Consider the following 57,671-nt stretch of genomic DNA (forward strand, 5'->3'; position numbering starts at 1 on the left):
TCTCGGCGCAACGCCGCTGCAGAACTGGCAAGGGCTGCTCTTCGAGGCCGAAGGCCGCAACGTCGCGGCCGATCTCGCCAAACTCGGCACGGCGCGTCACTTCGATTTCTCGGGCTTCATGTTCGATCACGTCGAAGTCCACGAGTGCAACTACAACTGGAAGACCTTCATCGAGGTCTATCTGGAGGACTACCACGTCGCGCCTTTCCATCCCGGCCTCGGCAGTTTCGTGTCGTGCGACAACCTTGAATGGGAATTCGGCGACTGGTACAGCGTGCAGACGGTCGGCGTCCACAAGAATCTGGAAAAGCCCGGCAGCCCCACGTACCGCAAGTGGCACGATCAGGTCCTGCGCTTTCGCAACGGCGCGCCGCCGGAGTTCGGCGCCATCTGGATGGTGTATTACCCCGGTCTCATGATCGAGTGGTATCCGCACGTGCTCGTCGTGTCGTGGCTCATTCCGCGCGGCACGCAGAAGACGACAAACATCGTCGAGTTCTATTACCCCGAGGAGATCGCGCTGTTCGAGCGCGAGTTCATCGAGGCCGAACGCGCCGCGTACATGGAAACCGCCCGCGAGGACGACGAAATCGCCGAGCGCATGGACGCGGGCCGTCGCGCGCTCATGTCGCGCGGCGAGAATCAGGTCGGGCCCTATCAAAGTCCGATGGAATCCGGCATGCAGCACTTCCACGAGTTTTTGCGGCATCAGCTCGGCAGCATTTGAGCGCGGCGGCATGATTACAAGAGACGGGCTTTCGGGCCCGTTTTCTTGTTTACACTAGGCGTTCATCCACTTCGAAGTCCGTGTCGAAGACCATCAGGAGCCGCCATGCCGCACACTCACTACACCACGCTCATTTCCGCGGCCAATCTCGCCGAACGGCTCGCCGACGCGCCCGGCAGCGTGCTCGTCTTCGACTGCCGGTTCGATCTGGCCGCCCCGGAAGCGGGCGAGACCGCCTACGCCGCTGGCCACATTCCCGGCGCGCATTACCTGCATCTGGACCGCGACCTCTCCGGCGCGAAAACCGGCACGAACGGCCGGCATCCGCTGCCGGAGCGGGCGGCGCTCGTCGCCCGGCTCGCGAGTTTCGGCTTGAACGAAGGTCAGCAGGTTGTCGCCTACGACGCGCAAGGCGGCATGTACGCCGCGCGTCTCTGGTGGCTTCTGCGCTGGCTCGGGCATGATTCCGTCGCCTTGCTCGACGGCGGCCTGCAGGCGTGGGAGACCGCAGGCAAGCCACTCGACACCGCCGTGCCGCCGACGACGCAGGGCACCTTCAAGGCCGGCCAGCCGCTGCAAGTCACCGTCGATGCACGGGCGATCGAGCGCAGCATCGGCACGCGCGATCATCTGCTGATCGATGCGCGCGCCGCCGACCGCTATCGCGGCGAGAACGAAACGATCGATCCGGTCGGCGGCCATATTCCCGGCGCGCTCAATCACTTCTTCAAGAACAATCTGACGCAGGAAGGCCGCTTCAAAACCGCGCACGAACTGCGCGAAGCGTTCGGCTCGCTGATCGGCGAGACGCCGACGGATCGCGTCGTGCTGCAATGCGGATCGGGCGTGACGGCGTGCCATAACGCGCTCGCGATGGAAATCGCCGGGCTGCACGGCGCGGCGCTGTACCCCGGCTCATGGAGCGAATGGAGCGCCGATCCTGGCCGCCCCGTCGCCACCGGCGCGAACCCCTGATCCGTCTTACTTGACGCCGCGCTCGCGGAACCACGCGAGCGCGCGCTTCCAGCCGTCTTCGGCGTCGGCCTTGCGGTAGCTCGGACGATAATCCGCGAAGAACGCGTGCGGCGCGTCGTCGTAGACGACGAACTGCGAGCCGCGCGCGCTCGGCGGCCCGTTCGCGATGGCCTGTTTCATCTGCTCGATGGTGTCCTGCGGGATGCTCGGATCCTGCCGCCCATACAAGCCGAGCACGGGCACTTTCAGTTCGGCGGCATTGTCGATGGGATTGCTCGGCGAATTCGCCGTCTTGTTGCCGGCGAGCCGCCCGTACCACGCAACCGCCGCCTTCACGCGCGGATTGTGCTCCGCGTACAGCCACGTGATGCGCCCGCCCCAGCAGAACCCGGTGATACCGAGCCGCTTCAGGTCGCCGCCGTGCTCGCCCGCCCACTTCACGGTCTCGTCGATATCGGAAAGCACCTGCGAATCCGGCACTTTCGAGACGAGCTGATCGTTGAGTTGCTGGATCGACGGATACACCGACGCATCGCCTTGCCGCGTGTAAAGGTCCGGCGCGATGGCCAGATAGCCGAGCTTGGCGAAGCGGCGGCAGACATCGGCGATATGTTCGTGCACGCCGAAAATCTCGTGAATCACGATGATGACCGGCAGATGCGTCTTGCCCAACGGCTGCGCGCGATACGCGGGAATCAGCGTGCCGTCCGCGCCGCGAACGCCTATCGCGCCGGCTTCCAGGCCGTCGGCATCGGTATGAATGGTCTGCGCGGAGACGGGCAGCACGGCCGCCGCGAAGCCGGTGCCGAAAGCGGCCTTGATGAACGTGCGTCGGTCGAACGGAACGTGCGGAATGAGGCTGTCGACTTCGGGAGTCAGCATTGGAAGCTCCTGCGGCATGCGCCGCCAACGCGCCGCGATGCGGGCGCTCGCGTCGTCGAGCCACAGCCGCACCGATGGCACTGAACCGGAAACCGCGCTGGCGTCTCCGAAGGAAACAGCGCGGCGCTACACGACTGGTTTCGGGCGGCAAGCCGCATCGCCCGCAGCGCCCGACATGGCGCGCCGCTCATTCTAAACAGCTTTGTCGCGAAGGCGTGCGCGTCAGTGCAGCTTCACGCGCGGCGCGGTGGACCGGCGCAGCCAGTGCGCGAACGTATCGAGCACCATGCGCGCGTAGCCGTGCAGCGCCGCGACGTGCAGCCGGTACAGCGACATGTACATGAAGCGCGCGAAGAGCCCTTCGATCAGCATGTTCCCGCCGATCAGCCCGCCCATCAGATTGCCGACCGCGCTGTAATGCCCGAGCGAAACCAGCGAGCCGAAATCGTGATAGGTGTATTCGGGCAGCGGCTTGCCGTCCATGCGGCGCGTGAATGCCTTGAACAGGAAACTCGCCTGCTGATGCGCCGCCTGCGCGCGCGGCGGCACGTTGCGTTCGTTGCCCGGCCACGGACACGCCGCGCAATCGCCGAGCGCGAAGACGTTGTCGTCGATCTCGGTCTGCAGCGTGCGGCGCACGATCAACTGGCCGAGGCGATTGGTCGGCAGGCCGTCGAGTTGCGCGAGCACCGCGGGCGCCTTGATGCCCGCCGCCCACACCGTCAGATCAGCGCGGATCATCTTGCCGCTCGCGGTGCGGATCGTGTCGCGCGTGACTTGCGCGACCGTCTCGCCCGTCATCAGCTTCACGCCGAGCTTCGTGAGCAGTTCCGCCGTCGCGGTCGATACGCGCTCCTGCAACGCCGGCAGAATGCGCGGCCCCGCTTCGATCAGCACGATGCCGATGTCATGCTTCGGATCGAGCTTGTGCAAGCCGTACGCCGACAGCACTTGCGCGGTGTTGCGCAGTTCCGCCGACAATTCGACGCCCGTCGCGCCCGCGCCGACGATCGCGATCTGAATGCGCGGCGCCGCTTCCACGATGACGGGCTCTTGCGCTTGCGCGGCCCCTTCCACGGCGAGTTCCGGCACGACGTGCTCGGCGCGCATGCACGCGGCGATCAGCCGTTTGCGAAAAAGCTCCGCCTGACCGACCGTATCGAGCGCAATCGAGTACTGCTGCGCGCCCTCGACGCCGAAGAAATGCGTCGTGCTGCCAATGGCGATTACGAGCGTGTCGTATTCCAGCTCTCGCTCGGGCAGCAATTCACCGGCTTCGTCGTCGCGCAGCGCGCCGATCGTAATGCGCTTCGCCGCGCGGTTCAGGCCGATGAGCTCGCCTTGCTGAAACTCGAAACCGTGCCACAGCGCCTGCGCCGCGTATTCGAGTTCCTGCGTGAACGGGTCCATGCTGCCCGCCGCGACTTCGTGCAACAGCGGCTTCCAGATGTGCGTCGGATTGCGATCGACGAGCGTGATCTGCGCGCGCGCCGCCTTGGCGTCCGCCTTGCCTTCGCCCGAACCATAGCGGTCGCCGAGACGCGTCGCGAGTTCGAGACCGCCGGCCCCGCCGCCGACGATAATGAAGCGATGCATGAAAACCTCTCCGTTTGCCTGATGGAATGCACGGCGCTATCCGCTCGCCTCGCTGCCTCATTGTGCGTGATGCGACGCGGCATTCACAAGCGCCGCCGTCGCATGTCCGGCATATGCTCGCTGCCGGCCGCTCAGTGCGCCCTCAGTGTGCTTCCTCCCAGTTGTTGCCGACGCCCACTTCCGCGACCAGCGGCACTTGCAGCGCAGCGACGCCGCACATGAGCTCGGGCAGACGCTTGCGCACGTCGGGCAGTTCTTCTTCGGGCACTTCGAGCACGAGTTCGTCGTGAACCTGCATGATCATCTTGGTTCGCAAGCCCGCGTTTTCGATCCAGTCCTGCACCGCGATCATCGACATCTTGATGAGGTCGGCGGCGGTGCCCTGCATCGGCGCGTTGATCGCGGCGCGCTCCGCCGCCTGACGACGCGGGCCGCTGCCGCCGTTGATCTCGGGCAGCCACAGGCGCCGCCCGAACACGGTTTCGACGAAGCCGTTCATCTTCGCCGTGACGCGCGTGTTTTCCATGTAGGCGGCCACGCCCGGATAGCGCGCGAAATAGCGGTCGATATAGAGCTTCGCCGCGTCGCGCGTGATGCCGAGATTCGACGCGAGGCCGAATGAACTCATGCCATAGATCAGGCCGAAGTTGATGACCTTGGCGATGCGCCGCTGGTCGTTGTCGACTTCGAGCGGCGTCACGCTGAACACCTCGGATGCGGTCGCGCGGTGCACGTCCTCGCCTTCCTTGAACGCGCGCATGAGCGATGCATCGCCGGAAATGTGCGCCATGATGCGGAGTTCGATCTGCGAATAATCCGCCGACACGATCTTGCTGCCCGGCGGCGCGATGAACGCCTCACGAATGCGCCGGCCTTCGCCGGTTCGCACCGGGATGTTTTGCAGATTCGGCTCGTTCGACGACAAGCGCCCGGTCACGGCGACGGCCTGCGCGTAGTTCGTGTGCACGCGCCCCGTGGATGGATTGACCATGCGCGGAAGCTTGTCCGTGTACGTCGATTTGAGCTTGGACAGCGCGCGATGTTCGAGCAGCACCTTCGGCAACGGATAGTCTTCGGCGAGCTTTTGCAGCACTTCTTCGTCGGTGGAAGGCGCGCCGCTCGGCGTCTTCTTGACGACGGGCAGTTGCAGCTTCTCGAAGAAGATCTGGCCGATCTGCTTCGGCGATCCGAGATTGAACTCGCCGCCCGCGTGCTCATACGCCTGCGTCTGCAATTCGATCAGGCGCTTGGCGATCTCGTTGCTCTGCGCGTCGAGCTTCGCGCGGTCGATCAGCACGCCGTTGCGCTCGATCTTGCGCAGCACGCGCGACGTCGGCATTTCGATATCGCGGTACACGCGCAGCAGGCCCTCTTCGTCCGCGACCTGCGGATAAAGCGCCTGATGCAGGCGCAGCGTGACGTCCGCGTCCTCCGCTGCATATTCGGCGGCCTTGTCGAGCGCCACTTCATCGAAGCCGATCTGCGCCGCGCCTTTTCCGGCCACGTCTTCGTACTTGATGGTCTTCACGCCTAAATGCCGCAACGCGAGGTTGTCCATGTCATGCGGCCGATGCGACTCCAGCACGTACGATTGCAGCAAGGTGTCATGCTCGACGCCGTTCAATGCGATGCCGTGATTCGCGAGCACCTGCTCGTCGTATTTGAGATGCTGGCCGACTTTCTTCTTCGATGCACTTTCGAGCCAGGGCTTGAGCTTCGCGAGCACTTCATCGCGCGGCAATTGCACGGGCGCGTCCGGCCCGCGATGCGCGACCGGAATGTAGGCGGCATGCCCCGCCTCGACGGCCACCGATAAGCCGACGATCTGCGCGACCATCGGATCGAGCGACGTGGTTTCCGTGTCGAACGACGTGATCTCGGCGGCCTCGATGCGCGCGAGCCATGCATCGAACTGTTCCCACGTCTGCACGGTCTCGTAGTGGTGAACGATCTCGGTGACTTCGGCGGGCGGCGTATCGGTCGGGCCTTCGACCGCGTCCGCGATTTCGATCTCGCGCAGCCAGGTCTTGAAGCCGTGACGCAGGAAGACATCGCGCAACTCATCGCGTGATTCGGGACGCGTTTGCAGCGTCTCGTCGATGGAGTCGATCTGCGAAGCGAGGTCGCATTCCGTGTGCACGGTGACGAGCTTTCTGGCCATCGGCAGGAAGTCCAGAGCCTTGCGCAGATTGTCTCCTACCGCACCTTTGATCTCGCTTGCGTGTGCGACGATGCCATCGAGCGTTTCGTATTGCGTGAGCCACTTGAGCGCGGTCTTGGGTCCGCATTTTTCGACGCCCGGCACGTTGTCGACGGTATCGCCAATGAGCGATAAATAATCGACGATGCGCTCCGGGGGCACGCCGAACTTGTTCACGACGCCTGTGCGATCGAGCGTTTCGTTGGTCATCGTATTGATGAGGGTGACATGATCCGTCACGAGTTGAGCCAGATCCTTGTCGCCCGTCGAGACGATTACCTTCATGCCGCGCTTTTCGGCCTGCACGGCGAGCGTGCCGATGACGTCGTCGGCCTCGACGCCTTCGATCATCACGAGCGGCCAGCCGAGCGCGCGCACCGCGACATGGATGGGCTCGATCTGCTTGCTGAGGTCTTCGGGCATCGAAGGACGGTTGGCTTTGTACTCGGCGTACCAGTCGTCGCGAAAGGTCTTGCCCTTTGCGTCGAAGATGCACGCGCTATACTCTGCATTGATTTCGCGGCGCAAGCGCCGCAGCATGTTCACCATCCCATACAGTGCGCCGGTGGGACCGCCGTCGGGACCACGCAGGTCAGGCATCGCATGGTAGGCCCGGTACAAGTAGCTAGAACCGTCGACCAATAGCAGGGTCTTACCTTCAAGACTGAGTTCTTCAGGCATTATGAACAAGAGAAAAGTGATTCCGAGTCTGCGATCACTCGCAGATCAAGAGCGCGCGACAGCCAAGAAGGCCCGCGCGTCGTGGCAGATGTTCACGATTATGGCAGAGTTTATCGAGGCGACCGAGTACCTCTCGGAGATCCGTCCTGCCATCAGCATCTACGGTTCGGCCCGTCTGAAACCGGAGTCGCCGTACTATCAGCGCACCATCGAAATCGCGCAGAAATTCTCGGACGCGGGCTTCGCCGTCATCTCGGGCGGCGGGCCGGGCATCATGGAAGCGGCCAACAAGGGCGCACATGCGGGCAAGTCGCCGTCGGTGGGCTTGAACATCGAATTGCCGCACGAGCAGTCGGGCAATCAGTGGCAGGACATCTCGCTGCGCTTCCGTCACTTCTTCACGCGCAAGGTCACGTTCGTGAAGAATTCGGATGCCGTCGTGGTGATGCCGGGCGGCTTCGGCACGCTCGACGAACTCGCCGAAGTGCTCACGCTCATCCAGACCAAAAAGTCGCGTCATGTGCCGATCGTGCTGGTGGGCGCGGAGTTCTGGGCAGGACTGCTCGACTGGTTCAAGAAGACGCTCCTGACCAACGGCGTGATCAGCGAGAAAGACCTGGACTTGATGCAGGTCATCGACGAGCCGGATCAGGTGCTCGATGCCGTGCTGCGCTTTTACGAAGACCGCGAAGAGAAGGCCGAAGAGCCGGCTGAGGGCAAGTCGGACGAGGATCGGATGTTTTATCTTTGATCGAGCTACGCACGGACGCCTCGCAGTCGGAGGCGTCCGTTTTTCGCCAACCACCCATAGGCGTACTAATCAACGGACGGACTTGATGGACTCGCGTTGAATCGCTAATATCGCCCGCAACGGGCAGCAGCCGCAGCGTCAATGGCGTATGCGGCTATTTTTACGGCCCCTCGATAGTTTCTATTAATTGAAATGCGGTTTTTGAGATAAGGCGACAATCAACGTGCGCCTGTCTCCGCATGATCCAAAGGCGATACAAGCAACATGAAGCACGCATCAAGCACCCTTTTGAAGCTCGCTGGCACAGTCGCGGCCGTGATGGCCCTGCTTGCAGGATGCCATGACAAGCAGCGAAACGACGCATCGGTTCCGGCGTCGGCGAGCGCGCCTGCTGCCGCGCCCAGCGCAGCCCTCCCATCCCAAGCCGATCGCATGAAACAAGAGCGCAACTCATTGCTCGATAGCATCTCGGGCGTCTGGAAGCCGGCTACCGGCGCGGGCCTGACGGTCATTTCGGCATCGGGCAACGACATCCAGATAGCACAAGGCGACACGCTACTGCCCGCCGCGCTCGGCGACGTGGACGTCGACAACAGCACGGTCAACGTCAAGATCTTCTGGAAGAGCGGCAAGCAGGAAGTGCGCACCATCACCCCGACGAAATGCGGAGAATGCGACGGAACCGGCGCAATCACCATCACCGCCGCCGACGGTACCCAGCGCGATTACAGCTTCATCCGCAAAGTCAGCCAGGACGACCTGAATCGCATCGGCGCGCTGTCTACGCAAGTCGCGCCGTTAGCTCCCGCCGCCGACCAGCCGCAGCCGAATGCCACAAGCGACCGCGGCATTGTCGATATGTATCTTGGCGGCATCGACATGAACATGCGCTCCTGTCCCGGTTCGACTTGCGCCGCGCTCCTCATCGTGCCGAAGGATTCGAAAGTCAGCGTGGATACATCCACGATGCGCAACGTCACCGAGTCATCGGGAACGAATACGCCGTGGGTACGTGTGACCTATGAAGGCGCGTATTGCATGCCGGAAGAACTGGATCAGCAAACCGGCTGCACGCCCTCCCACGGCACGGAGGCGCCCGTGACCGGCTGGATGAACTACACGCGCTTGATGAGCGCGCCGCGTCCGCAGCAATAAACCACTGCATCGCGGGCGGCGGCCCACGCCGCCCGCTACGCGCTGGATCGCCTTACTGAAACGCCACCTCCGCAAAACTCCGCAACTTCCGCGAGTGCAGCCTCGACAAGCCGTTCATGCGCAGCAGTTCCATCGCCTTTACGCCGATCTGCAAGTGCTGATCAACCTGCACGCGATAAAACTGATCCGCCATGCCCGGCAGCTTCAGTTCGCCATGCAGCGGCTTGTCCGATACGCATAGCAGCGTCCCGTACGGCACGCGAAAGCGGAAGCCGTTCGCGGCGATGGTCGCGCTCTCCATGTCCAGCGCGATCGCGCGGCTTTGCGACAGCCGCTGCACCGGCTCGCGATGATCGCGCAGTTCCCAGTTGCGGTTATCGACGCTTGCGACCGTCCCCGTTCGCATGACGCGCTTCAATTCGACGCCTTCCAGTTGCGTCACCTGCGCCACCGCTTTTTCCAGCGCGACCTGCACTTCCGCGAGCGCCGGCACGGGCACCCAGAGCGGCAAATCGGCATCGAGCACATGGTCCTCGCGCACATAGCCATGCGCGAGCACGTAGTCGCCCAGACGCTGCGTGTTGCGCAGACCCGCGCAGTGGCCGAGCATGACCCACGCATGGGGACGCAGCACCGCGATGTGATCCGTGATCGTCTTCGCGTTCGACGGCCCCACGCCGATATTCACCATCGTGATGCCGCTGCCGTCCGCGCGCTTCAGGTGGTACGCCGGCATCTGCGGCAGACGCGCGAGCGCCGTGCCTTCGTCGGGCTGCTCGCCGAGATTCGCGTTGTACGTGATGACATCGCCCGGCTCGACAAACGACGAATACTCGCTGCGATACGCGCGCGTCTCTTCGTCGTCGGCGCGCGACATCAGCGTGCGTCCCAACTTCACGAACTCGTCTATGTAGAACTGATAGTTCGTGTACAACACGTAATTCTGAAAATGCGTCGGCGAAGTCGCCGTGTAATGGCGCAGCCGATGCAGCGAAAAGTCCACGCGCGCCGCCGTGAACAGCGCAAGCGGATGCGGCTCGCCCGGCCCCGGCTCGTACGTGCCGTTGACGATGCGGTCATCGAGCAGCGCGAGGTCCGGCGTATCGAAGACATTGCGCATTGCGAGCAGGCGGTCGCGGTCGAGATCGCCTTCCAGATGAATGCCTTCGGCGAACGCGAAGTGAATGGGAATGGGCTGCGCCGATACGCCCACTTCGATGCCCACGTGGTGATTCTTCGAGAGCAGCCGCAACTGCTCGCGGTAGTAATCGCCGAAGAGATCGGGACGCGTGAGCGTCGTCTCGAAGATGCCCGGCCCCGCGACGAAGCCGTACGAGCGGCGCGAATCGATGTGCGTGTTCAGCTCCGTGCGAACGCGCACGAACGGATAGCACGCGCGCACGCGATGCGTGAACTGCTCCTGGCGCCGGTATCGCGCGAAGGCATCGCGCAGGAACGCGGTGTTCGCTTCATAAATGGCGGACAGGCGCGTGACGGCGGCGACCGGGTCATCGAAGGATTCGGTCGGAAAATCGTTGGCCGGCGTGCCCTGAGTGGTTTGAGTGCGGTCGTTTGTCATGGTCTTGTGTGCGTGTGCGTCAATGCCGTCTCGGATGAATCGACATTAACACGGAAGAATGCACGGACCATGAAGCCCCTACCGCGCGTCTCATTGCAACGCCCGATTGCCGGCGACGCACGCGGTCCGTTGCGCTTCGATAGGGTTTGTTAGAATCCGGCCATCCCTGGAGAATTATCATGAAGCCGCTTCTTTCTGTCGCCACGGCGGCAGTCCTCGCCGCCGCAAGCGTTGGCGCGTTCGCGCAGCCGATATCCAACGCGAATCCGCCGGCGGCGCAACCGGCTCAGCACACCATGTCGGCGGAAGAAGCCGCGGGCCTTCCCGATCTGAAGGCGATCAACCGTCCGCCTGCCAATGTCAGCTCCAAGGTCGAAATTTCGCCGCCGCGCACGCCGAGCTTCCACGAATTGAGTCCGAACGGGACCGAAATCACCGAGTACCGCGACAAGGGCAAGCCCGTCGAAATCAACGTGCATTCGAATTTCGGCACGCATTATCAGATGAGCGCGCCTGCGGATACGTCGCCGCAAGTGCGCGACAGCGGCCGCGCCAGCACGCGCCTGCCGTCCGTCAATCTGCGTTATTGAGCCAGGTAACATAGCTTCGAGCCCGCTGTCCGTCAGCGGGCTTCGTCATTCGGCCCGCACGGGCCAATCCAACCAGACCGACGTTTCCTGCATGGCCGTATTCACTCCCGTCTCTGACGCCGAGCTCGGCGACTGGCTGCAACACTACGATCTCGGCGATGTCGTCGAATTTCGCGGCATTCAATCGGGCATCGAAAACAGCAACTTCTTCCTCACGACGACGCACGGCGAGTACGTGCTGACGATCTTCGAGAATCTCACGGCCACGCAGCTTCCGTTCTATCTCGACCTGATGCGGCATCTGGCCTCGCATCGCGTGCCGGTTCCCGACCCGATGCCGCGCTGCGACGGCTCGCTCTTCGGCATGCTGCGCGGCAAACCGGCTGCCATCGTCACGAAACTCGAAGGCGCGCCCGAACTGACGCCAACGCCCGCGCACTGTATCGAAGTCGGCAATATGCTCGCGCGCATGCATCTCGCGGGGCGCGATTTCGCGCGCCATCAACCGAATTTGCGCAGCCTGCCATGGTGGCAAGAGAATGTGCCGGCCATCGCCGGCTTCCTGAGCGACAGCCAGCGCGAACTGATCGAAGCCGAACTCGCGCATCAGACGGCGTTTTTCGCCTCGGCCGATTACGCCGCGCTGCCCGCCGGCCCGTGCCACTGCGACCTGTTTCGCGACAACGTGCTGTTCGCGCATGGGCGTGAGCACGCGCGGCTGGGCGGCTTCTTCGATTTCTACTTCGCGGGCGTGGACAAGTGGCTGTTCGACGTGGCCGTGACCGTGAACGACTGGTGCGTCGACCTCTCGACGGGTGCGCTCGATGCCGCCCGCGTCGATGCGCTCGTGCGCGCCTATCAGACCGTGCGTCCTTTCACGCCGGCCGAGGAGCGTCACTGGAACGACATGCTGCGCGCGGGCGCGATGCGCTTCTGGGTGTCGCGGCTGTACGACTTTCATCGTCCGCGAGAAGCGCAGATCCTGAAGGCGCACGATCCCGGCCATTTCGAGCGCATTTTGCGCGAACGCGTTCAAGCCGCGTCCTCTTCCGCCAAACGGTAACTCAGCGACTCCCTCATGCAACTGATCGAAGTTCCCGCCAAAACCGGCTACGTGTGGTTCCGCCAGGGCATCTGGCTGTTCCGCCGCAACCCGTTTGCGTTCCTCACGGTGTTCTTCGCCTATTTGTTCGTGATGACGCTGATTTCGCGCGTGCCGGTCGTCGGCCCGTTGCTGCCGCTGCTGTTCATTCCGGGCGTCGCCGTGGGTTTCATGGCGGCGTGCAGAAACACGATCGCCGGCAAGCCGGTCTGGCCGACCATCCTCGTCGACGGCTTTCGCTCGTATGGCAGCGCGGTCGCGCGTCGGTTGCTGGTGCTCGGTGCGCTGTATGTGCTGGCGATGGCCGTGATTTTCGGCATCTCCGCCCTGGTCGACGGCGGCACGCTCCTCAATCTGATGCTGGGCAACACGCCATCGGGCGATCCCGAAACCGTCGCGGCGAGCTTCAGCCCGCTGGCGGTGCTGGTGGCCATGGCGTGTTATCTGCCGGTCGCGATGCTGTTCTGGTTCTCGCCGATTCTGATCGCATGGCACGAGGTGCCGACCGCGAAGGCGCTCTTTTTCAGCCTCGTCTCGTGCTGGCGCAATCGCGGGGCGTTCATCCTGTACGGCGTCCTATGGATTGCGGTGGCGCTAGCAGTATCGTTCGGATTGACCGCGCTGATGCAGGCGCTCGGCGTCGGGCAGGAGATGGCGTTCGCGGTGCTGATGCCGGCGTCGATCCTCGTCACCACCGCGCTCTACTGTTCTTTCTACGCGACGTATCGCGGCTGCTTCGGCGTGCAGACGCCGGACGCGCCGGATCTGCCTAATGCGTCGGGCGCGCCCGGACGCTAGTCGTGCCGCGCGAAGGCGGCGAGCAAGCAACAAAAAAGCCGGCGGACTGCCGGCTTTTTCACTTCAACTCAAACTTCGCTGTCAGACGACTTAGTGCGTCATCCACGACGGATGACGGGCGGCCGCGCGCTGATCCAGCTTCTTCATGCGATATTCGAGATCGTAGATGTCAGTGGCTTCAGCGAGGTATGCGTCGTCACGCTCGCGGTTGCGCTCTTCAGCGGTCTTGGTCAGGAAAAGGAAAATGCGGGAAAGCAGGAACATGATTGGCCTCGCTGGGATACTGGGGTAACTACCTATGAACGTGATTATAGGGTAATCCCTGATCCAACGCCAGCCTTTACTGCTAGAACGCTGATACTAAAGACGAAATTGCAACACCCGAAACAATGCTCCGCCGCCTTACGCGACGAACGCGGCGCGCGTCGCTTCGCTCGAGCGGCGCTGATGCTTGAAGAACTCCCACAGCACGGCGGACGAATCCGGCCCTTTCGACGAATGGAACGCGACCGTGTCGTCGCCGCCCGCCCATGAGTGGCCGAGACCGCGGACCACCGAGGTCTTCACCACGCGCCGCCCGTTCTTGAAGTAGTCGCACACGACGCCATCGGGATGCGTTTCCTCCCGCACTTCGCCCGCGCGGGGCTTGCCCGCTGCGTCGACGAAGCCGTTCAGCCGAAGAAACTGTTGCGTCAGTTGCTCGGCATTCTTGGCGGTCACAACCGAATCGAGCTCGCCGTGAAGAATGACCGCCGGCATGCCCGGATAGTCGCGCACGTCGAGCGCGGCGTCGATGAGCGTGATCGGGTCGGTCCGGCTGCCGCGACGCATGACGTCCATCGCGCCGATCGCCGAGTTCGCCTCACCGAAGACGACGCCCGAGTGCAGGCCGACGGCAGCGAACAAGTCGGGATAGCGGATCGCAAGCAGCGCGGACAGGCCCGCTCCCGCCGACATCCCCGCAAGATAGACGCGCTCGGCGTCGAATTGATGCTCGGCGAGCATCGCGCGAATCAGCGACACGATGGACGCCGCCTCGCCGCCGCCCCCGCTCGTCGAATCGTCGTACCAGTTCCAGCAGCGATGCGGGTGGTCGTGTTTCGATTGCTCGGGATACAGCACCGCGAAGCCGTATCTGTCGGCGAGCAGGTTCATTCGCGTGCCCTGCGCGAACTCGTCGGCGCTTTGCTGGCAGCCGTGCAGCATGACCACGAGCGGCAAGCGGCCGAGGCTGGTCCTGGGCGGAACGTACAGCGCGTAGGCCAGATGGTTGACGAATCGGCCCGCCGCTGGCGGGGCCGAATGGTACGAGCGGTCCCACTTGCCGCGCGCCCAGGCTGACGCGCGTGGCCTGACGCGCGACTCGCGCATGTCCGGGCGCGCCGTGGGACGCGGCGCAGTCGCGGCCTTTTTGGCGGCGCCGGATTTCAGTTTCGAGCGGACAGTTTTCGGGCGCGCTGGCTTCGCGGCGGGGCGCGGCTTGGGCGGGCGAATGGTTTCGACTTGGCCAGCGACCAGGCGTCTCAAGCCACGCAACCAAAGCTTCGTCAGGCTCTTCGACATTCGGCTGGTTCTCCTAAAGCGTATTCAGATGACGCGCAATTCTCGGCGCCGTGTTGCACTGCACAATACCATCAAATTCGCCGTTTGGCTTGCTCGTACTTTTCGCCGTTCGAGAGCGTTTCCGTCAATTCACATAGATAAACCGCTGTTCGATGCTTTTGCAGGCATTTATCGCGGGAAATGAGGTCCAAGTTTCGTACTGCTCCGAGCAGCTATACTTTCGCCTCGCCCGCACCGATCACCCCGTTGCTGCCGCAATGCAGCAACTGCTATTCCCAATAAGTGTGATGAACGTCGATCTACCCGCTTCCCTCTGGATGAGCATTACCGCGCTTGGCAGCATCGGCGTCATGTTGCCGGTGGGGCTTGCCGCCGCCGCGTGGCTCGCCCTCGGCTACGGCTGGAAGTACACGATTCAGTGGCTCGCGCTGCTGGGCGCGGGTAGCGGATGCGTCGCGCTCAGCAAAATTGCGTTCATCGGCTGGGGAGTCGGCATGCGAAACATCGACTTCACCGGCATCAGCGGGCACGCGTTCATGGCGACGGCGGTGCTTCCGGTCGCGTGCTTCGTGGCGCTGTTGCCGGCGCGCGGGGCCGTCCGGGCGGGCGGTGTCGCGTTGGGACTGCTGCTGGGCGTCGTGGTCGGCGGGTCGCGCGTCGTGGTGAACGCGCATTCGGTCTCGGAAGTCGTCACGGGATGCGCGCTCGGCGGCGCGGTCGCGATTGCGTTCGTGTCGATTGCGTGGAGGGCAGAGCCGGGGAAGCTCTCGCCGACGCCCGTGACGGCGAGCCTCTGCGCAGTCGTCGTGGCGCTGCACGGCGTGCCCGTGCCGACGCAGCACTGGATCACGGAAATCGCGCTCGGACTGTCTGGCCACGGGCGCCCGTATGTGCGAGCGCGCTGGAAGGCGAAAATCTATCGCGCGCCCGAGCGGCGCGCCGATCTGTACGCGCCGCGCTATCGCGCCGCCGCGTAGAAAAAAGCGATTCGCGTCAGTCGTTCACGCCGATGATCACGCTCGACGCCTTGATTACCGCGACGGCCTTCTGACCTTCGGCCAGCCCGAGCGTGTCCACGCTCTGGTTCGTGATGATCGCGGTGATGGTGGTCGAATCGTCGAGTGAGAGCGTCACTTCGGCGTTGACCGCACCGCGCGTCACGCTCGCAATCGTTCCGCGCAACTGATTGCGCGCCGACAGCTTGGCCGGCGAATCTTCCATCAGCATGACCCACGACGCCTTGATGAGCGCGAATGCGTCGCCGCCTTCCTGGAGGCCGAGTGCCTCGGTGCTCTCGTGCGTGACGACCGCGACGATGTTCTGACCGCCCGGCAAGCCGAGCTCGACTTCGTCGTTCACCGCGCCCCGCGTGATTTTCGCGATTTTTCCCGCAAGCTGGTTCCGCGCGCTCGTTTTCATTCCCAATCTCCCGATGAGTTGCCAGTCGCGTTCGAAGCCCTCGATGGCCTCGCCCACGTGTTGAAGAAACTTGCGATGCTCGCGTTCGACCGCGCGATACGTCTCGATCAGGCGCAGCGCCGACGCCGTCAGTCTCGTACCGCCGCCGCCCCGCCCGCCGGACGCGGTGATCACGAGCGGCTCGCCGGCGAGATTGTTCATCGTGTCGACGGCATCCCATGCCGCCTTGTAGCTCATGCCGACGCGCTTCGCGGCTGCCGTGATCGATCCGGTGTCGCGGATTGCCGCCAGGAGCGCGACGCGCGCCGCGCCGCCGAGCGTTTCGCCGCCGCTCTTTACCCAGACCGAGCCGCCGAACGCCAGCGGTTCGGCGGCGGCGGGCGGTGTCGTCTTGATCATCGGTCGCCTTTCAATCGTGGAATGCGCGAGACGCGAAACGTGCCGGCGCATTATAGCGACGGCCTCCGATGGCGCGCACTGGCTCGCGCGCGCATCACATCAGAGGAAATAGGAATTGTTCACGAAGTCATGAAAGCGACACATGCCCCGTGAAACATGACCTTTTCCCTTCGCCGGCCTTCGCCCCAAGGACGCATCATGAATCAGGTTGTCTTCCCCCAGACGCAAGGCCGCACGCCAGGACAGCGTTTCGCGTTTCTGGTCTTTCTGCTCGCCATCGGCGCGGGCGTCGTGTACTGCATCCTGCACCTGTTCGAGGATCTCTCGCCGGTGCGCGAATCGTCGGCGTTCCCCTACATTCTGCTCGGCATTGCGCTCGTGATCGCACTCGGCTTCGAGTTCGTGAACGGCTTCCACGATACGGCCAACGCGGTCGCGACCGTCATCTACACACACTCGCTGGCGCCGAATCTGGCCGTGGTCTGGTCCGGCACGTGGAATTTCATCGGCGTGCTGATCTCGAGCGGCGCGGTCGCGTTCGGGATCCTGCAACTGCTGCCGGTGGAACTGATCATCGGCGTGGGCAGTTCGCAGGGCTTCGCGATGGTCTTCGCGCTGCTCATCGCGGCGATCATCTGGAACCTCGGCACGTGGGCGCTCGGTCTGCCGTCGTCGAGTTCGCATACGTTGATCGGCTCCGTGATCGGGGTCGGCCTCATGAATCAGATGCTGCACGGAAGCAACGGCACATCGGGCGTCGACTGGAGCCAGGCGGTGTCGGTCGGCAAGTCGCTGCTCTTTTCGCCGATCGTCGGCTTCGTGCTCGCGGGCTTTCTGCTATATGTGCTGAAGCTGGTCGTGCGCGTGCCGGCGCTCTATCAGGAGCCGAAGAAAAACACGCCGCCGCCGTTCTGGATTCGCTGCCTGCTGATTCTCACGTGTACCGGCGTGTCGTTCGCGCACGGCTCCAACGACGGCCAGAAGGGCATGGGCCTCATCATGCTGATCTTGATCGGCACCGTGCCGACCGCCTACGCGCTCAACAAGGCCGTCACGCCGGCCGAGACGCAGACGTTTCTCGCGGTGAGCCACAGCGCGACGGAGACGCTCCAACGTTACAGCGGCGGCGCGTCCCCGGCGCCGGATGCACGCGCTCAGGTCGAAAGATACGTGCAGACCAAGACGCTCGCGCCCGATACCATTGCTTCGTTGAAGGCGCTCATCGGCTCGATCGAGTCGCAGATCCGCCCGAGCGAGACGATCGCCTCGGTGCCGCAAGGCAACGTCCGCAACGTGCGCAACGAGATGTACATCGCGTCCGAAGCCTTGCGCGTGATGGAGAAGCAGAAATCGCCCGCGTTCGCGTCCGCGGATGCCGCCGTGCTCGACAACTACAAGCACCAGCTCGACCACGCGACGAAGTTCATCCCGACGTGGGTAAAGGTGGCCGTCGCCGTGGCGCTCGGCCTCGGGACGATGGTCGGCTGGAAGCGCATCGTCGTGACGGTCGGCGAACGCATCGGCAAGACGCATCTGACGTATGGACAAGGCGCGTCGGCCGAACTCGTCGCGATGCTGACCATCGGCGCCGCCGACGTCTACGGCCTGCCGGTCAGCACGACGCACGTCCTGTCGTCCGGCGTCGCGGGCACGATGGCGGCCAACGGCTCCGGCCTGCAATGGCGCACGGTGCGCAGTCTCGCGCTCGCGTGGCTGCTGACGCTGCCGGTTTCCATCGCGCTCTCCGGTGTGCTGTTCTGGGCCTTCCGCGGACTCTTCTGACGCACGACCGGGCGCGTGACATTGCAAATTTTGCGCGCGCTGATAGCCGGTCTTTCATTTTGACAAATGCCTTTGCCGCGCGCGCCGTCGTCGATGCGTGCGGCGCCGTGCTGCCGTCGATGCGCGCAGCGTGGCACGGAGGTTGCTCCTTGCTGCTCGTCGATCGCAACACCGGACGGCCAGCGGTTTCCTTGCCGCTGCGCATAGACGTGTAGCTGTTGGGGAGGGTCCACGTCGAGCCGGATGGTCGCGCGGTCTTTTATAAGGAGAAGTCAAATGACGATCGGAACCATCCTGCTTATCATCCTGATCTTGCTGTTGATTGGCGCCATCCCGTCCTGGCCGCACAGCCGTAGCTGGGGTTATGGACCCAGCGGCATTCTCGGCGTCGTGTTGATCGTCGTGATCGTTCTGTTGCTGATGGGCCGTATATGACATCTGGCGGGCGCCGCACGCGTCCGCCGCTCGCCGGAAAAAAGAAGGGCGCTCGATGGAGCGCCCTTCTTTCATTCGATGCCCAATTCGCCGGTTCACACCCGCATGACTTGACCGTTCGGCTCGATCTTGCGGGGAATGACAGGCTCCGTCTGCCTGGGCGATGCCGCCTTTGCGCGCGGCGCGACCGCCGGTTGTTCAATGGCGGCCTTGTCGGCGATCTGCTTCACCGCCGCCGCGCTTCTCGGTTTCTTTTTTGCCGCTGTGCGGGACGCGGCGTGCGCCTTCGCCTTGCCCTTCGCCGGTTGCGACTGCACTTCCGGCGGATTCCAGACTTCCGTATACCGCTGCGCCGCCAGCACCGGCGACGTTCCGAGCACGAAGGCCATCGTCAGGAATGCGAGCTTCAAGTCGTTTCGCTCCATCGGTTGAGCATCGGTTGAGATTCGGTTGCGACTCAGTGACCCTGACGCGCGCTGCGCGACAGAATCGCGTCGAGCGAGCGTTCGGAGGTTTCCAGTTCGCACAGCGCGGCGTCGAGGCGTGCCATCGAGCGCGCGACGGACTGCGTGCTTTCCTCGCCGTGCGGTTCGCCTCGCGTGGCGTCGAACGCTGCGTTCACCGCGCGGCTCGCGCGCATGAAGCGTTCGAGTGCGGCGGCTTCGAGCGAATCGTTGCGGGAAATCATCGGCAAGCTCCTTGTTGCGGACAAGCTGTACGAATATACAGTAATGCGACCGCGCAGCAAACACGCGGCGTACGCCGTGGCGAAAATGCCGAAGCGGCTATTGACCGGGCGCACCGGGCGTCGCAGACGGCTGCGAGCGACTTTTTGCCGCATATCCCGGCCCGTAGGACATCGATTAAGCCGGGCTTAATTCTCCACGCACACACTCGACGCGCGATCACGCCCGGCCGCCGACAGCCGGGCATCAACGTGAGGAATGTGCCATGTCCGTCAACACCGCCGCGCGCCCGGCCTTCGCCAATCTTGCGCGCGCCATGCGCCGCCACACCGCGCTTAAGTTGAGCCGCTGTCGCCTGTCCGCGCCGATCGAGCGGCCGTGGGGCGAGCCGTACCGCACCGTCGAATGGACGCTCAAGAGCGACCCGCGCGTGCAGCGATGCGTGCTGCGCGCCGATTGCACGGCGTCTGATATCGCGGACGCGCTGCAAGCGCATACGCCCGGTCGTCGCTACGGGCCGACCGACGACGACGACTGACGCTTGAACCGCGCGATGAAGCTAGATTTACTTGAATGAACCCGCGCGTGCGGCGATGAGTTCTACGCGGCGACTGCACGGCATTTGATACCGCGAGCGCGCTGCAAGCGTACGCCTCCGCTACGGGCCCTCCGATGACGTCGATTGCGCCGGACTAGGCCGCAAACCGCGTCGCAACGCTACATTTATCTTGTACAAATCCACACATAGACTAACATGCGTTAAAGGTTCCTTTGGAGACTTAACGACATGCCCCACGCCGCCCATGCTGCTTCTGCGGCGACCGGCCATCCGGCGCCGCGCCCCGCGCCGGACCTCGGCGACCTGTCCGCTGCCGGCCTGCGCGCCTTTTTCAAGATCGCGGAAGCCTGGGCGCTTTCCGCCGACGAGCAAATCGTCCTGCTCGGCAAGCCCGGACGCTCGACCTTCTTCAAGTGGAAGAACGCGCCGCAAGCCGCACGGGTCGGACGCGATACGCTCGAACGCCTCTCGCTGATTCTCGGCATCTACAAGGCGCTGCAAATCCTCTTGCCGGACCCGCAAGCCGCCGATACGTGGATCAAACGCCCGAACACCGCGCCCGCTTTCGGCGGACGGCCCGCGCTCGAACGCATGCTCGCGGGCAACGTCAGCGATCTCGTCGCCGTTCGGCAGTATCTCGACGCAATGCGAGGCGGCTGGGCGTGACGGGCAATCAGGCTGTATCGAGCTGGCGGGACCGCTGGCCGCATGGCGAACTGGACTGGTCCCCGGCATATCGCGTGATTCCCACGCGCTTTCCCGCCGTGAATCTCTTCGACCGAGTCGCGTCGCCGCAAGATTTCGACGCCCTGTACGCGCTCGAAGCGATGACCAACGACCGCCTGCGCACGGAAGTCGGCGAACTCGATCTCGTGCCGCGCGAAGAACGCTGCTTCGGTCCCGGCTGCGGCCCGATCATGGCTGCTTTCACGCATCTGAACCCAAACGGCAGCCGCTTCTCAGATGGCAGCTACGGCGTGTTCTATTGCGCACGCGAGCGGCAGACCGCCATCGCGGAGACGCGCTATCACGCCGGTCTCTTTCTCGCGGCAACGCAGGAAGCGCCGCTGCGCCAGCAAATGCGGCTGTACCGCGTGACGGCGCGCGGCGAAGTCGTGGATCTGCGGGGCGATCGCATCGCGCAGGCGGAACTCAATGCAGGCATTCTCGCGCCGGACGACTACGCGCCCGGCATGGCGCTCGGGCGCGCGGTGCGGGCGGCGGGCGCGCCGGGCATCGTTTATCCGTCAGTGCGCGATCCGCAAGGCGAATGTCTCGCCGCCCTGCGCACGACGCTGCTGCGCGACTGTCATCACGCCGCCTATCTCGAATACAACTGGAACGGTCGCGCAATCGATTGCGTGTTCGAACTGAATCAGGTCGGCTAGCGCGGACTAGCTGATGGCGACGGCCGTCGAACTGCGCGTGCGCGACAGCTTCTTCGTCGCGGGCCGCGCGGCCTTCGGCGACGTCTTGCGCGCCACCGTCTGAAGCGCCTGCGCCGCCGCGTTCTTGGCGCTTCCCTTCAACGCGCCCGCGCGGGCCTTCTGGCTCGATTCCGCGAGCAGGCCGGTGAGCCGCGCGTCGCTGGCAGCGGCGCCCTTGCGGTTGGCGCGCGCCGCTTCGCGTGCGCGGCGCTTCGCATCCTTCTCCAAAAAGATGACGAGCGCGGCCTCGTCCGTCTTGAGTCCGTGCCGGCGCGATGCCGGCAGCGCCTCGGCGAGCTCGCCCGCCTCGAACGCCTCGATCACGGCCGGGTGCACATAGCACTTGCGGCAGACCGCCGGCGTATTGCGCAGCAGTTGCGACACTTCCTTGATGGTTCCGACGACATGCTTGCGCGCTTCCGTCACCGTCTCCCATTGCAGCTTGCGAAGCGCCGCGAGCGCGAACACGCTGCCGGCCCACGTGCGGTAGTCCTTCGCGGTGAAATCCGCGCCGGTGATCTCGCGCAGATAATCGTTGATGTCGGACGAGCTGACCGAATGCCGCTCGCCGTCGGCATCGAGATACTGGAAGAGGTCTTGCCCCGGCAAATCCATGCACCGCTTCACGATCCGGGCGACGCGCGCATCGCTCACGGCAACGTCATGTTCGATGCCGCTCTTGCCGCGAAACTTGAAGCGCAGCGTCCCCGACGACACCTTCAGATGGCGCTTTCTGAGCGTCGTCAGTCCGTACGAGCGATTCTCCCGCGCGTATTCCTCGCTGCCGATGCGGATCAGCGTCGTATCCAGCAGCCGGACGACCGTGGCGAGCACCTTGTCGCGCGGCATGCCGTCGAGCGTCAGATCGCGCGATACGCGGGCGCGCAGCTTCGGCAGAACCGCGCCGAACGCCAACATGCGCTCGTACTTGTTGGCGTCGCGCGTCTCGCGCCATTGCGGGTGATAGCGATACTGCTTGCGGCCACGCGCGTCGCGGCCCGTCGCCTGAAGATGACCGTGCGAGTCGGGACAGATCCAGACGTTGGAATAAGCGGGCGGAATCGCGAGCGCGTTGATGCGCCGGATTTCCGCTTCGTCCTCGATACGTTTGCCCTGCGTGTTGAAATAGGCGAACGCGCCGTCGATCCATTCGCGCGTGTAGCCGCGACGGGAATCGTCCACGTAGCGCAGGCCGGGCGGAAGGTCTTCCGTGAGCGATTGTGCAAGCGCGTTCTGCGCGTCGCGCGATGCTTCCGCGGCTCCGTTGCCGCTCCGGCGTGCGGCGTTCTGTCCAGCGTTGCGTCCGATCCTCGCCACTGCGTGCCTCGACTCGTTGCTTTTGGTTCGTGGCGAGATTCCGAGCAACGGTTGTGCCTCGGCCTCTTTTCGCGACAAGCAAACGAGACGACGCCCGGCGACGTTCAGGGCAATGCGAGTTCGCGCGCGCCTTCGGACGCGGCCCAGCGTTCCTTGACCGACCAGATTTCGTCGCTGCCGACTTCGACGATCGTGAGCCGCCCTTCCGCCGCGAACGCGCCGGTATCGACATAAATCTGCGAGCCGATCTGCCGCACCGCGCGCATCGGCGTGTGGCCGCAGTAGGTTGGCGAGAGCCCGCGCTGCACCGAAGGGTCCGCGTTGCCGAGCGCGAGACTGCGGCCCCACAGCATCTGGCTGCGCGTGTCTTCCGAGAACGCGGCGGCGTCCAGATCGGCGTCGCTGCCGAAGAACTCGGCATGCAGCACGTTGAAGCGCCGCTCGCCCTCGCCGACGACGCGCACGAGCGGCAGCGTCGAAAGCCGCGTGGCGAGCGCGGCAAGCTGGTCGTCGGGGACCGTCTCGGCCCACGCGCCGCCGATGGCATACCACGACTGCCGTCGCATCTGGCCTGCGGCCACCGCGATCAGCGAATCCTCGTGATTGCCGAGCACCGGGTAGAACCACGGCTTGTCGATGAGCTCCACCGCCGCGAGCGAATCCGTGCCGCGATCGACCAGATCGCCGACCGAGAAAAGGCGGTCGCGCGAGCCGTCGAAACGGATTTCGCTCAGCAGATAGCGCAGCGCATCGACGCAGCCATGCAGATCGCCGACCACGAAGTCGCGGCCGATATCGTTGGCGGGATGCCTGCAGACGGCGGAATAGGTCGGATCATTCATGCGTCGATCTTAGCGCCGGGTGGATCGAACGTGTGCGTGTTGGGTCGCTTTTAATGCGGATTTTGTCATGTGTGCGCGTGGCGTTTCGCAAACCGGACACCACGCGTGTTCATTGGCTTTGGTCAGCAATTGGGTCGCGCGAACCCATTACTGCGCGATCGCACGCAGCCGCGCGACGTCTTCCGCGCGAGTCGTCGCGCGCGGATCGCCGAACTGCCGTGTCAGGTAATTGCTGAGCGCGGCGATGTTCGCATCGGATAAAGACGCGCCGAACGCGGGCATCAGCGCGGGCGCATCGCGGGTTTCGCGGTCCACGCCGTGCAGGATCACGAGGACGAGATTGCTCGTGTCCATCGAGCCGAGCGCGGCCGTCACGCCGTCATGCACGAGCGACGGAAACGGCCCGCCGGTGCTTTCGCCCGTCGCGCCGTGGCAACTGGCGCACGCCGCGGCGTAGAGGCGAGCGCCTTCGGGGTTGGCGGAGCTTGCTGCGCCGGGATCCGCAGTCGTCGCGGTTTGGCGGGTCTTCGCGGCGCCCGCCGTGTCGCGATGTGAAGTGCTCGCGACGTCGGGCGTTGCTACGGCGCTTGTTTTGGCGCGGTCCGGATTCTTCGCACTGTCCGGCGTGTTTTCGGCGCCTGCCCCGTCGCGCTCCGAACTCGTCGCGCTATCCGGCGCTTTCTCGGCTCCAGCCCTGTCGCGGCCCGAACTCGTCGCCTTGTCCGCCGTGTTCCCGCTCCCTCCGCTCCGACGTTCGAACGCGCCCACCGCATCCAGCGTCGTGATGTCCGTTTGCGCCGCAGCGCCGAAGCCCCATCGCGAACGCGCGCCGCTCTGCGCTCCGACCACCGGCATCGACCGCAAATACGTCACCATCGCCCGAAGATCGTCGCCGGTCAGAAACTGCGTGCCGCTCGCGACGACTTCCGCCATCGGCCCGATCGCATACGCGCGTCCCGGCGCCGCGCCGCTCGCGAGGTAGCGCAGCAGTTCGTCGTCGCGCCATGCGCCAATGCCCGCCACCCGCTCGGGCGTCAGATTGCCCGCGCGCCAGCCCGCCACCGTCGCGCCGCCGAGCCGCTCGCCGTTCTTCAGTCCGCCGAGCACGTTGCGCGGCGTGTGGCACTGCCCGCAATGCGCGAGTGCTTCGACGAGATACGCCCCGCGATTCCACTCCGCGCGCTTGCCCGGATCCGGCACGAACCGCCCGGGCGAGAAGTTGAACGCATTCCACGCGATCATCAGCCAGCGCCAGTTGAACGGGAAGCGCAAGGCGTGCGGCGGCGGCGCGTAGCGAACCGGCGGCACGGTCGCGAGATAGGCGCGCATGGCGAGCACGTCGCCGTCCGAGAGCCGCGTATAGGCCGTGTACGGAAACGTGGGATAAAGATGCTCGCCGTTCCTGCCGATGCCCTCGCGCATCGCGCGGACGAACTGCGCGTCGGTCCACGCGCCGATGCCCGTCGCGCGGTCGCTCGTGATGTTCGGCGTATAGAAGATGCCGAAGCGCGTCGGCATCGCGCGGCCGCCCGCGAACGGCCGCGCCGCGTCCGCCGTGTGGCACGCCATGCAGCCGCCCGCGCGCACCAGATATTCGCCGCGCGCGACGTTCGCCGCGCGCGCGGGCGCAGTTGTCTCGCTGTGTCCGGTCTCCGCCTCGAGGCGGCCGAAAGCGAACACGAAAGCGGCCGCGAACGCGAGCATCGCCGGCACGACGAGCGCGCGCCGCCGCGTCATCGCAGCGACGCTTCGATGGCGCCCGCGAGCCGCAGCGCGAGCGCCGCGATCGTCAGCGTGCAGTTGACCGAGCCGCCCGCCGGCATCACGGCGCTGCCCGCGACAAAGAGATTCGGGTGATCGTGCGCGCGGCAATCGGCATCGACGACGGAATCGCTCGCGTCGCGGCCCATGATCGCGGTCCCCATGATATGGCTGCTCGGCTCGAGACCGTCGTCGTGCTCGATCCGCTCGCCGCCGAACCATTGCGCGATCCGCTCGAAGAGCGAGCGCGTATCGGCGGCGCTGCGGCGCACGTAATCGTCGATGGCGTAGCGTATTTCCGGGCGCGGCAGGCCGAGCGCGTCCTTCTGCGCCGACAGCGTCACGCGGTTGTCGGGCGACGCCAACTGTTCGTGGAAGCTGCCGAGCGTCAGCCGTCGCGCGGATTGCTCGCGGATTTGCCGGTCGAGTTCGCCGCCGGTCAAACCGGCTTCGATCAGGTTCGACGTGACGACGAGCGTCGGCGACGCATTCGACAGATGCAGCTTCTTCGCCGCCTGCTGCGCGCGGAACGGGCCATCGCGGAAATCGACGACCGAGCTCATTTCCACCGGCCCGCGCCCCGGCCAGAGCGCTTCGTTCGCGAGAAAGCTCACGGCCACGCCGGGATGATCCATCAGATTGCGCCCGACCTGATCGGAAGCGTTCGCGATGCCCTTCGGAAAACGCGCCGACGCCGACATCAGCAAGAGCTTTGGCGTTTCGATGCCGTTCGCCGCGATCACGAAGCGCCTGCCGGTGACGCGCGTGCTCGCGCCGTTCGGGTCCATGTAATGGATCGCGGCGATCTCGCCCTTGTCGTTCGCTTCGATGCGATACGCGACCGCCTGCGCGATCAGCGTCGCGCCGGCGCGCTCGGCCTTGTCGGCGTGCGTCGCGCCGTGATACAGCGCGCCGATCGGGCACACGGGCATGCAGTTGTTCGCGCCGCAGCACGGCGGCCGGGCGTCGTACGCGCGGCTGTTGCGCGCCATCGGCTCGGGAACGGCGCGCAGCGACTGCGCGGCGAGCACCTGTGCGAACCGCTGATCCAGATACGAAAGCGGCAAGGGCGGCATCGGATACGGCGTCGAGCGCGGCGAGCCGAGATCCACGTCCGGCCCCGCGACGCCCAGTTCGGCTTCGGCCTGGCCGTACCACGGTTCGAGCGTCTCGTAGGGAAACGGCCAGTCGCGCCCGACGCCATGCAGCGTGCGCAGCCGAAAATCCGCCGGCAAGAGACGCCACGCCGCGCCCGCCCAGTGCCACGTCGTGCCGCCGACGAGCCGCAGATATTGCGGCTCATACGCCTTCGCCCCGCGATTGACGAGATAGCTGCCCGGATTCGTCGGCTCCGGACGCGGCGCGTGGCGCACGAGCGGATAGGGCGCGCACAGATCGCGCTTTTCGGGCGCGCGCCGGAAGTTCTCGACGATCTGCCAGCGCGCGAGACGCGGCCCCGCTTCGAGCAAAATGACCGACGCGCCCGCTTTCGCCAGCCGGTACGCGACGAGACTGCCCGCCACCCCCGACCCGACGATGACCACGTCCGCCGCTGTCGATCCCGTCATGCGCTTGCCTCTGTTCGTCGTTATGTTCGTCGCTTGGGAGGTCGGGAGGTCGTTACGGCTTTTTCGCCCAGTCGGCGGGCGCGCCGCGGCAGTACGAGGGAACCGTGAGCATGTCGCGGACGGGATCGAACATCAGTGCGCGTTCGAACGCAACGACTTCGGCGCGCTCGTCTTCCCCGACGACGCCCAGATACCACGCGCGCACCACGCTGCCGACCGCCTTCGCGAGATCGGGCTGCGTCGCCTGAAGCGCGGCGGTGACGACGTCGCTCGGCGTGCCGCCGTGGGTCGAGAGCCAGTGATCGAGCCGCGTCATCTTGTCGGCGAAACCGGCATCGGCGCGAGCCAGTGCCGTGTGGATGCGCCCAGCGACGAGCGGATCGAAGCTCGCGCGGCCGGTCAGCTTCATCGACACGGCGACGAACGTATCGACGTCCGCGCCCGCTGCGGGAGCCGCCCGCGACGGCGCGAACGCGAGCGCAGCCGACGCTGCCGCACCCGTCAGCACTCCGCGACGCATCGTGAAGGACACACGCTTACGTTCAGCCATCGGTCGTCCTCATCGTCCTCGTGTCGATGTAAGGTGCATCGGCAATAATCGCTCGCGTCGACAAAACCGAGCCCTGCCCGAACGATGAATCCTCTCCCGCCCGTTTTGCGCACTCGTCCGCGAGCCATGATCGGCTTGCTGGTTGGTTTCGTCGTCGCCGCTTTGGTTCCGGCGCACGTGAGGCCGACGGCCCGCGCGCTGATCGGCTGGGACTCGGCCGTGTGGCTCTATCTCGCGCTGATCTGGCTGCAAATGGCCACGGCGCGCCAGAGCAACGTCCAGGCGCTCGCCGAACGCGAGGACGAGAACGCCGCCGCCGTGCTCCTGATCGTGAGCTTCGCGGCCATGGCGAGCCTCGTGGCGATCGTCGTCGAGCTGTCGGCGGCCAAGAGCCTCGGCTTTCGCGCGTTTCCCAACTATGTCCTGACCGGCGCGACGATGCTCGGCGCCTGGTTCCTCATCCCGACGATGTTCACGCTGCACTACGCGCGGTATTACTATCGCTCGCCGTCGGGCGATCCGGCGCTCCGGTTTCCCGACCGGCATCTGAAACCCGATTATTGGGATTTCCTCTACTTCTCGTTTACCATCGCCGTCGCTTCGCAAACGTCCGATGTCGTGCTCTGCTCGACCAGCGCGCGCCGCACCGCGCTCGCGCAATCGGTGTTGTCGTTCTTCTTCAACCTCGCGGTGCTCGGTCTGTCCGTGAACATTGCCGCGAGCCTCGTTGGCGGCTGAAGCCGAACGTTCGGTCCTCCCTGCTTTTTTCCTTCGACGTGGCGCGCAACGCGCCTGTCACACGTCGTCCATAAGCTCTCACAAGGGCGCTCGGTGAAACGCGCATGTAAAAACGCGGCGCGTGCCGCTGTCACTTTTACATGCGCAAAGTTTGCGTGCATTTCGGCTTTTCGTTTGAGCGCAAGCGGACCCTCATCGAACATCAGTCCGAAATGATCGTGGGCCAGCGCACATACCTGAACATGCAGTGGCACGTAGATTGCTGCACTGCGCCAGTAACACACAACACCGAATAAAAACCCGATCAGTACCCGGATCGCGCGGCCCGGCTGTTCCTCGTCTCCCCGAACACGCACGTCGAGGCGTCAACGAGGCGCATGGCCATCGTCCCGCGTCTGCCCGCACAGGAGCCCATTTTGCCTTTGAACGTACTGCTGGTCGCCTCCGAGGCCGTCCCGCTCGCCAAGACCGGCGGCCTCGGCGACATGGTCAGCGCCTACGCCGCCGCCCTGCGCGCCGCAGGCGTCGATGCGACCATCCTTCTGCCCGCCTATCCGAAGGCGATCGCCCAGGCCGAGGGCGTCACCAAGCTCTGCACGCTGCGCGGCCTGCCCGGCGGCGACGCCGATCTGCTGCGCGCCCGCATGCCGGACACCGGCGTGCCCGTCCTTTTGCTGCGCTGCGATGCACTCTATGCGCGCACCGGGCTCTATCAGGATGCGCAGGGCCGCGACTATCCGGACAACGCGGTGCGTTTCGCGACCCTTTCGGCCGCCGCCGTGCGGATCGCGCAGGGCGTGCGCGGCGTCAGAAAGCCGGACATCGTTCACGCGCACGACTGGCACACCGGCCTCACGCCGCTTCTGATGAAAGACGCGGGCGTGCAGGCGAAGAGCGTCTACACCATCCACAATCTGGCGTTCCAAGGCAATTACGCGCTCTCGCTGGGCGCGTCGCTGGGCGTGCCGGAAAAGTGGCTCGTGCATGCGTTGAGCAATCCGCAGAGCATCGAGTTCTACGGCGCACTGAGCCTGATGAAAGCAGGCATCGTCCATGGCGACCGCGTGACGACCGTCAGCGAAACCTATGCGCGGGAGATTCTGACGCCGCGCTTCGGGCATCTGATGGAAGGCGTGCTGCGAAGCTGCGCAGACAAGCTGTCGGGCGTGGTGAACGGTATCGACGACGAGGCGTGGAATCCTGCCGCCGACCCGCTGATCGAGCGCACCTATTCCTTCGACGACATGCGCGGCAAGCACGCCTGCAAGCGCCGCCTTCAGCGCATGTTTGGACTGCCGGCCGATCCGTTCGCGCCGCTCATGGCAATTGGCAGCCGCATGACCGGGCAAAAGCTCGCCGACGTGGTGATCGAAGCGTTGCCGCGCCTGCTCGAAAGGCATCCGCGTCTGCAACTGGCCGTGATCGGCCAGGGCGAGGCGTACATCGAGCGCGGCTTCAGGAAGCTCGCGCAGCAGTGGCCGGATCGCGTCGGCGTGCACATCGGCTATGACGAGCGCCGCGCGCACGCGCTGCATGCGGGCGCGGACATTCTTCTGCACGGCAGCCGCTTCGAGCCGTGCGGTCTCACGCAAATGTACGCGATGCGCTACGGCACGCTGCCGGTGGCGTCGCGCGTGGGCGGCCTCGCCGATACCATCGTCGATGCGGGACACCGCGCCGAAATGGCCTCGCGCGAGACGATCTATGTCCGCGACGGCACGCATGACGCGCCCATCGCCATCCACGACGCCGACGACGCGCACGACACGACGCGCGGCCCCACGGGCTTTCTCTTCGACGGCGAAACGCCTGACGACGTGATCGCCGCCGCGAGCCGCGCGCTCGACGCCTACATGCGCCCGCCCGTGTGGCGCGCCATGCAGCGCAACGCGATGTCGCGCGATTTCGGCTGGGGCGAAGCGGTCGCGAAGATGGTCACGCTGTACAGCGATCTCACCGGCATGCGCCCGAGCCGCACGGCCGTCCGTCTGCGCCGCGCCGCCGACAGCGCCGAGCACGCGCTCGACCACCGCGCGCACGAGAGCGGCAAGCCGCTCGTCGCGAAGACCGCCTGAACGCGGCGTGATCGACGACGCGCGTCCGCCCGCCTTGTCCCATGGCAGCGAAATGAGCAGAGTGCCGCCCCGGTCCGCCCGGGCGCGGCACGCAACGTGCTCCCAAGCCCGTGCAATGCCCGCAGGAAATCCCGTTTGGGACCGTGGCGCCCACCGGCGAGCGCGACGAAGCGGCAGCTGCGCTCGATGCATGGTGCTCGCGAGACGCGACCCGGGGCCTGCGCCGTTTGACGGCGCGGCGGTGTCCCACGGTTCGCGACGCACGATGCGGCGTAACGTGCGGACCGGCTCTTCAGCCAGTTTGACCCGTGAGCGTGATCGCGATTCGTTGCCCGCATCCCCGCCACCGCAGGACGACTCTGGAAAAGACGAACGATGGAAAACCATCAAGCTCATCATGCGTACGCGCCCCGTATCTACTTCATCGATCCCCTGCTCGTCGGCCCGCTCGCCAACTGGCCTGCCCAGTTCGCACACGCGGCGGCGCTCGGCTTCGACCATGTCCTGATCGGCTCGCCTTTCGTGCCCGGCAGCAATGGGCATCGCGAAGCCGTCGCCGATCATCATCGCCTGCACCCTGTCTTCGAATGCAACACGAGCGCCGCGGATGGCCTGCGCCAGCTCGCCGACGCCGCGCGGGCGCACGGCCTGACGCTCCTCGTCGACATCGTGATCAACCGCGTGAGCGCGGAAGGCGGCTTGTATCAGGACAACAAGCACTGGTTCCAGCCGTTCGAGAGCGCGGACGCGCGGCTCGACCCGCGCCGTCCGCCCCAGCAGCGCGATGTCGCGTTCGCCAATTTCGCCGATGGCGAAGCCGCGCATCAGCTGACGCAGTGGTGGGCGCGCGAGTTGAGCGCGATCGCGGAGGCGGGCATCGGCGGCTTTCGCTTCGACTCGCCGCACGCGGTGCCGGCGCATGTGTGGCGGCGGCTGGGGGCCGCCGTGCGCGAGAAGCATCCGCAGACGCGCTGGCTGGCGTGGACCGTCGGCGTCTCGCGCGATGACCTGCGCGCGCTCGCCGATGCCGAGTTCGATGCCGTCTTCGCCTCGACGCGCTGGTGGGACTTCAAGGGCGCGTGGCTCGTGGACGAGCACGCGGCGCTCTCGCGCATCGCGCCGCCGGTCGCCTTCCCGGAAGAGCCGTTCGGCACGCGTCTAATTGCGGACCTGAGCGATACGAGCGATACCGCGCTCATCGAACGCGCGTACTGCCGCGCGCTCTACACAGCGACGGCGCTCGGCACGGGCATCCTCGTGCCGATGGGCTTCGAATACGGCGTCGGCTTGCCGATGTCGCAGCAGTACGGCGTCGCCGCCGAATACCAGCGCGCGACAAGCGAAGCGCGCATCGACCTGCGCGAGCAGATCAAGCGCGCGAACGCCTTGCAGCGCGATACCGCCACGCTTTCGGACGTCGGCGAACTGCGCTCGCTGACGGGCGCGGGCACGCCCTACGCCGCGCTCATTCGCGCCGCTGGCGGCGACTTGCGCGACAGCGGTTCGGCGGTGCTCGTCGTCGTCAATCCGGATCTGGTTGCGCCTGTTCATGTGGACACCCGGCATCTGCTGGAAGGCGTGCCGGGCAATTACACGCGCTTCGCGCCGCTCGACGATGCGAGCGCGCAGGCTCAGCGCCTCGCGGCGTTGACATTGAAGGCAGGCGAAGTGCGCCTGTTCCGCGCGGAAGCCGAGCCGTTCATCCTGCTCGCGCAGCCGCAGGTTAAGCGCGGCGCGAAGACCGCCGACAAGAAGTCCGTGGCCGAAGCGATTGCCGCGCCGCGCGTGTCGATCGAAAGCGTCACGCCTTCCGTCGATCACGGGCGCTTTCCGGCGAAGCGCATCGTCGGCGAAGCGGTCGAGATTCAGGCCGCGATCTTCGCCGAAGGTCACGACAAGCTCGCGGCAGCCGTGCAATGGCGCGCCGCCGACGAGACCGAGTGGCACGAAACGCCGATGTCGCTCGTGCTTCCGCTCGGCAACGACTTGTGGACCACGCGCATTCCGCTCGAACGCGTGGGACGGCACGAATTCGTGGTGATGGCGTGGCGCGATGACTTCGCGTCGCTCGTCGATCACATGCAGAAGAAGCTGAAGGCCGGACAAACAGTCGAACTGGAACTCGAAGAAGCCAAGCACCTGTTCGCGCTGATTCTCGCGGAAGTGAAAACCGTCGAAGATTCCGACAGCGCGCCGCTCGAAGCCATCGTCAAGGAATTCACGAAGGCGGAGCCTGAGCGCAAGCTCGAACTCGTGCTGTCGTCCGCGATGGCGAAGGCGGTCGCGGCGGCGCGGCATCGTCCGTTCCTGTCGCGCGATCCGGTCGTGTATCGCATCGACTCGGAACGCGCGGCTGCGCGCTTCGCAAGCTGGTACGAGATCTTTCCGCGTTCGATGAGCGACGACGAGAACCGTCACGGCACGTTCATCGACGTGATCGGCAAGATGCCGCGCATTCGCGAGATGGGCTTCGACGTGCTGTATTTCCCGCCGATCCATCCTATCGGCATGGCGAACCGCAAGGGCAAGAACAACTCGCTGACGGCCGAGCCGGGCGACGTGGGCAGCCCGTATGCGATCGGCGCGAAGGAAGGCGGCCATGACGCGGTGCATCCGGAACTCGGCAACCTCGACGACTTCAAGCGCATGCTCGACGCCGCGCACGAACACGGGCTGGAGATCGCGCTGGACTTCGCGGTGCAATGCTCGCCGGATCATCCGTGGCTGAAGGAGCATCCGACGTGGTTCGCGTGGCGACCCGACGGCACGCTGCGTTACGCGGAGAATCCGCCGAAGAAATATCAGGACATCGTGAATCCGGACTTCTATGCGCAGGACGCGAAGCCCGACTTGTGGATCGCCTTGCGCGACGTGTTCCTGCACTGGATCGCGGCGGGCGTGCGGATTTTCCGCGTCGATAACCCGCATACGAAGCCGTTTCCGTTCTGGGAATGGGTGATCGGCGACGTGCGCGCGCGTCATCCGGATGTGATGTTCCTCGCCGAAGCGTTCACGCGGCCGCGCGTGATGAACCGGCTCGCGAAGCTCGGCTTCTCCCAGTCGTACACGTACTTCACGTGGCGCGAAACCAAGCGCGACTTCCTCGAATACATGCACGACCTGACGCAGACGGATGCGAAGGATTACTTCCGGCCGAACTTCTTCGTCAATACACCGGACATCAATCCGCGCTTTCTGCAAAGCTCGGGACGTCCCGGCTTCGTGATTCGCGCCGCGCTCGCGGCGACGCTTTCCGGGCTATGGGGCGTGTACAGTGGGTTCGAGTTGTGCGAGTCGGCGGCGCTTCCGAATAGCGAGGAGTATCTGGATTCCGAGAAGTATCAGTTGAAGGCGTGGGACTGGAACCGGCCAGGCAATATCGTCGGGGAAGTGACGGCGCTCAACCGCATCCGCCGCGCGAATCCCGCGTTGCAGACGCATCTCGGCGTGAACTTCCTGCCGGCGCATAACGACCACATCCTGTTCTTCGAGAAGGCCAACGCATCGCGCGACAACGTCGTGCTCGTCGCGATCAATCTCGATCCGTTCAACGAGCAAGGCGCGGATATCGAGTTGCCGTGGCAGACGCTGGAGAGCTGGGGCGTGCGGGAATGGGACGCGATTGCCGTCGAAGACCAGATGACGGGCGAGCGTTTCGAGTGGCGCGGACGGCGTCAGCATGTGCGCCTCAATCCGCACTCGCTGCCTTTCGCGATCTGGCGCATCTCGCCCACGTGGGGTTTGCCGAAGCCTCTGCCCGACGGAGAACGTTAATTGCGTCACGGTACGAACAAGCAGCGAACGTCAGCGACAAGCGCGACGACAGCGAACCGATAACAGGGCAGAAGCTCGCCTGCAAGAGCACTGGAGCAAACCGTGGATACAAGGGTGAAGCGCAGCAAGAAGACGTCGGCACTCAGCGACGATCCGCTGTGGTACAAGGACGCGATCATCTATCAGGTGCACATCAAGTCGTTCTTCGATGCGAACAACGACGGCATCGGCGACTTCCCGGGCTTGCTCGCGAAGCTGGATTACATCGCGGAACTGGGCGTCGATACCATCTGGCTGCTGCCGTTCTATCCCTCGCCGCGCCGTGACGACGGTTACGACATCGCCGACTATCGCAACGTGCATCCGGACTACGGCACGCTCGCCGATGTCAAACGCTTCATCCAGGAAGCGCACGCCCGCGGCATTCGCGTGGTCACGGAACTGGTCATCAATCACACGTCGGACCAGCATCCGTGGTTTCAGCGCGCGCGTCGCGCGAAGCCGGGATCGAATCATCGTAACTACTACGTATGGTCCGATACGGACAAGAAATACGAAGAGACGCGCATCATCTTCATCGACACGGAGCCTTCGAACTGGACGCATGATCCCGTCGCGGGACAGTACTACTGGCACCGCTTCTATTCGCACCAGCCGGATCTGAACTTCGACAACCCGGCCGTGATGAAGGAAGTGCTGCAGGTCATGCGCTTCTGGCTCGACATGGGCATCGACGGTCTGCGTCTGGACGCGGTGCCGTATCTCGTCGAACGCGAAGGCACCAACAACGAGAACCTGCCCGAGACGCACGCCATTCTCAAGCAGATTCGCGCGACCATCGACGCCGAGTATCCGAACCGCATGCTGCTCGCGGAAGCGAACCAGTGGCCGGAAGACGTGAAGGAGTACTTCGGCGACGAAGACGAATGCCACATGGCGTTCCACTTCCCGCTGATGCCGCGCATCTACATGTCGATTGCAAGCGAGGACCGCTTTCCGATCACCGACATCATGCGGCAGACGCCGGACCTCGCCGAATCGAATCAATGGGCGATCTTCCTGCGCAATCACGACGAACTCACGCTCGAAATGGTCACGGACTCCGAGCGCGACTACTTGTGGAACACGTACGCAAGCGACCGCCGCGCGCGCCTGAACCTCGGCATTCGCCGGCGTCTCGCGCCGCTGATGGAGCGCGACCGCCGTCGCATCGAGCTCATCAATTCGCTGCTCTTTTCGATGCCGGGCACGCCCGTCATCTATTACGGCGACGAACTCGGCATGGGCGACAACATTCACTTGGGCGACCGCGACGGCGTCCGCACGCCGATGCAATGGTCGTCCGACCGCAACGGCGGCTTCTCGCGCGCGGATCCTGAACAACTCGTGCTGCCGCCCGTGATGGGCTCGCTTTACGGCTACGACGCGATCAACGTCGAAGCGCAAAGCCGCGATCCGCATTCGCTCTTGAACTGGACGCGCAAGATGCTCGCGGTGCGCCGCTCGAAGCATGCGTTCGGACGCGGCACGATTCGCTTCCTGAAGCCGAGCAATCGCAAGATTCTCGCGTATCTGCGCGAACTGAAAGGCGAGCCGCCGATTCTCTGCGTGGCGAATCTCTCGCGTGCGCCGCAAGCGGTGGAACTCGATCTGTCGGAATTCGCGGGCTCCGTGCCGCTCGAAATGACGGCGGACCAGCCATTCCCCGCCATCGGTCAACTCACTTATCTGCTGACTTTCCCGCCTTACGGCTTCTTGTGGTTCCAGCTTTGCCCCGGCAACATGCGCCCTGCCTGGTCGCAGGCGCCGTCGGAGCAGTTACCGGAGTTCGTCACCATGGTGATTCGCGCAGGCCAAACGGGACCGACGCCGGAAAACGTGCGTCTGCTCGAATCGGAAGTGCTGCCGAGCTATCTCAGCAAGCGCCGCTGGTTCGCATCGAAGGATCAGACGCTGCATGCGGCGCGCCTCGCCGCGCTCACGACGATAGAAGGCGCGGGCTTCGCGTTCACTGAAATCGAAGCCGACGTCGGCGATCACACCGAACGCTATGTGCTGCCGCTTTCCATCGCGTGGGGCACGGAGACGACATCGCCGCTCTACATGCAGCTCGCGCTCGCGCGGGTGCGGCGCGGTCGCACGATCGGGCATATCACGGATGCGTTCGCGGTGCCGCAATTCACCTACGGCATCTTGCACAAGCTCAAGCAGCGCGCCGTCGTGACGACCGTGCAGAAGAGCGAGATACGCTTCCTGCCGACAGACCGCTTCGATACGCTCGACATGAATCCCACGTCGCCGCCCGAGATTCGCTGGCTCGCGGCGGAACAGAGCAACAGCTCGCTCGTGATCGGCGACAAGATCGTGCTGAAGCTCGTGCGGCGCGTGGTTGGCGGCATCCATCCGGAAGCGGAAATGAGCCGCTATCTCACGAAGCTCGGCTATGCGAACACCGGCCCGCTCTATGGCGAAGTTGTGCGCGTCGATCCGCAGGGCGTGCCGCATACGCTCGTGATCTTGCAAGGCTTCGTCGACAACCAGGGCGATGCCTGGAACTACGCGCTCGATTATCTGCGCCGCGTGGTGGATGAACTGGCCGTCACCGTCGATACCGAAGACGGCAAGGCGGATCACAACGCGCAGTTGAACGGCTTCGAAGGCTACGGCAATATCATCGGCATCATCGGCAAGCGGCTCGGCGAACTGCACGTCGCGCTCGCCACGCCGACGGACGACGAAGCGTTCGCGCCGCGCCGTGCGACCGCCGACGACGTGCAAGGCTGGATCGACGGCACGCTGCAACTGCTGACGAGCGCGCTCGATATCCTCGCGCAGAAGATCGGCGGCTTCAACGAGCATGACCGCTTCCTCGCGCAGAGCCTGCTTGACCGCCGCGAGAAGCTCATCGAAGCGGTGAAGCAGCTCGTGACGTCGAACGCCGATGCGCTGTGCATCCGCATTCACGGCGACTTCCATCTCGGTCAGGTGCTGATGGCGCAGGGCGACGCGTATCTGATCGACTTCGAAGGCGAGCCCGCGCGCACGCTCGACGAGCGCCGCAGGAAGACGAGCCCGCTGCGCGATGTCGCCGGTCTTCTGCGTTCGCTGTCGTATGCGAGTGCGGCAGCGCAGCCGACCACCGAAGCCGCGCCCGCGCAGACGGCCGACCGCAAGCGCGCGCTGTTCGAACGCATGCGCGCCGTCGCCGAAGAAAGCTTCATGCGGCAGTACCGGGAAGCGATTGCGTCGTCGCCCGAACCGATTGCGGGCGAGGATGTGTTGCCTGCCCTGCTCGATCTCTTCCTGATCGAGAAAGCCGCCTACGAAATCCGCTACGAAGCGGCGAACCGGCCGACGTGGATCGGTCTTCCGCTGCGCGGCCTCGCATCGCTCGCGAGCCGCCTGCTCGGCGACACGGGCGAGCCGCCCGCGCCCGGCACGCGCCACGTGGTCGATGCAACCAAGGACAATCCGGATGGAACCCACCATGAATAACCGTAGCGATCCGGGAGCGGATACGAGGAATCCGGCACACGGCCTGAATCCGCTCGACATCGATGCGCTCGTCGAGGCGCGGCATCCCGATCCGTTCTCGATGCTCGGCCTGCATGAGACCGAGCACGGTCATGTCGTGCGCGTCTTTCTGCCGAACGCGGCGGGCGTGAGCGTGGTCGATGCCGGAAGCGGCGAGCCGCTCGGCACGCTCACGCGCATTCACGATGCGGGTCTTTTCGCGGGGTTCATCGCGCGGCCGGCTGCTTACCGTCTTCTGATCGACTGGCACGGCACGCCGCAGGAAACGCACGATACGTATTCGTTCGGCCCCGTGCTCTCCGATGACTGGCTGCACCGCCTCTCGCAAGCCGATCCGTACGCGGTGCTCGAATGTCTCGGCTCCCGGCCCATCACGCACGGCGGCGTGGCAGGCGTGCGCTTCGCGGTATGGGCGCCGAATGCGCGGCGCGTCTCGGTGGTCGGCGACTTCAATACGTGGGACGGACGCCGTCATCCGATGCGTCTGCGTCATAACGCGGGCGTGTGGGAGCTGTTCATTCCGGGCATCGGCGCGGGCACGCGCTACAAGTACGAGATCGTCGCGCGCGAAGGTCACACGCTGCCGCTGAAGGCCGACCCTTGCGCGATGCAAAGCGAGAAACCGCCTTCGACGGCATCGGTCGTGGCGGACGCGGACGCCATCGACCATTACGCCTGGACCGACACCGAATGGATGGACTCGCGCGCCGGCAAGCAGACGCCGCAAGCGCCGATCGCCATTTACGAAGCGCATGCGGAATCGTGGCTGCGCGTGCCGGAGGAAGGCAATCGCGGCATGAACTGGCACGAGCTCGCCGAGCGCCTCATTCCGTATGCGAAGGGCATGGGCTTCACGCATATCGAGTTCATGCCGGTGGCGGAGCATCCGTTCGGCGGATCGTGGGGTTATCAGCCGCTCGGTCAGTTCGCGCCGTCCGCGCGCTTCGGCACGCCCGAGCAGTTCGCGGAGTTCGTGAATCGCGCCCATGAAGCGGGGCTTGGCGTCATCATCGACTGGGTGCCCGCGCACTTTCCGAACGACGCGCACGGTCTCATCCAGTTCGACGGCACGCCGCTCTACGAGCATGCCGATCCGCGCGAAGGGTATCACCAGGACTGGAACACGATGATCTACAACCTCGGCCGCAACGAGGTGAGCGCGTTCCTGATCGCATCGGGGCTCGCGTGGCTGAAGCGTTATCACGTGGATGGCCTGCGTGTCGATGCGGTGGCGTCGATGCTGTATCGCGACTATTCACGCAAGGCGGGCGAATGGGTGCCGAACATCTATGGCGGCCGCGAGAATCTCGAATCGATTGCGTTCCTCAAGCGGCTGAATCAGGAAGTCCGGCACATTCCGGGCGCGATCACGATTGCGGAGGAATCGACGGCATGGCCGGGCGTCACGGCGAGTGTCGATAGCGGCGGGCTCGGTTTCGACTTCAAGTGGAACATGGGCTGGATGCACGACACGCTGCACTACATGCAGGAAAATCCGGTGTATCGGCAGTATCACCATCACCTGTTCACGTTCGGCATGGTGTACGCGTATTCCGAGCGTTTCGTGCTGCCGCTTTCGCACGATGAAGTGGTGCATGGCAAGGGATCGCTGATCGGCAAGATGCCGGGCGACCGCTGGCAGAAGTTCGCGAATCTGCGCGCGTATTTGAGCTTCATGTGGACGCATCCGGGCAAGAAGCTGCTGTTCATGGGCGGCGAGTTCGGTCAGGTCGCGGAGTTCAATCACGATCAGTCGCCGCACTGGCATTTGCTCGATGACGCGATGCACGGCGGCTTGCAAAAGCTCGTGCGCGATCTGAACATGCTGTATGCGCGTGAGCCAGCGCTGCACAAGCTGGATAGCGATCCGCGCGGGTTCGAGTGGATCGTCGGTGACGACAATGGGAACAGCGTCTTTGCGTACCGGCGTACGGATGCCGAGGGGCGCGAACTGGTGGTCATATGCAATATGACGCCGGTTCCCCGGCATGGCTATCGCGTGGGGCTGCCGCGTGGCGGGCGCTGGAGTGAGATTCTCAATTCCGATGCTTCTATTTATGGCGGGTCGAATTTGGGGAATGGTGGCGTCATTCAGGCTGATGAGCATGTTAGTCATGGGAAGCAGCATTCTGCTGCGCTGACTTTGCCGCCGTTGGCCGCGATTGTGCTTCAGGCTGATTGAGCTTTGGCTTTTCGGGGGCTTTGCTTGGCGGCGCTCGGGGCGGATGGGGATTATTGGTCGGGGAGCTTGCTTTCGTGTCGGTTTATTAGCGTTGCCCCTCCCCGGGGCGGGGGTTACTTTCTTTGCTGCTGCAAAGAAAGTAACCAAAGAAAGCAGCTTTTTCTGAACCGCTCGAAGCACAGAACAGGTGATCACTTCGCAGAATGACCGTGGCATTCGTGAATAGGCAGCCTTGAATCACCCCCCGCGCCCGCTGAGCACCACGCCCTCCGAGCCCCTGGGCTCGATAACACTAACGCTTGTTTCGCGCATCGAGGAAAGTAGTAGCGTGTCCGAACTACATGGCGCTCTTGCTCGTGGCTGCGCAAGGCGGTAGGCGTGTCCGAAGCAAGTGCACTCTTGCTTACGGCGCGTTCACGGAAGCATGGCAACGCCGACAATTCCTGCCGGTTTTGTCGAGCCAAGGGGCTCGGAGGACGTGGCGCTCAGTGGGCGCGGGGAGTGATTCAAGGCTGTTTATTGACTGAGTGCCACTGTCTTACTGCGGAGTGACGACACTCTTGCTGCTGCGGGCCAAAAAAAGCTGCTTTCTTTGGTTACTTTCTTTGCAGCAGCAAAGAAAGTGACCCCCGCCCCGGGGAGGGGCAACGCTAATAGACCGGCACGAACACAAGCTTCACGGAGAACAAAGCGACCGGCAGTGATTCACCGAAGAAAGTGACCCGCCCTGGAGAGAGGGCAACGCCAATAGACCGCCACGACCACAAGTTCACCGAAACAACCGCAAACAACCACAACCACCGCAACCCGAGCGAAGCTCAAAAAAGAACATGCCAAACGCACTCCCCGAAAAGTTGCTCCCGGGCGCTCCGTACCCGCTCGGAGCCAACTGGGACGGTTTGGGCGTCAACTTCGCCGTGTTCTCGTCGAACGCACACCGCATCGAGGTGTGTCTCTTCGACAGCACCGGCCGCAAGGAGCTGATGCGCTTCGACCTGCCCGAATGCACCGACGAAATCTGGCACGGCTATCTGCCGGGCGCGCATCCCGGCACCGTGTACGGCTTTCGCGCGCACGGGCCGTATCAGCCGCAGCAAGGACATCGCTTCAATCCGCACAAGCTGCTGCTCGATCCGTACGCGAAGAAGCTCGTCGGCCCGTGGCGATGGTCCGATGCGCTCTTCGGTTATCGCGTGCATTCGAACCGGCTCGACATGTCGATGGACCGCCGCGACTCCGCGCCCGCGATGCCCAAGTGCATCGTCACCGACGACGCCTTCGACTGGTCTCGCGACGTGCGCCCCGATACGCCGTGGGGCGAAACCATCATCTACGAAACGCACGTGCGCGGCGCATCCATGCTGCGCAACGATATCCGACAGCACGAACGCGGCACGTTCGCCGCGCTCTCCTCGCCGTGGTTCATTGAACATTTGCAGAAGCTCGGCATCACCGCCGTCGAGTTCCTGCCGGTGCACGCCTTTCTGAACGACCGCTTCCTGATCGAGCGCGGCCTGCGCAATTACTGGGGCTATAACACCGCCGCGTTCTTCGCGCCCGAGCCTACGTATCTGTCGACGCATCGGCTCAATGAAATGCGAATCGCCGTGCGCCAACTGCACGCGGCAGGCATCGAAGTGATACTCGATGTCGTCTACAACCACACATGCGAAGGCAATCAGCTTGGGCCGACACTCTCGTGGCGCGGTCTCGACAACGCCAGCTACTATCGCCTGATTCCGGGCGACGAACGGCACTACATCAACGAGACCGGCTGCGGCAACACGGTGAACCTCTCGCATCCGCGCGTGCTGCAAATGGTGATGGATTCGCTGCGCTACTGGTGCACCGCGTTCAACATCGACGGCTTTCGTTTCGATCTCGGCGTCACGCTCGGGCGCGAAGGCCACGGCTTCGATCCGGGCTCCGGCTTCTTCGACGCCATTCGGCAAGACCCGATTCTCTCCACGCGCAAGCTCATTTCCGAGCCGTGGGATATCGGGCCCGACGGCTATCAGGTCGGCAATCATCCGCCCGGCTTCGCGGAATGGAACGACAAGTTCCGCGATGGCGTGCGGCGCTTCTGGCGCGGCGATGCAGGCATGCGCCCCGATCTCGCCGCGCGTCTCACGGGCTCGGCGGAACTCTTCAACCGGCGCTTTCGGAAGCCCTGGGCGTCGGTCAACTTCGTCGCGTCGCATGACGGCTTCACGCTCGCGGACGTCACCGCGTATTCGCACAAGCACAACGAATCGAATCAGGAAGGCAACAACGACGGCCACAACGAGAATTGCAGCGCGAACTGGGGCGTCGAAGGACCGAGCGACGACCCCGCGATCATCGACGTTCGCGCGCGTCTCGCCCGCTCCATGATCGCGACGACGCTGCTCTCGCTCGGCACGCCGATGATCCTCGGCGGCGACGAATTCCTGCGCACGCAGCACGGCAACAACAACGCGTACTGCCAGGACAACGAGTTGTCGTGGATGGACTGGAACGCGGCGCACAGCCCGCGCGGCGTCGAAATGACGGAGTTCGTCGCGCGTGTCATCGCGCTGCGCAAAAAATACCCGGTGCTTAGGGAAACGCGCTTTCTCTATGGCGACCGCGAGGTGCTGCCGGGCCTCTACGACGTGAGCTGGTTCGACGAACGCGGCAACGCGCTCGCCATCGAAGCGTGGCAGGACCCGGAAGGTCGCGCGCTGACATTGCGTCGCGCGGGACCGGGCATCGACAGCGAAATCGACGTCATCCTCATCATGATCAACGGCTCCGCGAACACGCTCACGTTCGCGCCGCCCGCGCCGCACTTGGAATGGAACGTGCTGCTAGACAGCGCGGAGCCTGACGCCGTCGAACGGCCGCTCGTCGGCAGCGATTTGCAACTGGAAGCGCACAGCATCGTCGTGCTCCTCGCGCAGCCGTCCGGCAAAGCCGACTGGCAGGCCGTATGGATGTCGGGCGCGCATCAGGGCCCGCGTCTTCTGACCGCGCTGCCGCCGGACCCCGGCACGTTGCCATCGAACCGGCCATCCGAGATCGATCCGGCGCAGTAGCGCAACATCGGGACGCAAGGCGTCGAGGCTCGCGCGGCACGCATCACCGTAGGCAATGCGACAAGCAACCCTGGCACTCAATCATGTCCGAACGTCCGATCGATCCTCATCAGCATCAACACGCGTATTGCCTTCCTTTCGGCGCGCATCTCACCGGCGCGGCGGGCGACAAACCCCGCACGCGCTTTCGTTTCTGGGCGCCTTCTCGCGACCGCGTGCAAGTGGAGATTCAACGCTCCGGCAGCACGACGCCCGAGCTCGTCGATATGCAGGCAACCGGCGACGGATGGTTCGAAGCCGAAGCCGATGGCGGCGCGGGCACCCTGTATCGCTATCGTTTCGATGCAGACCTCGCCGTGCCCGATCCGGCTTCGCGTTTTCAGCCGCAGGACGTGCACGGTCCGAGCGAAGTCGTCGATCCGCGCGCCTATCGCTGGACCAACACCAACTGGCATGGCCGGCCGTGGGAAGAGACCGTGCTCTACGAACTGCACGTCGGCGCGATGGGCGGCTACGCGGGCGTCACCGCGCGCCTGCCGGAACTCGCGCAGCTCGGCGTCACAGCCATCGAACTGATGCCGCTCAACGACTTCTCCGGCACGCGCAACTGGGGCTATGACGGCGTGCTGCCCTATGCGCCGGATTCGGCGTATGGCCGCCCGGAAGACTTGAAGCAACTGATCGACACCGCGCACGGCCTCGGCCTCATGGTGTTCCTCGATGTCGTCTACAACCACTTCGGCCCGGACGGAAACTATCTGCACGCCTACGCGAAGACCTTCTTTCGGGAAGGCGTGAACACGCCGTGGGGCCCGGCGATTGACTTCGAACGTCCGCAAGTGCGCGACTTCTTTTTCGACAACGCACTGTATTGGCTCAACGAATACCGTTTCGACGGCCTGCGCCTCGACGCGGTGCACGCGATCAACGACGACGAATGGCTGCGCGAACTCGCCGACCGCGTGCGCAGTTCGGTCGAAGCCGGGCGTCATGTGCATCTCGTGCTGGAAAACGAGCACAACACGGCGAGCCTGCTGGAAAGCCACTTCAACGCGCAATGGAGCGACGACGCGCACAACACGCTGCACGTGCTGCTCACGGGCGAGAACGAAAGCTACTACGACGCATATGCGGACAAGCCCATCGACAAGCTCGCGCGTGTGCTGTCCGAAGGCTTCGTGTATCAGGGCGATCCGTCGCCGATCCACGACGGCGCGCCGCGCGGCGAGCCGAGCGGACACTTGCCGCCCACGGCCTTCGTCATGTTCCTGCAGAATCACGATCAGGTCGGCAATCGCGCGATGGGCGATCGCCTGCGCGCGCTGACCGACGACGAATCGCTCTACGCGGCGACCGGACTCTTGCTGCTCTCGCCGCAGATTCCGATGCTTTTCATGGAAGAGCAATACGGCTCCAAGCAGCCGTTCCTATTCTTCACCGACTATCACGACGAACTCGCCGACGCCGTGCGCGAAGGCCGCCGCAAGGAATTCGCGAAGTTCTCCGCATTTACCGACGAAAAGCGCCGCGCGCAGATTCCCGATCCGAACGACAAGCGCACGTTCGAGATGTCGTCGCCGAACATCGCGAACAAGGAAGACGAGCTAGATCGGCTCGAATGGCTGCACTTCTATCGCTCGGGGCTGACCGTGCGCGCGAAGCTCATCACGCCGCGTCTGAAGGGCGCGAAGGCGCTCGGCGCGAACGTGCTCGGCGAAAAGGCGCTCGTCGCGCGCTGGAAACTCGGCGACGGCGAAACGCTCTCCATCGCGCTGAATCTGGCCGATGCGCCCGTCGCGCTTTCCGATGCGCCGCAAGGCAAGGTGATCTTCGAGACGCCGCCGCGCGCGCAGGATCGCACGGCCGAGGGTGAACTCAGCGGCCGCACGTTCGTCGCGTGGCTGACCGGCGAAGTGAACGAATACGCGACCGCGCACGACGCGCGCCGCTTCGAACCGACTGAAGGACAACGCTCGTGACCGCCGCGAATCAAGCCAAAAGTGAGCGGCCGCGCTCGTCGATCGAAACCCTCGCCGAGCGCGCGGGCTTCGAAGTCGAATGGCAGGACGCGCACAAGAAGACGCAGCGCGTGCCCGAGAACACGCTGCGCATCCTGCTGGAAAAGCTCGGGCTGCCGTGCGGCAACGCCACGCAGATCAAGCAGAGCATGGCCGCCGTCGATGCCGAAATGAGCGGCCGCAAGCTGCCGCCGCTCATCACGGCGGAAGTGGATCGCGGGATCGCGCTACCGGTGTCCGCGGCGAAATCGGGCGCGCGTTATCGCGTCGAACTGGAGAACGGCGAGATCATCGACGGGCGCTTCACGTCGCCCAAGGGCGAGACCGCGCTGCTCGCGCCGATTGCCGAGCCGGGCTATCACACGCTCGTCATCAACGATCATCGGACGACGCTCGCCGTCGCGCCCACGCGCTGCTATACCGTCGATGACGCGTGGCGCGCGTTGCGGGACGCAACAGACAACGCGGACGAAGCGCCGCCGCTCTGGGGCATCGCCGCGCAGGTGTATGGGCTGCGCCGCAACGGCGACGGCGGCGTTGGCGACTTCACCGCGCTGGCATCGCTCGGGACACAGGCAGCGAAGCGCGGCAGCCATGCGCTCGCCATCAGCCCGATGCACGCCATGTTCACCGCCGAGCCGAACAAGTGCAGTCCGTACTCGCCATCGTCGCGGCTCTTTTTGAACATCGCGCATATCGATCCGGCGGCCGTGCTCGGTGCGCCAGCCGCGCGCGCCGCGATCGAAAAAGCCGGCGTCGCCGACGAGCTCACCGCGCTCGAAAGCCTGCCGCTGATCGACTGGCCGCGCGCCATGAAGGCGCGTGTCGCCGTGCTGCGCGCCCTCTTCGACGGCTTCTCGCGAGACGACGGTTCGCCGTTCGCGAAGGACTTCGCTTCGTTCGTCGAGCAAGGCGGCCGGGCGCTCGAGGACCACGCGCGCTTCGAAGCGCTGCAAGCCGAACAGATCGCGCAGAACGGCGAAGGCCACTGGCGCAACTGGCCCGACGCGCTGCGCGATCCGCGCAGCGAAGCGGTGGCCGCGTTCGCCGAGGCGCATCGGCGGGAAGTGGACTTCTATCTCTTCACGCAATGGCTCGCGGCGAAAGGACTCATGCACGCCCAGCACGCCGCACGCGATGCAGGCATGGCCGTCGGTCTCGTGGCGGATCTCGCGGTGGGCTGCGACAGCGCGGGCAGCCACGCGTGGTCGTATCGCGATGACATGCTGACGGGCGTATCCGTCGGCGCGCCGCCCGACCTCTTCAATCAGGCCGGGCAATCGTGGGGCCTCACGACGTTCTCGCCGCGCGCCATGCGGATGCAGGGCTTCGCCGCGTTCATCGACATGCTGCGCGCCGCGTTCGCGCACGCAGGCGGCATCCGCATCGACCATATTCTCGGGCTGCGCCGGCTGTGGCTCGTGCCCGAAGGCGAAAGCGCGAAAGACGGCGCGTATCTGCGCTATCCGTTCGAAGACCTGCTGCGGCTGATTGCGCTGGAATCGTGGCGGCATCGCGCGATCGTGGTCGGCGAAGACCTCGGCACCGTGCCGCCGGGCTTCAGCGAGCGTTTGCAGGAGCAGGGTTTGCTAGGTATCCGGGTACTCTGGTTCGAACGTGCTCAGGATGGCGAAGGATTCAAGCCGCCGGGCGAGTGGAGCAACGGCGTGACTGCAACGACGACGACACACGACCTGCCGACCGTCAACGGATGGTGGCGCGGCGAAGACATCGAATGGCGCTCGAAGATCGGCCAGACGATGGCGCGCGCGGACGGCCGCGATCCGGTCGAAGCGGCGATGGAAGAGCGCGGCGTCGATCGCGGACACCTGTGGCAGGCGTTTCAGGAAGCGGGCATTGCGCCAAAGGACGTCGAACCGCCGTCGATCGACAACGCGCCCGTGGACGAGGCGCTGGCCTTCGTCGGCATGACGCCCGCGCCGCTCGTCACGTATCCGCTCGAAGATCTGCTCGGTCTCGTGGAGCAGCCGAATCTGCCCGGCTCCATCGACGAACACCCGAACTGGCGGCGGCGTCTCGCGCTGCCGGTGGACGAGATGGTGAACGACGATGCCTTCAGCGACCGTCTGCTCGCCGTCGAATCAGCCCGCAAGCGCGCCGTGCGCCCTGACAACTCAGACACCCCCAAATCCGAAACACCATGACCGTACCGCGCTCCACGCTCAGGCTCCAGCTTCACAAGGGCTTCACTTTCGACGACGCCGCCGCGCAAGTGGACTACTTCGCGTCGCTCGGCGTGAGCCACGCGTATGCGTCGCCGATCACGACCGCGACCTCCGGCTCCACGCACGGCTACGACACCGTCGACTACACGAAGGTCAACCCCGAGCTCGGCGGCGAAGAAGGCTTGCGCCGCTTCGTCGAGAAGCTGCGCGCGCACGAGATGGGACTGATCGTCGATGTGGTGCCGAACCACATGGGCGTCGGCGGATCGGAGAACGCGTGGTGGCAGGACATCCTCGAATGGGGACGCCACGCGGCCCATGCGCGCTTTTTCGATGTCGACTGGCACTCGCCCGATCCCGCGCTGCGCGGCAAGGTGCTCGCGCCTTTTCTCGGCGCGGCCTATGGCGACGAGCTGCAAGGCGGCAAGATCAAGCTCGCGTATCGGCCGGAGGAAGGGCGCTTTGTCATCGAGTACTACTCTCATGTGTTTCCGGTCTGTCCGGTCGATTACCCCGCCGTGCTTCAGGAAGCGCCGGAGCTTGCACAACGCTTCGCCGGCCTGACGACGCAGCCGGCCGATCAGCCGCGCGCCGCCGATGCGCGAACCGCGCTCGTGACCATCGCGGGCACCGAGGGCGGTCGCGCCGCGATCGAAGCGGTGCTGGCCGCGCATTCGCCGCAAACGGCGGCGGGCCGCGAGCGTCTGCACCGGCTGCTGGAGCGCCAGCATTACCGTCTCGCGTGGTGGCGCACGGCGGCCGACGAAGTGAACTGGCGGCGCTTCTTCGACGTCAGCACGCTCGGCGGCGTGCGTGTCGAGCGGCCCGAAGTGTTCGAGGCATCGCATGCGCTGATTTTCCGGCTCTTCACCGAAGGGCTGATCGACGGCGTGCGGATCGATCACGTCGACGGACTCGCGGAACCGCGCGAATATTGCCAGCGCCTGCGCGCGCGGCTCGAAGAACTGTCGGCTGAGCGGCCCGAGGCGCTGCGCCACGGCAATGGCCACACCTATTTCGTCGTCGAGAAGATTCTGGCGCGCGGCGAGCCCTTGCGACGCGACTGGCAAGTGGACGGCACGACGGGCTATGACTTCATGAACGACGTCGGCGCGCTGCTGCACGATCCGGCGGGTGCTGAGCCGCTCGCCGCGCTGTGGGCGGAAATCACGGGCAAGAGCAGCGAGTTCGCGGAGGAGGCGTTGATCGCGCGCCGCAAGATTCTCGCGGAAAATCTGTCGGCGGAACTGGATCGGGTGACGCGGGCGCTGCATCGCATTGCACGCGATGCACAGACCACGCGCGATTACACGTTCACGTCGATTCGGCGCGTGGTGGCGGAACTCGTCGTGCATTTCCCGGTGTATCGCATTTATCCGGTCGGCGGCGTGCGCAGTGCCGAGGACGATCGTTACTTCTCGCAGGCACTGGACGCCGCGCGCGCGTCGCTCGCCCGCGCGGACCACTTGATACTCGATCAGGTCGCGCAATGGCTCGGCGGCAAGCTCCCCGACGACGGCGCGCCGCACGAGCGCAACGAGAAGAACGACCGTCCGCGCGACCGCGCTGCCGAACGCAATCGCGACCGCGACCGCAATCAGGCGCAGGCGCAGGCGAATCAGAATCAGCAGGCAACTACGGGATCGCAACGCCGCGCGGCGCAGACCCTGTTCTCGCAGCTGACCTCGCCGGTGGCGGCGAAGGCGGTCGAGGATACGGCGTGTTATCGCTATGGCCGGCTCATCTCGCGCAATGAAGTGGGCGCCGATCCGGGCGAGTTTTCGCTCTCGCTCGACGAGTTTCACAAGGCCAATCGCGAACGCCTCGCCAGCTTCCCGCACGCGATGCTCTGCACCGCCACGCACGATCACAAACGCGGCGAGGACGTGCGCGCGCGCATCGCCGCGTTGAGCGAGATTCCAGACGAATGGGCCGCGACGCTCAAGGCGTGGTCCACGCTGAACGCACCGTTGCGGCGCGGCCCGAACGGCGGCCACAACGAAACCAGCGACAGCCACGAATGGGCGCCCGGTCCCGCCGCCGAAGCGATGCTGTATCAGACGCTCGTCGGCTGCTGGCCGCTCACGCTTTCTCCCGACGACGAAGCGGGCGTGCAGGAACTCGCCGAGCGCGTCGCGCAATGGCAACGGAAGGCATTGCGCGAAGGCAAGCTGCGCACGAGCTGGTTCGCGCCCGACGAGGCTTACGAGCAGGCATGCCGCGACTTCCTGTTCGATATCGTCGCGCCGCAGCGCCGCAGCGGCTTCTTGCAGGAACTGTCGAAGTTCGTCGAGCGGATCGGGCCGCTGGGCGCCATCGGCAGCTTCCAGCAGACGCTCTTGCGGCTCACGTCGCCGGGCGTGCCGGACCTGTATCAAGGCACCGAGCTGTGGGATTTCAGTCTCGTCGATCCGGACAATCGTCGCCCGGTGGATTATGCGCTGCGCCGCAAGTGGCTCGAAGAAATCGACGAGAAAGGGCCCCCCTCCGAGCAGATGGAGAACTGGCGCGATGGCCGCGTGAAGCTCGGGCTGGTGCGGCGCGCGCTGGCGCTGAGGAAGCACTGCGAGTCGCTGTTCGCGCAGGGCGACTATGTGCCTTTGACCGTGCAGGGCGAACACGCGAAGCATGTGATCGCGTATGCGCGGCATGCGGGCAGCGCCTATGCGATCGTCGTCGCCACGCGGCACGCCGCGCCGTTGCTCGGCGACAGGCGCGACGTGCCGCTCGTCGAGCCTTCGGTTTGGGGCGATACGTCGGTCGTGCTGCCCGAAGCTTTGCATTCGCGGGCGTTGTTCGACTGGCTCAGTCCCAACGCGCCGAAGGCCAACGGCGAACGGTTGTTCGTGCGCGACGTGCTGGGCGCGATGCCGGTGGCACTGCTCGTGGAGGAAGGCGTTCCGGGCGGTTGAGGCTTCGAAGCCGCGAGCGCACGCTCGCGGCGACCGCTATTCGGCTCCTTCGAGCGCCTCTTCGCGGGGATAGACGCGAACGAGCACGATTCTCGGCCCGTTCATCTTCTTCACGACGATATCGAAGCGGTCGAAGCCTACGCGCTGCCCTTCCGATGGCAGATCGCCCAGCGCGTTGATGACGAGCCCACCGACCGACTCAGCGCGGCCCTCGTCGATATCGATACCGAGCGCACGCTCGAGCGACACCACGGGCAGCGAGCCCTTGCCCATCAGCGTGCCGTCGTCCATGCGCGACCAGTCTGCGTCGCCCTGGCGGAATTCATCGTGAATCTGGCCGACGAGCGCGCCGAGCAGGTTATCGAGCGTGATGAAGCCGATCGGCTTCGCGCCCTTCCTTCCGACGATGGCGAGATGCGGCGCGCCCTTGCGGAACTGCCGGAAAAGTTCGAGCGCGGACAGGTTCGGCGCGACATATTGCACCGGCCTCGCGTGGCGCGCGAGCTTCTCCAGCTTGCTCGCGTCCTTCGTGATGCTGAAGCTGAACGTGCGGCTCGCGGGCCCGCGTTCCAGCAGCAAGTCCTTGAGATGGACCATGCCGATCACGCGCTCGCCCGAGGCGTCCGCATACAGCGGATACCGGCTGAAGCGATGCCGCGAGATCACCGCCAGGTTGTCGCGGGCCGGCAAGTCGTTGCGCAGGCCGACGAGCTCGTGCGCCGGCCGCATCAGGTCCGAGACCGTCATGCGGCTGAAATCGAGCGAATGCGCGATGGTGTTCCACTCGTCCGCGTTATACGACGACGCGCCGCCATGACGCCGGCCGCGCAGGATCAGCTTGAGTTCATCGGTGGAATAGTGCGCGTCGTGACCATGCTCGCCGGACATGCCGAAGAGCCGCAGCACGAGGTTCGCGCTCGTGTTGAGCACCCAGATGAACGGGTACATCAGCCAGTAGAAACCGTAGAGCGGCGTGGCGAGCCACAAGCCCACCTGTTCCGCGCGGCGAATGGCCCACGACTTCGGCGCGAGTTCGCCGACGACGATATGCAGGAACGAAATGACGGAGAACGCGAAGAAGAGCGAGACGGACTCGACCACCTTCTCGGACTGCACGCCGACGAGCGCAAAAAGCGGATGCAGCAGCGTGGCGAACGCGGGCTCGCCGACCCAGCCCAGCCCGAGCGACGCCAGCGTGATGCCGAGCTGGCAAGCGGAGAGATAGGCGTCGAGCTGCCCGTGGACTTTGGCGAGCAGCTGGCCGGGCAAGCCATTGGTCCGCGCGAGGGCCTTGACGCGCGTCGCCCTCAGTTTGACGAGGCCGAATTCCGCCGCAACGAAAAAACCGTTGAGGGCGACCAGCAACAATGCGCCGACCAGCGCGACAACCTGAGCCAAAGCAACTCTCTTCGAAAATGGAAAGCGTCAGTATATGGGCGACAGGCAATCGAAAGTCAAATCACATTCCCGCGACCGCGATACGCGCCGATAGCACGGCCTCCTCGCCATCGACGATATTCGCGTGCTCGAAGCCGCCGCCATGCGCCTCGGCCACGCGCTTGCAGAGCGCGAGCCCCCACGCGATGCGTCCGGCTTCGCGCGGCTCCAGCGCCTGCCGGCGCGCGAACGCTTCGAGCGCGTGCGGCGCCGACGCATCGGTGAGCGCCTGCGCCGATGTCGTGAAGCGCACGTCCGTGCGCCACATGCCGCCTTCCACGACGCTCGACACCTGCACGGTCGCATCGCGCGGGCTGGCTTCGGCAGCGAAGGCGAGCATCAGCCAGAGCATTTGCGTGAGACGCTCGGGATCGCCTTCGACCTGCTCTTCGGCCAACGGCGATTCCACTGCAAACGTGACGCCGCGCGAGCGCGCACTACTCGCCCGCGCGAGCGCCACGCTCTTGTCGAGCAGCGGACGCACGGCCACCGGCGCCAGCGACAGCGAGACGGCCCGCGTTTCGGCGCGCGTCGTATCGACGGATTGCTCGATCAGCTTGACCTGCTGCTCCACGCCCGAACGGATGCCCGTCAGCGCGCGTTGCGCGGCGGGATCTTTCGCGTCGACCTTGCGTTCGAGCACGTAGCCCCAGCTGTGAATGGCATTGAGCGGGCCGCGCAGGTCATGCGAGACGATGGACAGCACGTGATCGCGCATGAAAAGCGCCGCCTCCGCCCGCAGATGCGCGACGCGGCCGACGGTCGCCTCCTCGGATGCGTTCGCGGACGGCGAGACGACGAGCGTCACGGTGTCCGCGGACGGCAGCGCGAGAATGGCGAAGCTGCGCGTGGCGTCGTCGTCATCGAAAGCGACATGGGCGCGGCGTATGCCGTTGCCCGCGAGCGCGGCATCCGCGGCTTCGGCGAGCGCGGCGGCGAGCGGCTTGGGCAGCGGCGTGTCGTCGAGCGCGCGATTGCCGAGGGCAGCGGCATCGAGTTCGAAGAGATGGGCGAACGTGGCGTCGGCCGAGACGCAGCGCAGGGCTGCGTCCACCACCAGCACGCCGTCATTTCCTGCGCCGACCGGATCGCCGGATTGCGCGCCTCCGCGTTCGACCGAACTTGAGAAAGACGTGGTCACGGTTGTTAGTCCTTGCATGTATCCATGTTGCAGTTGATGACGCTGGAGCAGATGCGTGCCGGTCGCGGGATGAGCGCCGTGCGCGATGCAAGCCGTGCGGCCTTTTAGCTGCCACCTCGGGTACGGCGGTTTCGTCAGCCCATTATAGGGGAGCGCCGAACGCGCCTGCCGCGCGACGAAGCCCTGCTTGCATCGGCTCGCGGCCATCCGCTATGCAATTGAGCAAGCGGCGTGCGTGGCCGCCACGCTCAGGCTCGCTTCCGCATGGCCGTGCGGCATGCGTGCGTCGTCGAACGTTAGCGCCTTACAAAAAGCTATATGCTGCGTTCCGAAGATAGCGCACGGATCGGTTGGCCTCATGAGCCGCTTGGGAAGTCATGGCCATGAACGGGGAATTCGAATGGACACCGGTCCGACAACGCCGCTCTCGGCCACGGTAATCTCAATTAAAAAACCTCAACCGGTGACACGAGCCTATGACACGCGCCCGCAGCGACGCGCCGACCCTGCTGTCGGTAATCATCCCGGCCTATAATGTCGAGCACTATATTGCCGACTCGCTCGAATCGGCCCTTTCTCAGCCCCGATCCGGCGAGCTCGAAATCATCGTGATCGACGACGGTTCCACCGACCGCACGCTCGACCGCATTCGCGCCGTCCAGCGCACGCAGCGCGGCGCGCATATCCGGGTCATTCACCAGGAGAACCGGGGCGTGTCGGCGGCCCGCAATCGCGCGATCGAGCATGCGTCGTCGCCGTATATCGGTTTCCTCGATGCCGACGACGTGTGGTCCGCGGACTTCACCGCGAAGATTCTGCCCTTGCTCGACACATCGGCCGCCGACATCATCGAATTCAACGTCGGCATCATCAATTCGCAGGGAAAGGCGATCGACCACGTGCGACTGATCGATCCCGCGACGGTCGGGCCGCGTCCTTGTGATCTCTTCGCGCTGCTCGACTTTGCGCGCGTGTATCAGGTGTTTCCGGCGGCTCGCGTGTACAAGCGCGAACTGTGGGACGGCATCCGCTTTCCGGCCGGGCGCGTCTATGAAGACGCCTCCGCGATTCCGCTGGTCTATGCCCGCGCGAAGACATTGCATCGTCTTGCGGACGAGCTATATTCTTATCGCCGCCGCGCGGGCAGCATCACGACCCGCGCGACGCCGTACACGGTGACGAGTCTTGCCACGTGCGCGGAGGAAACGCTCGCGCGCTGCAACGGCGGCCCGCACGATCCATTTTGGCTTGCGATGTTTCAGAAGGTCTTCGCGTATGCTTGCTTTCAGGCGGCACGCGTCGATGGCGAAGCCTTCGAAGAATCGATGCGTATCGTCGAGGCCACCGCCGCGCGGTATCGGCTCTTTGCTTCGCACCGCACGGACACGCCGAGGGACTTGCGCTTTCATAAGAGCATCGTCGCGGACCGGCGCTGGTTTCAGACGAAGCGCATCGTGAAGCGCGCGCTCGGCATGGAATTGCGCGCGCCGGTCGCAACGGCGCGTGCGCTCGCCGCAAGCGATCTCGCCGGCAACACTGCCGCGCATCAATAACGACGACAATCGAACGCACGCATGCAGATCTATCCGCTAAGACCGGGCTTCACCGCCGGCGACTGGTTCGACCTCGCAGTGCAGCCGGGTTCCCGCTTTTGCATCGCCATCTATCAGCAGCGTGGCGGCGAGAACATGGAGAGCGTCGGCGGCGTGGCCGTGAAGTCCGGCGGCAGCGTGCGTGCCGAAGTGAAGAGCGGCAGGGTCGTGTTTCAGTCGCCGGGAAAGGCAAGACCCATGCGCTTCGACGAGGACTGGGGCTGGCCCGTCATCGCGATCAGGCCGAACACGGCCACCCTGGAGAGCGGCGCGTATGCCGCCATCGCCTATGAAGTCGATGCGAACGGTGAACCGCTGACCGACCTCGGACGCCGCGCCGCCGCGCACAAGCCCATCTTCGCGGGACCGCCCGACAGCGACAGCATGGCGCTCGTCATCGCAAGGCCGCGCAAGCCCTCGGCCGATCTCGCGTATATCGTGCCGATCAACACGTACCACGCGTACAACTCGATGGGCGGCGGATGCTATTACGGCGATCCGATTCATCGCACGCAGCAGCAAACGCGCGTGAGCCTCTTGCGTCCGGGCGGCGGTCTCGGCGCGCAGCTCGGCGAACCGATCGATCCTTATGATCCCCGGTCGCCGCGTCAACAGTTCACGCATTGGGACGCGAAGTTCATTCGCTGGCTGCGCAACGAAGGCATGTCATGCGACTTCTATACCGATCACGACCTGCATCGCAGCACACATCTGAAGCTGGATGAATATCGCTGCATGCTGAGCGTCGGGCATCATGAGTACTGGTCGAGCGAGATGCGCGAGCGCGTCGCGCGTTTCATCGCGCAGGGCGGCAACGTCGCGATCTTCAGCGGCAATACGTGCTTTCGGCCGGTCGATTTCGGCGATGCTCCAAACGAAGGCGTTTTTTCGATCATGAATCGCCTGGCCGGCCAGTGGCCGGGTTACGATGAGTCAAACCTCATCGGCTTGAGCTACGGCTACGGCGGCGGCAAGTATGGCGTATGGAAGCGCCTGCGCGGCGGATGGATCAGGCGCGAGCGTGAAGCAATCGGCTTCACGGTGCGTCGCGTGGATCATTGGGCCTTTGCGGGCACGGGACTGCGTGACGGACAAACTTTCGGTGCAGCGGACCGGCTCGTCGGCTATGAAGTGGATGGCGTGCCGCGCGAACCGAACGGATTCGTGAAGCTTGCCGATACCGTGAAGCTCGAAGGCTGGGACATGGGCGGCGCCGGTGCAATGGGCGTCTTTCAGCCGCACGTTCACGGCGGCCTCGCACGGGGACTCGTGTTCAACGGCGGCACGACGGACTGGGCGCGTGTGCTCATGGACCCGAACGCAGAGAGCCGGACGGTCGTCGATCAGATCACGCGCAATGTCGTGCGCAGGTTCATCGGCTTGCCGCCGCATTGCATCGCCCGCCATGATGTACTGATCGACGAAGCAACCGACCCCACGCACGATAGTCTCGACAACGCCTCCGCTTGAGTCGCTCGACCATCGCGCTTCCCTCCTGAGCCGTGCAAGCACACGCGCGCCGAATCGTGCGTGTGCCAACCCACTGAAGAATTCTTTTTTTTCCTGTTAAATGCGCGTTACGTGTGTCCGCGTCATACTCGTGCTTCATAGTGCGATACGGGCGCGCAGCCGTCATGAGGTCGCATCGTTATCTCGCGCATGACTCTTCGCTCACTCGCTGTCAGGCCAAGACGCGGGTGCCTCACCCCCTTTGGCCTTGCGCCCTGCCGTTGCAAACCACGCGTTCGACGAAACTATTCGTCCGATGCGTTGTCTGGCAATGGCCCTCCGAGGGGCGCATATGCTTTAGTCATGTGTGAGTCAGCATTTTTTGCGTCATCGAAATCAAGCACAGCACTCAAGCCGGGAAAAATCGCTCAATGGCATCTTTTCGAAAGAACTTCACGATTCTGATGACGTTGCAGGTATCGACCTACCTCGCACCGCTCCTGACGCTGCCGTGGCTCGCACGCGTTCTCGGGCCGAGCGAATATGGACGGCTTTCCTTCGCCATGGCTTTCACGGCGTATTTCATCACCCTGACCAACTTCAGCTTTTCTCTGACAGCAACACCCAAGATATCCATCAATCGAGAAAATCGCGCGGTGCGTTCCCAGATTTTCTGGGAAACCATGTATGCGCAAATTGCGCTGTCCGCTCTGGGCTTTCTCGTGCTGCTCGTGCTCACGTTCGCCGTGCCGACGCTTGCGGAAAACCGACAGCTGCTGCTCGTCGGTTTCGGCATGGCCATCGGCTCGATGCTCATTCCCACCTGGTACTTCCAGGGCGTGGAAGACCTCGGTGTGATCAGTGCGCTCGTGTTCGTGGGACGCGCGCTCAGCATCCCCGCGATGTATCTCTTCGTGCGCCATCACGACGACGTCAACAACGCCATGCTGGTCAACACGCTCGTGCCGCTCGGCTCGGGCGTCGCCATTTGCATCTATTTGTATTTTCGACGTGACATCGACTTCGTTCACGTCTCGCTCAAGACAGTCATCGATCGCCTGAAGGACGGCTGGAGCGTGTTCATGGCGACATCGCTCGTCGATATCTATGCATCGAGCAACATCGTGCTCTTGACCTTCATCTCGGGCAACGTCGCAGGCGGTTACTTCGCGGCAGCGGACAAGCTGATACGCGCGGCGCTCAACATGCTGAGGCCGCTCAAGACGGCGGCTTATCCGCGCGTGAGCTTCCTGATGCACCATGCACGCGAAGATGCATTCGCGTTCCTGCGCAAGATGTTCGTGGTGCAAGGCACGATCGTTTCGCTCATTTCCGTCGGCATTTTCTTCGGCGCGCCGATGGCCGTGAAGCTCCTGTACGGCCCGCAGTTCGCGCCGACGGTCGACGTGCTGCGCTGGATGGCCTTCGTTCCGCTGATGTCCGGCCTGACCGATCTCTTTGGCGTTCAGACCATGCTCCCGCTCGGCATGAAGACGCATTTCAGCCGCGTGTTGATCGGTTCGGCAATACTGAACTTTAGCCTGCTTGCGGTGCTCGCCAAGCTGTTCGGCGAACAGGGCGCGGCGGCAACGGTCCTTGTTGTCGAGACTGCCATTGCCGCAGCCATGGCGTTCACACTGCATCTCGAAGGCGTGCCCTTGCTCAAGCGCCCCATGACGCCTGGAGGCGCGGGTTGAGAGGGCTGGCCCGTTTCCTGCGTCTTCACGTGGGCTGTTCTTCCTGATCGCCCCGGTTTTCCTTCGCACCCCGGATTCGCCCGGACTGTCCTGCTATAAAAGTTTCATGGTCGACGTGCCAAAGCTGCACGTCGGCTGATAAAGCTTTTGTCGCTTGCTTGCGCGCTACTCTGAAAGTTGCACCGATGTATGTGGGCTAGCGCACGGACGGACGACATTTCGGGGCTTAAGGTACTCGGTATCTATCCTTATTGTGAGCGGCAGCATGAAACAAGACGACCTATCGTTCGAGCGCGTGCAGAGGCTGGTCGAGCGCGCTGAAAACCTGCGTATGCAATCCGCTGCGGTGCCGGTCAAGGATCTCCGTATCCTGCTGGACGTATGCGAAATAGCGTTTGCGCAACGGACCATGTCCGACATCAAGACAGAACCCGAAGTCAATTGACTTCGCCATCATTAGTAAAGTCCGTTTGGATTGGCCGAGTACGGGAATGCATGACATGCCCGGGCGTGTCAGCGTGCGCGTCGATAACTCA

Annotated in this window: 43 protein-coding genes (1 of these 43 only partly in view); 27 read left to right on the plus strand and 16 right to left on the minus strand. The window is 64.6% G+C overall.

All coding sequences use genetic code 11. From position 1 onward, the window contains the following. Together GV035_RS14795 and GV035_RS14800 are read left to right on the plus strand one after the other, a co-directional pair. Positions 1–727: the 3' portion of an aromatic ring-hydroxylating oxygenase subunit alpha gene (locus GV035_RS14795; RefSeq protein ID WP_159835801.1), read on the plus strand. 380 nt of this gene lie to the left of the window's left edge; only the last 727 of its 1,107 coding nucleotides appear in the window; the start codon falls outside the window, past its left edge; its stop codon occupies positions 725–727. Between the two features lie 105 nt (positions 728–832). Further along, the gene (locus GV035_RS14800; RefSeq protein WP_159835802.1) at positions 833–1,702 is read left to right on the plus strand and encodes a sulfurtransferase; all 870 of its coding nucleotides are present in this window, start codon (positions 833–835) and stop codon (positions 1,700–1,702) included. Positions 1,703–1,708: 6 nt separating this feature from the next. On the opposite strand, the gene GV035_RS14805 is transcribed toward GV035_RS14800, so the two are convergent. After that, on the minus strand, positions 1,709–2,584 hold the full coding sequence (locus GV035_RS14805; protein WP_159835803.1) for a dienelactone hydrolase family protein: 876 nt from the start codon (positions 2,582–2,584) through the stop codon (positions 1,709–1,711). A gap of 16 nt (positions 2,585–2,600) precedes the next feature. On the opposite strand from GV035_RS14805, the gene GV035_RS14810 reads away from it, so the two are divergent. Continuing rightward, positions 2,601–2,780 (plus strand): hypothetical protein, encoded by a 180-nt coding sequence (locus GV035_RS14810; protein WP_159835804.1) that lies wholly within the window; start codon positions 2,601–2,603, stop codon positions 2,778–2,780. Positions 2,781–2,806: 26 nt separating this feature from the next. Here the strand turns inward: GV035_RS14810 and GV035_RS14815 are convergent, their stop codons facing one another. Together GV035_RS14815 and polA are read right to left on the minus strand one after the other, a co-directional pair. Continuing rightward, complete coding sequence (locus GV035_RS14815; protein WP_159835805.1) at positions 2,807–4,180, minus strand: NAD(P)/FAD-dependent oxidoreductase; 1,374 nt, start codon at positions 4,178–4,180, stop codon at positions 2,807–2,809. 142 nt (positions 4,181–4,322) lie between these two features. After that, the gene (gene polA, locus GV035_RS14820) at positions 4,323–7,061 is read right to left on the minus strand and encodes a DNA polymerase I (RefSeq protein WP_159837932.1); all 2,739 of its coding nucleotides are present in this window, start codon (positions 7,059–7,061) and stop codon (positions 4,323–4,325) included. Between the two features lies 1 nt (position 7,062). On the opposite strand from polA, the gene GV035_RS14825 reads away from it, so the two are divergent. Both GV035_RS14825 and GV035_RS14830 read left to right on the plus strand, forming a co-directional pair. Then, positions 7,063–7,812 carry a TIGR00730 family Rossman fold protein gene (locus GV035_RS14825; protein ID WP_159835806.1) on the plus strand — a complete coding sequence of 250 codons (750 nt, stop codon included), beginning with the start codon at positions 7,063–7,065 and terminating at the stop codon, positions 7,810–7,812. Positions 7,813–8,244: 432 nt separating this feature from the next. Beyond that, complete coding sequence (locus tag GV035_RS14830) at positions 8,245–8,967, plus strand: hypothetical protein (RefSeq protein ID WP_159835807.1); 723 nt, start codon at positions 8,245–8,247, stop codon at positions 8,965–8,967. 52 nt (positions 8,968–9,019) lie between these two features. On the opposite strand, the gene GV035_RS14835 is transcribed toward GV035_RS14830, so the two are convergent. Beyond that, the gene (locus GV035_RS14835; protein WP_159835808.1) at positions 9,020–10,546 is read right to left on the minus strand and encodes an AMP nucleosidase; all 1,527 of its coding nucleotides are present in this window, start codon (positions 10,544–10,546) and stop codon (positions 9,020–9,022) included. 179 nt (positions 10,547–10,725) lie between these two features. Here GV035_RS14835 and GV035_RS14840 point away from each other — a divergent pair, with 179 nt between their 5' ends. The 3 genes from GV035_RS14840 (at position 10,726) to GV035_RS14850 (ending at position 13,036) form a co-directional block, all read left to right on the plus strand. Continuing rightward, positions 10,726–11,136, plus strand: coding sequence for a hypothetical protein (locus tag GV035_RS14840; protein WP_159835809.1), 411 nt, complete (start codon positions 10,726–10,728; stop codon positions 11,134–11,136). Between the two features lie 91 nt (positions 11,137–11,227). Beyond that, entirely contained in the window at positions 11,228–12,199 is a 972-nt protein-coding gene (locus GV035_RS14845; protein ID WP_159835810.1) for a homoserine kinase, read from the plus strand. Positions 12,200–12,214: 15 nt separating this feature from the next. After that, positions 12,215–13,036: a BPSS1780 family membrane protein gene (locus tag GV035_RS14850; RefSeq protein ID WP_159835811.1), complete on the plus strand. Its 822-nt coding sequence runs from the start codon at positions 12,215–12,217 to the stop codon at positions 13,034–13,036. A 90-nt stretch (positions 13,037–13,126) separates the two neighbouring features. On the opposite strand, the gene GV035_RS14855 is transcribed toward GV035_RS14850, so the two are convergent. Further along, positions 13,127–13,300, minus strand: coding sequence for a DUF3563 family protein (locus tag GV035_RS14855; RefSeq protein WP_159835812.1), 174 nt, complete (start codon positions 13,298–13,300; stop codon positions 13,127–13,129). Between the two features lie 138 nt (positions 13,301–13,438). Further along, positions 13,439–14,599, minus strand: a complete 1,161-nt coding sequence (locus GV035_RS14860; RefSeq protein WP_159835813.1) for an extracellular catalytic domain type 1 short-chain-length polyhydroxyalkanoate depolymerase — start codon at positions 14,597–14,599, stop codon at positions 13,439–13,441. A gap of 287 nt (positions 14,600–14,886) precedes the next feature. On the opposite strand from GV035_RS14860, the gene GV035_RS14865 reads away from it, so the two are divergent. Beyond that, complete coding sequence (locus tag GV035_RS14865) at positions 14,887–15,576, plus strand: phosphatase PAP2 family protein (protein ID WP_159835814.1); 690 nt, start codon at positions 14,887–14,889, stop codon at positions 15,574–15,576. Between the two features lie 16 nt (positions 15,577–15,592). Here GV035_RS14865 and GV035_RS14870 read toward each other — a convergent pair whose 3' ends face one another. Then, a complete protein-coding gene (locus GV035_RS14870; RefSeq protein WP_159835815.1) occupies positions 15,593–16,417 on the minus strand; it encodes a TOBE domain-containing protein in 825 nt (274 codons plus the stop codon). 198 nt (positions 16,418–16,615) lie between these two features. Here GV035_RS14870 and GV035_RS14875 point away from each other — a divergent pair, with 198 nt between their 5' ends. Together GV035_RS14875 and GV035_RS14880 are read left to right on the plus strand one after the other, a co-directional pair. Then, positions 16,616–18,199 carry an inorganic phosphate transporter gene (locus GV035_RS14875; protein ID WP_159835816.1) on the plus strand — a complete coding sequence of 528 codons (1,584 nt, stop codon included), beginning with the start codon at positions 16,616–16,618 and terminating at the stop codon, positions 18,197–18,199. Positions 18,200–18,475: 276 nt separating this feature from the next. Then, positions 18,476–18,634, plus strand: a complete 159-nt coding sequence (locus GV035_RS14880; protein ID WP_040050372.1) for a DUF3309 family protein — start codon at positions 18,476–18,478, stop codon at positions 18,632–18,634. A 95-nt stretch (positions 18,635–18,729) separates the two neighbouring features. On the opposite strand, the gene GV035_RS14885 is transcribed toward GV035_RS14880, so the two are convergent. Further along, the gene (locus GV035_RS14885) at positions 18,730–19,044 is read right to left on the minus strand and encodes a hypothetical protein (protein WP_236572613.1); all 315 of its coding nucleotides are present in this window, start codon (positions 19,042–19,044) and stop codon (positions 18,730–18,732) included. A gap of 47 nt (positions 19,045–19,091) precedes the next feature. Next, positions 19,092–19,322: a hypothetical protein gene (locus tag GV035_RS14890; RefSeq protein WP_159835818.1), complete on the minus strand. Its 231-nt coding sequence runs from the start codon at positions 19,320–19,322 to the stop codon at positions 19,092–19,094. A gap of 263 nt (positions 19,323–19,585) precedes the next feature. On the opposite strand from GV035_RS14890, the gene GV035_RS14895 reads away from it, so the two are divergent. The 3 genes from GV035_RS14895 to GV035_RS14905 all read left to right on the plus strand — a co-directional run bounded on the left by GV035_RS14895 (position 19,586) and on the right by GV035_RS14905 (position 21,267). After that, positions 19,586–19,858 carry a DUF2866 domain-containing protein gene (locus tag GV035_RS14895; RefSeq protein WP_159835819.1) on the plus strand — a complete coding sequence of 91 codons (273 nt, stop codon included), beginning with the start codon at positions 19,586–19,588 and terminating at the stop codon, positions 19,856–19,858. 249 nt (positions 19,859–20,107) lie between these two features. Next, a complete protein-coding gene (locus GV035_RS14900) occupies positions 20,108–20,545 on the plus strand; it encodes an MbcA/ParS/Xre antitoxin family protein (protein WP_159835820.1) in 438 nt (145 codons plus the stop codon). Next, the gene (locus tag GV035_RS14905; protein ID WP_159835821.1) at positions 20,542–21,267 is read left to right on the plus strand and encodes an RES family NAD+ phosphorylase; all 726 of its coding nucleotides are present in this window, start codon (positions 20,542–20,544) and stop codon (positions 21,265–21,267) included. The genes GV035_RS14900 and GV035_RS14905 overlap by 4 nt, the downstream gene beginning before the upstream one ends. Positions 21,268–21,273: 6 nt before the next feature. Here GV035_RS14905 and GV035_RS14910 read toward each other — a convergent pair whose 3' ends face one another. The 5 genes from GV035_RS14910 to GV035_RS14930 all read right to left on the minus strand — a co-directional run bounded on the left by GV035_RS14910 (position 21,274) and on the right by GV035_RS14930 (position 27,344). After that, positions 21,274–22,623: a DNA topoisomerase IB gene (locus GV035_RS14910; protein ID WP_442859563.1), complete on the minus strand. Its 1,350-nt coding sequence runs from the start codon at positions 22,621–22,623 to the stop codon at positions 21,274–21,276. A gap of 104 nt (positions 22,624–22,727) precedes the next feature. Then, positions 22,728–23,465, minus strand: a complete 738-nt coding sequence (locus tag GV035_RS14915) for a metallophosphoesterase (RefSeq protein ID WP_159835822.1) — start codon at positions 23,463–23,465, stop codon at positions 22,728–22,730. A 147-nt stretch (positions 23,466–23,612) separates the two neighbouring features. Further along, positions 23,613–25,202: a cytochrome c gene (locus tag GV035_RS29490; RefSeq protein ID WP_236572615.1), complete on the minus strand. Its 1,590-nt coding sequence runs from the start codon at positions 25,200–25,202 to the stop codon at positions 23,613–23,615. Then, entirely contained in the window at positions 25,199–26,794 is a 1,596-nt protein-coding gene (locus GV035_RS14925) for a GMC family oxidoreductase (RefSeq protein WP_159835823.1), read from the minus strand. Before GV035_RS14925 ends, GV035_RS29490 begins: the two co-directional genes overlap by 4 nt. 52 nt (positions 26,795–26,846) lie before the next feature. Then, positions 26,847–27,344: a sugar dehydrogenase complex small subunit gene (locus tag GV035_RS14930; RefSeq protein ID WP_159835824.1), complete on the minus strand. Its 498-nt coding sequence runs from the start codon at positions 27,342–27,344 to the stop codon at positions 26,847–26,849. Positions 27,345–27,428: 84 nt separating this feature from the next. On the opposite strand from GV035_RS14930, the gene GV035_RS14935 reads away from it, so the two are divergent. The 9 genes from GV035_RS14935 (at position 27,429) to treY (ending at position 49,819) form a co-directional block, all read left to right on the plus strand. Next, the gene (locus GV035_RS14935) at positions 27,429–28,082 is read left to right on the plus strand and encodes a DUF1345 domain-containing protein (RefSeq protein WP_159835825.1); all 654 of its coding nucleotides are present in this window, start codon (positions 27,429–27,431) and stop codon (positions 28,080–28,082) included. 377 nt (positions 28,083–28,459) lie between these two features. After that, positions 28,460–30,157, plus strand: a complete 1,698-nt coding sequence (glgA, locus tag GV035_RS14940) for a glycogen synthase GlgA (RefSeq protein WP_236572616.1) — start codon at positions 28,460–28,462, stop codon at positions 30,155–30,157. A 375-nt stretch (positions 30,158–30,532) separates the two neighbouring features. Further along, positions 30,533–33,931 carry a maltotransferase domain-containing protein gene (locus GV035_RS14945; RefSeq protein ID WP_159835826.1) on the plus strand — a complete coding sequence of 1,133 codons (3,399 nt, stop codon included), beginning with the start codon at positions 30,533–30,535 and terminating at the stop codon, positions 33,929–33,931. Between the two features lie 114 nt (positions 33,932–34,045). Next, positions 34,046–37,426 carry a maltose alpha-D-glucosyltransferase gene (treS, locus tag GV035_RS14950; protein ID WP_159837938.1) on the plus strand — a complete coding sequence of 1,127 codons (3,381 nt, stop codon included), beginning with the start codon at positions 34,046–34,048 and terminating at the stop codon, positions 37,424–37,426. Then, positions 37,419–39,647, plus strand: a complete 2,229-nt coding sequence (glgB, locus tag GV035_RS14955) for a 1,4-alpha-glucan branching protein GlgB (RefSeq protein ID WP_159835827.1) — start codon at positions 37,419–37,421, stop codon at positions 39,645–39,647. Before treS ends, glgB begins: the two co-directional genes overlap by 8 nt. Before the next feature lie 830 nt (positions 39,648–40,477). Continuing rightward, positions 40,478–42,703, plus strand: a complete 2,226-nt coding sequence (glgX, locus tag GV035_RS14960) for a glycogen debranching protein GlgX (RefSeq protein ID WP_159835828.1) — start codon at positions 40,478–40,480, stop codon at positions 42,701–42,703. Positions 42,704–42,786: 83 nt separating this feature from the next. Continuing rightward, entirely contained in the window at positions 42,787–44,682 is a 1,896-nt protein-coding gene (gene treZ, locus GV035_RS14965; RefSeq protein WP_159835829.1) for a malto-oligosyltrehalose trehalohydrolase, read from the plus strand. Next, positions 44,679–46,886, plus strand: coding sequence for a 4-alpha-glucanotransferase (malQ, locus tag GV035_RS14970; RefSeq protein WP_159835830.1), 2,208 nt, complete (start codon positions 44,679–44,681; stop codon positions 46,884–46,886). The genes treZ and malQ overlap by 4 nt, the downstream gene beginning before the upstream one ends. Further along, positions 46,883–49,819, plus strand: a complete 2,937-nt coding sequence (gene treY / locus GV035_RS14975) for a malto-oligosyltrehalose synthase (RefSeq protein ID WP_159835831.1) — start codon at positions 46,883–46,885, stop codon at positions 49,817–49,819. The genes malQ and treY overlap by 4 nt, the downstream gene beginning before the upstream one ends. A 36-nt stretch (positions 49,820–49,855) precedes the next feature. On the opposite strand, the gene GV035_RS14980 is transcribed toward treY, so the two are convergent. Beyond that, positions 49,856–51,217 carry a hemolysin family protein gene (locus tag GV035_RS14980; RefSeq protein WP_159835832.1) on the minus strand — a complete coding sequence of 454 codons (1,362 nt, stop codon included), beginning with the start codon at positions 51,215–51,217 and terminating at the stop codon, positions 49,856–49,858. A gap of 61 nt (positions 51,218–51,278) precedes the next feature. Beyond that, a complete protein-coding gene (locus tag GV035_RS14985; protein WP_328698918.1) occupies positions 51,279–52,397 on the minus strand; it encodes a sensor histidine kinase in 1,119 nt (372 codons plus the stop codon). Between the two features lie 476 nt (positions 52,398–52,873). Here GV035_RS14985 and GV035_RS14990 point away from each other — a divergent pair, with 476 nt between their 5' ends. The 4 genes from GV035_RS14990 (at position 52,874) to GV035_RS15005 (ending at position 57,580) form a co-directional block, all read left to right on the plus strand. Continuing rightward, entirely contained in the window at positions 52,874–53,950 is a 1,077-nt protein-coding gene (locus tag GV035_RS14990) for a glycosyltransferase family 2 protein (RefSeq protein ID WP_159835833.1), read from the plus strand. A gap of 21 nt (positions 53,951–53,971) precedes the next feature. Beyond that, positions 53,972–55,459 (plus strand): N,N-dimethylformamidase beta subunit family domain-containing protein, encoded by a 1,488-nt coding sequence (locus GV035_RS14995; protein ID WP_159835834.1) that lies wholly within the window; start codon positions 53,972–53,974, stop codon positions 55,457–55,459. A gap of 410 nt (positions 55,460–55,869) precedes the next feature. Next, the gene (locus GV035_RS15000; protein WP_159835835.1) at positions 55,870–57,135 is read left to right on the plus strand and encodes a flippase; all 1,266 of its coding nucleotides are present in this window, start codon (positions 55,870–55,872) and stop codon (positions 57,133–57,135) included. A 265-nt stretch (positions 57,136–57,400) separates the two neighbouring features. After that, positions 57,401–57,580, plus strand: coding sequence for a hypothetical protein (locus tag GV035_RS15005; RefSeq protein WP_159835836.1), 180 nt, complete (start codon positions 57,401–57,403; stop codon positions 57,578–57,580). The last annotated feature ends 91 nt before the right edge of the window (positions 57,581–57,671 follow it).

Source organism: Burkholderia sp. 8Y (assembly GCF_902506145.1).
Taxonomy (GTDB): domain Bacteria; phylum Pseudomonadota; class Gammaproteobacteria; order Burkholderiales; family Burkholderiaceae; genus Caballeronia.

What these genes read in the sequence shown, in the direction of transcription:
- GV035_RS14800 (WP_159835802.1), top strand. Translation starts at nt 833, where the DNA reads ATGCCGCACACTCACTACACCACGCTCATTTCCGCGGCCAATCTCGCC.
- GV035_RS14805 (WP_159835803.1), bottom strand. Translation starts at nt 2,584, where the DNA reads ATGCTGACTCCCGAAGTCGACAGCCTCATTCCGCACGTTCCGTTCGAC.
- GV035_RS14810 (WP_159835804.1), top strand. Translation starts at nt 2,601, where the DNA reads ATGCGCCGCCAACGCGCCGCGATGCGGGCGCTCGCGTCGTCGAGCCAC.
- GV035_RS14815 (WP_159835805.1), bottom strand. Translation starts at nt 4,180, where the DNA reads ATGCATCGCTTCATTATCGTCGGCGGCGGGGCCGGCGGTCTCGAACTC.
- polA (WP_159837932.1), bottom strand. Translation starts at nt 7,061, where the DNA reads ATGCCTGAAGAACTCAGTCTTGAAGGTAAGACCCTGCTATTGGTCGAC.
- GV035_RS14825 (WP_159835806.1), top strand. Translation starts at nt 7,063, where the DNA reads ATGAACAAGAGAAAAGTGATTCCGAGTCTGCGATCACTCGCAGATCAA.
- GV035_RS14830 (WP_159835807.1), top strand. Translation starts at nt 8,245, where the DNA reads ATGAAACAAGAGCGCAACTCATTGCTCGATAGCATCTCGGGCGTCTGG.
- GV035_RS14835 (WP_159835808.1), bottom strand. Translation starts at nt 10,546, where the DNA reads ATGACAAACGACCGCACTCAAACCACTCAGGGCACGCCGGCCAACGAT.
- GV035_RS14840 (WP_159835809.1), top strand. Translation starts at nt 10,726, where the DNA reads ATGAAGCCGCTTCTTTCTGTCGCCACGGCGGCAGTCCTCGCCGCCGCA.
- GV035_RS14845 (WP_159835810.1), top strand. Translation starts at nt 11,228, where the DNA reads ATGGCCGTATTCACTCCCGTCTCTGACGCCGAGCTCGGCGACTGGCTG.
- GV035_RS14850 (WP_159835811.1), top strand. Translation starts at nt 12,215, where the DNA reads ATGCAACTGATCGAAGTTCCCGCCAAAACCGGCTACGTGTGGTTCCGC.
- GV035_RS14855 (WP_159835812.1), bottom strand. Translation starts at nt 13,300, where the DNA reads ATGTTCCTGCTTTCCCGCATTTTCCTTTTCCTGACCAAGACCGCTGAA.
- GV035_RS14860 (WP_159835813.1), bottom strand. Translation starts at nt 14,599, where the DNA reads ATGTCGAAGAGCCTGACGAAGCTTTGGTTGCGTGGCTTGAGACGCCTG.
- GV035_RS14865 (WP_159835814.1), top strand. Translation starts at nt 14,887, where the DNA reads ATGAACGTCGATCTACCCGCTTCCCTCTGGATGAGCATTACCGCGCTT.
- GV035_RS14870 (WP_159835815.1), bottom strand. Translation starts at nt 16,417, where the DNA reads ATGATCAAGACGACACCGCCCGCCGCCGCCGAACCGCTGGCGTTCGGC.
- GV035_RS14875 (WP_159835816.1), top strand. Translation starts at nt 16,616, where the DNA reads ATGAATCAGGTTGTCTTCCCCCAGACGCAAGGCCGCACGCCAGGACAG.
- GV035_RS14880 (WP_040050372.1), top strand. Translation starts at nt 18,476, where the DNA reads ATGACGATCGGAACCATCCTGCTTATCATCCTGATCTTGCTGTTGATT.
- GV035_RS14890 (WP_159835818.1), bottom strand. Translation starts at nt 19,322, where the DNA reads ATGATTTCCCGCAACGATTCGCTCGAAGCCGCCGCACTCGAACGCTTC.
- GV035_RS14895 (WP_159835819.1), top strand. Translation starts at nt 19,586, where the DNA reads ATGTCCGTCAACACCGCCGCGCGCCCGGCCTTCGCCAATCTTGCGCGC.
- GV035_RS14900 (WP_159835820.1), top strand. Translation starts at nt 20,108, where the DNA reads ATGCCCCACGCCGCCCATGCTGCTTCTGCGGCGACCGGCCATCCGGCG.
- GV035_RS14915 (WP_159835822.1), bottom strand. Translation starts at nt 23,465, where the DNA reads ATGAATGATCCGACCTATTCCGCCGTCTGCAGGCATCCCGCCAACGAT.
- GV035_RS29490 (WP_236572615.1), bottom strand. Translation starts at nt 25,202, where the DNA reads ATGACGCGGCGGCGCGCGCTCGTCGTGCCGGCGATGCTCGCGTTCGCG.
- GV035_RS14925 (WP_159835823.1), bottom strand. Translation starts at nt 26,794, where the DNA reads ATGACGGGATCGACAGCGGCGGACGTGGTCATCGTCGGGTCGGGGGTG.
- GV035_RS14930 (WP_159835824.1), bottom strand. Translation starts at nt 27,344, where the DNA reads ATGGCTGAACGTAAGCGTGTGTCCTTCACGATGCGTCGCGGAGTGCTG.
- GV035_RS14935 (WP_159835825.1), top strand. Translation starts at nt 27,429, where the DNA reads ATGAATCCTCTCCCGCCCGTTTTGCGCACTCGTCCGCGAGCCATGATC.
- glgA (WP_236572616.1), top strand. Translation starts at nt 28,460, where the DNA reads ATGGCCATCGTCCCGCGTCTGCCCGCACAGGAGCCCATTTTGCCTTTG.
- GV035_RS14945 (WP_159835826.1), top strand. Translation starts at nt 30,533, where the DNA reads ATGGAAAACCATCAAGCTCATCATGCGTACGCGCCCCGTATCTACTTC.
- glgB (WP_159835827.1), top strand. Translation starts at nt 37,419, where the DNA reads ATGAATAACCGTAGCGATCCGGGAGCGGATACGAGGAATCCGGCACAC.
- glgX (WP_159835828.1), top strand. Translation starts at nt 40,478, where the DNA reads ATGCCAAACGCACTCCCCGAAAAGTTGCTCCCGGGCGCTCCGTACCCG.
- treZ (WP_159835829.1), top strand. Translation starts at nt 42,787, where the DNA reads ATGTCCGAACGTCCGATCGATCCTCATCAGCATCAACACGCGTATTGC.
- treY (WP_159835831.1), top strand. Translation starts at nt 46,883, where the DNA reads ATGACCGTACCGCGCTCCACGCTCAGGCTCCAGCTTCACAAGGGCTTC.
- GV035_RS14990 (WP_159835833.1), top strand. Translation starts at nt 52,874, where the DNA reads ATGACACGCGCCCGCAGCGACGCGCCGACCCTGCTGTCGGTAATCATC.
- GV035_RS14995 (WP_159835834.1), top strand. Translation starts at nt 53,972, where the DNA reads ATGCAGATCTATCCGCTAAGACCGGGCTTCACCGCCGGCGACTGGTTC.
- GV035_RS15000 (WP_159835835.1), top strand. Translation starts at nt 55,870, where the DNA reads ATGGCATCTTTTCGAAAGAACTTCACGATTCTGATGACGTTGCAGGTA.
- GV035_RS15005 (WP_159835836.1), top strand. Translation starts at nt 57,401, where the DNA reads ATGAAACAAGACGACCTATCGTTCGAGCGCGTGCAGAGGCTGGTCGAG.